The 57671-nt window shown below is 23.5% G+C and carries 68 protein-coding genes, 1 rRNA gene and 2 pseudogenes (1 of these 71 running past the window's edge); 11 read left to right on the forward strand and 60 right to left on the reverse strand.

The window, feature by feature from the left end:
* The 3 genes from SPIRDC1_RS05100 to rpmF form a co-directional block, all read right to left on the reverse strand.
* Window positions 1–104, reverse strand: a 16S ribosomal RNA gene (locus SPIRDC1_RS05100); the annotation flags it as partial.
* Between the two features lie 245 nt (window positions 105–349).
* Window positions 350–3370 (reverse strand): DEAD/DEAH box helicase family protein, encoded by a 3021-nt coding sequence (locus SPIRDC1_RS05105; protein ID WP_174480846.1) that lies wholly within the window; start codon window positions 3368–3370, stop codon window positions 350–352.
* A gap of 174 nt (window positions 3371–3544) precedes the next feature.
* On the reverse strand, window positions 3545–3754 hold the full coding sequence (gene rpmF, locus SPIRDC1_RS05110) for a 50S ribosomal protein L32 (RefSeq protein ID WP_174480847.1): 210 nt from the start codon (window positions 3752–3754) through the stop codon (window positions 3545–3547).
* Between the two features lie 729 nt (window positions 3755–4483).
* On the opposite strand from rpmF, the gene SPIRDC1_RS05115 reads away from it, so the two are divergent.
* Complete coding sequence (locus tag SPIRDC1_RS05115) at window positions 4484–4861, forward strand: hypothetical protein (protein WP_233214987.1); 378 nt, start codon at window positions 4484–4486, stop codon at window positions 4859–4861.
* A gap of 55 nt (window positions 4862–4916) precedes the next feature.
* Here the strand turns inward: SPIRDC1_RS05115 and SPIRDC1_RS10595 are convergent.
* From SPIRDC1_RS10595 to SPIRDC1_RS05265, 31 genes and pseudogenes are all read right to left on the reverse strand, one after another.
* Window positions 4917–5095 (reverse strand): annotated as a pseudogene (locus tag SPIRDC1_RS10595) (IS256 family transposase); the annotation flags it as partial.
* Between the two features lie 314 nt (window positions 5096–5409).
* Window positions 5410–6087, reverse strand: a complete 678-nt coding sequence (deoC, locus tag SPIRDC1_RS05120) for a deoxyribose-phosphate aldolase (RefSeq protein WP_233214988.1) — start codon at window positions 6085–6087, stop codon at window positions 5410–5412.
* Window positions 6088–6213: 126 nt separating this feature from the next.
* Window positions 6214–7209 (reverse strand): IS3 family transposase, encoded by a 996-nt coding sequence (locus SPIRDC1_RS05125; protein WP_174479968.1) that lies wholly within the window; start codon window positions 7207–7209, stop codon window positions 6214–6216.
* Between the two features lie 375 nt (window positions 7210–7584).
* Window positions 7585–8421, reverse strand: a complete 837-nt coding sequence (locus tag SPIRDC1_RS05130) for a hypothetical protein (RefSeq protein WP_174480849.1) — start codon at window positions 8419–8421, stop codon at window positions 7585–7587.
* Window positions 8422–8842: 421 nt separating this feature from the next.
* Window positions 8843–9163, reverse strand: coding sequence for a hypothetical protein (locus SPIRDC1_RS05135; RefSeq protein ID WP_174480850.1), 321 nt, complete (start codon window positions 9161–9163; stop codon window positions 8843–8845).
* Window positions 9164–9165: 2 nt separating this feature from the next.
* Window positions 9166–9351, reverse strand: coding sequence for a hypothetical protein (locus SPIRDC1_RS05140; protein WP_174480851.1), 186 nt, complete (start codon window positions 9349–9351; stop codon window positions 9166–9168).
* Window positions 9329–9589: a hypothetical protein gene (locus tag SPIRDC1_RS05145; protein ID WP_174480852.1), complete on the reverse strand. Its 261-nt coding sequence runs from the start codon at window positions 9587–9589 to the stop codon at window positions 9329–9331. The genes SPIRDC1_RS05140 and SPIRDC1_RS05145 overlap by 23 nt, the downstream gene beginning before the upstream one ends.
* Window positions 9573–9740, reverse strand: coding sequence for a hypothetical protein (locus tag SPIRDC1_RS05150; RefSeq protein ID WP_174480853.1), 168 nt, complete (start codon window positions 9738–9740; stop codon window positions 9573–9575). Before SPIRDC1_RS05150 ends, SPIRDC1_RS05145 begins: the two co-directional genes overlap by 17 nt.
* Before the next feature lie 10 nt (window positions 9741–9750).
* The gene (locus SPIRDC1_RS05155; RefSeq protein WP_174480854.1) at window positions 9751–10026 is read right to left on the reverse strand and encodes a hypothetical protein; all 276 of its coding nucleotides are present in this window, start codon (window positions 10024–10026) and stop codon (window positions 9751–9753) included.
* Window positions 10027–10341: 315 nt separating this feature from the next.
* On the reverse strand, window positions 10342–10692 hold the full coding sequence (locus tag SPIRDC1_RS05160; RefSeq protein ID WP_174481090.1) for a replication initiation protein: 351 nt from the start codon (window positions 10690–10692) through the stop codon (window positions 10342–10344).
* 909 nt (window positions 10693–11601) lie between these two features.
* Complete coding sequence (locus tag SPIRDC1_RS05165) at window positions 11602–12840, reverse strand: IS256 family transposase (RefSeq protein ID WP_174479940.1); 1239 nt, start codon at window positions 12838–12840, stop codon at window positions 11602–11604.
* A 234-nt stretch (window positions 12841–13074) separates the two neighbouring features.
* Window positions 13075–13467, reverse strand: a complete 393-nt coding sequence (locus SPIRDC1_RS05170) for a hypothetical protein (RefSeq protein ID WP_174480855.1) — start codon at window positions 13465–13467, stop codon at window positions 13075–13077.
* Window positions 13468–13719: 252 nt separating this feature from the next.
* Complete coding sequence (locus SPIRDC1_RS05175; protein WP_174480856.1) at window positions 13720–15654, reverse strand: hypothetical protein; 1935 nt, start codon at window positions 15652–15654, stop codon at window positions 13720–13722.
* Between the two features lie 150 nt (window positions 15655–15804).
* Entirely contained in the window at window positions 15805–16434 is a 630-nt protein-coding gene (locus SPIRDC1_RS05180; RefSeq protein WP_174480857.1) for a hypothetical protein, read from the reverse strand.
* A gap of 108 nt (window positions 16435–16542) precedes the next feature.
* Window positions 16543–16731, reverse strand: coding sequence for a hypothetical protein (locus tag SPIRDC1_RS05185; protein WP_174480858.1), 189 nt, complete (start codon window positions 16729–16731; stop codon window positions 16543–16545).
* A gap of 11 nt (window positions 16732–16742) precedes the next feature.
* Window positions 16743–17795, reverse strand: a complete 1053-nt coding sequence (locus tag SPIRDC1_RS05190) for a hypothetical protein (RefSeq protein WP_174480859.1) — start codon at window positions 17793–17795, stop codon at window positions 16743–16745.
* Window positions 17796–17797: 2 nt separating this feature from the next.
* A complete protein-coding gene (locus SPIRDC1_RS05195) occupies window positions 17798–17989 on the reverse strand; it encodes a hypothetical protein (RefSeq protein ID WP_174480860.1) in 192 nt (63 codons plus the stop codon).
* 209 nt (window positions 17990–18198) lie between these two features.
* Window positions 18199–18537 (reverse strand): hypothetical protein, encoded by a 339-nt coding sequence (locus SPIRDC1_RS05200; protein WP_174480861.1) that lies wholly within the window; start codon window positions 18535–18537, stop codon window positions 18199–18201.
* A 287-nt stretch (window positions 18538–18824) separates the two neighbouring features.
* Window positions 18825–19031 carry a hypothetical protein gene (locus SPIRDC1_RS05205; protein WP_174480862.1) on the reverse strand — a complete coding sequence of 69 codons (207 nt, stop codon included), beginning with the start codon at window positions 19029–19031 and terminating at the stop codon, window positions 18825–18827.
* A gap of 51 nt (window positions 19032–19082) precedes the next feature.
* A partial coding sequence (locus tag SPIRDC1_RS05210) for an IS256 family transposase (RefSeq protein ID WP_174481091.1) occupies window positions 19083–19598 on the reverse strand: 516 nt, incomplete at its 5' end.
* A 287-nt stretch (window positions 19599–19885) separates the two neighbouring features.
* Entirely contained in the window at window positions 19886–20260 is a 375-nt protein-coding gene (locus SPIRDC1_RS05215; protein ID WP_174480863.1) for a hypothetical protein, read from the reverse strand.
* A gap of 11 nt (window positions 20261–20271) precedes the next feature.
* Complete coding sequence (locus SPIRDC1_RS05220; RefSeq protein ID WP_174480864.1) at window positions 20272–20526, reverse strand: hypothetical protein; 255 nt, start codon at window positions 20524–20526, stop codon at window positions 20272–20274.
* Between the two features lie 22 nt (window positions 20527–20548).
* Entirely contained in the window at window positions 20549–20755 is a 207-nt protein-coding gene (locus SPIRDC1_RS05225) for a hypothetical protein (protein ID WP_174480363.1), read from the reverse strand.
* Window position 20756: 1 nt separating this feature from the next.
* A complete protein-coding gene (locus SPIRDC1_RS05230) occupies window positions 20757–20990 on the reverse strand; it encodes a hypothetical protein (protein ID WP_174480865.1) in 234 nt (77 codons plus the stop codon).
* A complete protein-coding gene (locus SPIRDC1_RS05235) occupies window positions 20990–21259 on the reverse strand; it encodes a hypothetical protein (RefSeq protein ID WP_174480866.1) in 270 nt (89 codons plus the stop codon). The genes SPIRDC1_RS05230 and SPIRDC1_RS05235 overlap by 1 nt, the downstream gene beginning before the upstream one ends.
* The gene (locus SPIRDC1_RS05240; protein ID WP_174480867.1) at window positions 21249–21389 is read right to left on the reverse strand and encodes a hypothetical protein; all 141 of its coding nucleotides are present in this window, start codon (window positions 21387–21389) and stop codon (window positions 21249–21251) included. Before SPIRDC1_RS05240 ends, SPIRDC1_RS05235 begins: the two co-directional genes overlap by 11 nt.
* Before the next feature lie 16 nt (window positions 21390–21405).
* Complete coding sequence (locus SPIRDC1_RS05245) at window positions 21406–21825, reverse strand: hypothetical protein (protein WP_174480868.1); 420 nt, start codon at window positions 21823–21825, stop codon at window positions 21406–21408.
* A 1-nt stretch (window position 21826) separates the two neighbouring features.
* Entirely contained in the window at window positions 21827–22690 is an 864-nt protein-coding gene (locus SPIRDC1_RS05250; RefSeq protein ID WP_174480869.1) for a hypothetical protein, read from the reverse strand.
* A gap of 217 nt (window positions 22691–22907) precedes the next feature.
* Complete coding sequence (locus tag SPIRDC1_RS05255) at window positions 22908–23111, reverse strand: hypothetical protein (protein ID WP_174480870.1); 204 nt, start codon at window positions 23109–23111, stop codon at window positions 22908–22910.
* 59 nt (window positions 23112–23170) lie between these two features.
* Window positions 23171–23446 carry a hypothetical protein gene (locus tag SPIRDC1_RS05260; protein ID WP_174480871.1) on the reverse strand — a complete coding sequence of 92 codons (276 nt, stop codon included), beginning with the start codon at window positions 23444–23446 and terminating at the stop codon, window positions 23171–23173.
* A gap of 220 nt (window positions 23447–23666) precedes the next feature.
* Complete coding sequence (locus tag SPIRDC1_RS05265; protein ID WP_174480872.1) at window positions 23667–24608, reverse strand: rolling circle replication-associated protein; 942 nt, start codon at window positions 24606–24608, stop codon at window positions 23667–23669.
* Window positions 24609–25067: 459 nt separating this feature from the next.
* On the opposite strand from SPIRDC1_RS05265, the gene SPIRDC1_RS05270 reads away from it, so the two are divergent.
* From SPIRDC1_RS05270 to rpsD, 3 genes are all read left to right on the forward strand, one after another.
* Window positions 25068–26111, forward strand: coding sequence for an SGNH/GDSL hydrolase family protein (locus SPIRDC1_RS05270; protein ID WP_368668560.1), 1044 nt, complete (start codon window positions 25068–25070; stop codon window positions 26109–26111).
* 326 nt (window positions 26112–26437) lie between these two features.
* A complete protein-coding gene (locus SPIRDC1_RS09950; RefSeq protein WP_199188861.1) occupies window positions 26438–27250 on the forward strand; it encodes a BspA family leucine-rich repeat surface protein in 813 nt (270 codons plus the stop codon).
* Window positions 27251–27584: 334 nt separating this feature from the next.
* Window positions 27585–28196: a 30S ribosomal protein S4 gene (gene rpsD, locus SPIRDC1_RS05280; RefSeq protein ID WP_174480874.1), complete on the forward strand. Its 612-nt coding sequence runs from the start codon at window positions 27585–27587 to the stop codon at window positions 28194–28196.
* Between the two features lie 696 nt (window positions 28197–28892).
* Here rpsD and SPIRDC1_RS05285 read toward each other — a convergent pair.
* The 3 genes and pseudogenes from SPIRDC1_RS05285 to SPIRDC1_RS05295 all read right to left on the reverse strand — a co-directional run.
* Window positions 28893–30065: pseudogene (locus SPIRDC1_RS05285) on the reverse strand (IS256 family transposase); the annotation flags it as partial.
* A gap of 168 nt (window positions 30066–30233) precedes the next feature.
* A complete protein-coding gene (locus SPIRDC1_RS05290) occupies window positions 30234–30689 on the reverse strand; it encodes a glutathione S-transferase family protein (RefSeq protein ID WP_174480876.1) in 456 nt (151 codons plus the stop codon).
* A gap of 248 nt (window positions 30690–30937) precedes the next feature.
* Window positions 30938–31321 (reverse strand): hypothetical protein, encoded by a 384-nt coding sequence (locus SPIRDC1_RS05295; RefSeq protein ID WP_174480877.1) that lies wholly within the window; start codon window positions 31319–31321, stop codon window positions 30938–30940.
* Between the two features lie 294 nt (window positions 31322–31615).
* Here SPIRDC1_RS05295 and SPIRDC1_RS05300 point away from each other — a divergent pair, with 294 nt between their 5' ends.
* The gene (locus SPIRDC1_RS05300) at window positions 31616–32611 is read left to right on the forward strand and encodes an IS3 family transposase (protein WP_174480878.1); all 996 of its coding nucleotides are present in this window, start codon (window positions 31616–31618) and stop codon (window positions 32609–32611) included.
* Between the two features lie 6 nt (window positions 32612–32617).
* Here SPIRDC1_RS05300 and SPIRDC1_RS05305 read toward each other — a convergent pair whose 3' ends face one another.
* From SPIRDC1_RS05305 to hprK, 9 genes are all read right to left on the reverse strand, one after another.
* Window positions 32618–33136, reverse strand: coding sequence for a hypothetical protein (locus SPIRDC1_RS05305; RefSeq protein WP_174480879.1), 519 nt, complete (start codon window positions 33134–33136; stop codon window positions 32618–32620).
* A gap of 16 nt (window positions 33137–33152) precedes the next feature.
* Window positions 33153–34769: a tyrosine--tRNA ligase gene (tyrS, locus tag SPIRDC1_RS05310; RefSeq protein ID WP_174480880.1), complete on the reverse strand. Its 1617-nt coding sequence runs from the start codon at window positions 34767–34769 to the stop codon at window positions 33153–33155.
* 8 nt (window positions 34770–34777) lie between these two features.
* Entirely contained in the window at window positions 34778–34969 is a 192-nt protein-coding gene (locus SPIRDC1_RS05315; protein ID WP_174480881.1) for a hypothetical protein, read from the reverse strand.
* A complete protein-coding gene (locus tag SPIRDC1_RS05320; protein WP_174480882.1) occupies window positions 34947–35237 on the reverse strand; it encodes a hypothetical protein in 291 nt (96 codons plus the stop codon). Before SPIRDC1_RS05320 ends, SPIRDC1_RS05315 begins: the two co-directional genes overlap by 23 nt.
* 235 nt (window positions 35238–35472) lie before the next feature.
* Window positions 35473–35769 (reverse strand): helix-turn-helix domain-containing protein, encoded by a 297-nt coding sequence (locus SPIRDC1_RS05325; RefSeq protein ID WP_174480883.1) that lies wholly within the window; start codon window positions 35767–35769, stop codon window positions 35473–35475.
* A gap of 34 nt (window positions 35770–35803) precedes the next feature.
* The gene (whiA, locus tag SPIRDC1_RS05330) at window positions 35804–36751 is read right to left on the reverse strand and encodes a DNA-binding protein WhiA (RefSeq protein ID WP_174480884.1); all 948 of its coding nucleotides are present in this window, start codon (window positions 36749–36751) and stop codon (window positions 35804–35806) included.
* A 23-nt stretch (window positions 36752–36774) separates the two neighbouring features.
* The gene (gene trxB / locus SPIRDC1_RS05335; RefSeq protein ID WP_174480885.1) at window positions 36775–37740 is read right to left on the reverse strand and encodes a thioredoxin-disulfide reductase; all 966 of its coding nucleotides are present in this window, start codon (window positions 37738–37740) and stop codon (window positions 36775–36777) included.
* Window positions 37724–38926 (reverse strand): prolipoprotein diacylglyceryl transferase, encoded by a 1203-nt coding sequence (locus tag SPIRDC1_RS05340; RefSeq protein ID WP_174480886.1) that lies wholly within the window; start codon window positions 38924–38926, stop codon window positions 37724–37726. The genes trxB and SPIRDC1_RS05340 overlap by 17 nt, the downstream gene beginning before the upstream one ends.
* 33 nt (window positions 38927–38959) lie before the next feature.
* Window positions 38960–39907 carry an HPr(Ser) kinase/phosphatase gene (gene hprK, locus SPIRDC1_RS05345; protein WP_174480887.1) on the reverse strand — a complete coding sequence of 316 codons (948 nt, stop codon included), beginning with the start codon at window positions 39905–39907 and terminating at the stop codon, window positions 38960–38962.
* Between the two features lie 329 nt (window positions 39908–40236).
* On the opposite strand from hprK, the gene SPIRDC1_RS05350 reads away from it, so the two are divergent.
* A complete protein-coding gene (locus SPIRDC1_RS05350) occupies window positions 40237–40386 on the forward strand; it encodes a hypothetical protein (protein WP_174480888.1) in 150 nt (49 codons plus the stop codon).
* A gap of 10 nt (window positions 40387–40396) precedes the next feature.
* Here SPIRDC1_RS05350 and SPIRDC1_RS10295 read toward each other — a convergent pair whose 3' ends face one another.
* The 7 genes from SPIRDC1_RS10295 to SPIRDC1_RS05390 form a co-directional block, all read right to left on the reverse strand.
* Window positions 40397–40798 carry a hypothetical protein gene (locus SPIRDC1_RS10295; protein WP_174480889.1) on the reverse strand — a complete coding sequence of 134 codons (402 nt, stop codon included), beginning with the start codon at window positions 40796–40798 and terminating at the stop codon, window positions 40397–40399.
* Window positions 40788–41345 (reverse strand): hypothetical protein, encoded by a 558-nt coding sequence (locus SPIRDC1_RS10300; protein WP_255495921.1) that lies wholly within the window; start codon window positions 41343–41345, stop codon window positions 40788–40790. The genes SPIRDC1_RS10295 and SPIRDC1_RS10300 overlap by 11 nt, the downstream gene beginning before the upstream one ends.
* Window positions 41254–41577 carry a hypothetical protein gene (locus tag SPIRDC1_RS05365; protein WP_174480891.1) on the reverse strand — a complete coding sequence of 108 codons (324 nt, stop codon included), beginning with the start codon at window positions 41575–41577 and terminating at the stop codon, window positions 41254–41256. Before SPIRDC1_RS05365 ends, SPIRDC1_RS10300 begins: the two co-directional genes overlap by 92 nt.
* Before the next feature lie 54 nt (window positions 41578–41631).
* Window positions 41632–41946 (reverse strand): SGNH/GDSL hydrolase family protein, encoded by a 315-nt coding sequence (locus SPIRDC1_RS05370; RefSeq protein WP_174480892.1) that lies wholly within the window; start codon window positions 41944–41946, stop codon window positions 41632–41634.
* Between the two features lie 869 nt (window positions 41947–42815).
* Window positions 42816–43610: a hypothetical protein gene (locus SPIRDC1_RS05380; protein ID WP_174480894.1), complete on the reverse strand. Its 795-nt coding sequence runs from the start codon at window positions 43608–43610 to the stop codon at window positions 42816–42818.
* A complete protein-coding gene (locus SPIRDC1_RS05385; protein WP_174480895.1) occupies window positions 43579–43863 on the reverse strand; it encodes a hypothetical protein in 285 nt (94 codons plus the stop codon). The genes SPIRDC1_RS05380 and SPIRDC1_RS05385 overlap by 32 nt, the downstream gene beginning before the upstream one ends.
* A 2-nt stretch (window positions 43864–43865) precedes the next feature.
* Window positions 43866–45185: a hypothetical protein gene (locus SPIRDC1_RS05390; protein ID WP_174480896.1), complete on the reverse strand. Its 1320-nt coding sequence runs from the start codon at window positions 45183–45185 to the stop codon at window positions 43866–43868.
* Between the two features lie 687 nt (window positions 45186–45872).
* On the opposite strand from SPIRDC1_RS05390, the gene SPIRDC1_RS05405 reads away from it, so the two are divergent.
* Window positions 45873–47033, forward strand: a complete 1161-nt coding sequence (locus SPIRDC1_RS05405; RefSeq protein WP_174480899.1) for an Mbov_0401 family ICE element transposase-like protein — start codon at window positions 45873–45875, stop codon at window positions 47031–47033.
* A gap of 311 nt (window positions 47034–47344) precedes the next feature.
* Entirely contained in the window at window positions 47345–47884 is a 540-nt protein-coding gene (locus SPIRDC1_RS05410) for a hypothetical protein (protein ID WP_174480900.1), read from the forward strand.
* Here SPIRDC1_RS05410 and SPIRDC1_RS05415 read toward each other — a convergent pair.
* On the reverse strand, window positions 47871–49034 hold a 1164-nt coding region (locus tag SPIRDC1_RS05415), incomplete at its 5' end, for an IS256 family transposase (protein ID WP_233214989.1). The two genes, SPIRDC1_RS05410 and SPIRDC1_RS05415, sit on opposite strands and share 14 nt — an antisense overlap.
* A 1193-nt stretch (window positions 49035–50227) precedes the next feature.
* On the opposite strand from SPIRDC1_RS05415, the gene SPIRDC1_RS05425 reads away from it, so the two are divergent.
* The 3 genes from SPIRDC1_RS05425 (at window position 50228) to SPIRDC1_RS05435 (ending at window position 52617) form a co-directional block, all read left to right on the forward strand.
* Entirely contained in the window at window positions 50228–50434 is a 207-nt protein-coding gene (locus SPIRDC1_RS05425; RefSeq protein WP_174480902.1) for a hypothetical protein, read from the forward strand.
* Between the two features lie 221 nt (window positions 50435–50655).
* The coding region (locus SPIRDC1_RS10505; RefSeq protein ID WP_368668558.1) for an IS256 family transposase at window positions 50656–51280 on the forward strand (625 nt) is incomplete at its 3' end.
* Between the two features lie 98 nt (window positions 51281–51378).
* Complete coding sequence (locus tag SPIRDC1_RS05435; protein WP_174479940.1) at window positions 51379–52617, forward strand: IS256 family transposase; 1239 nt, start codon at window positions 51379–51381, stop codon at window positions 52615–52617.
* A gap of 386 nt (window positions 52618–53003) precedes the next feature.
* Here SPIRDC1_RS05435 and SPIRDC1_RS05440 read toward each other — a convergent pair whose 3' ends face one another.
* From SPIRDC1_RS05440 to rpsK, 6 genes are all read right to left on the reverse strand, one after another.
* On the reverse strand, window positions 53004–54653 hold the full coding sequence (locus tag SPIRDC1_RS05440) for a hypothetical protein (RefSeq protein ID WP_174480904.1): 1650 nt from the start codon (window positions 54651–54653) through the stop codon (window positions 53004–53006).
* 631 nt (window positions 54654–55284) lie between these two features.
* On the reverse strand, window positions 55285–55746 hold the full coding sequence (locus tag SPIRDC1_RS05445) for an AAA family ATPase (protein ID WP_174480905.1): 462 nt from the start codon (window positions 55744–55746) through the stop codon (window positions 55285–55287).
* Window positions 55721–55999 (reverse strand): hypothetical protein, encoded by a 279-nt coding sequence (locus SPIRDC1_RS05450; RefSeq protein WP_174480906.1) that lies wholly within the window; start codon window positions 55997–55999, stop codon window positions 55721–55723. Before SPIRDC1_RS05450 ends, SPIRDC1_RS05445 begins: the two co-directional genes overlap by 26 nt.
* A 162-nt stretch (window positions 56000–56161) precedes the next feature.
* Window positions 56162–56527 carry a 50S ribosomal protein L17 gene (gene rplQ, locus SPIRDC1_RS05455; protein ID WP_174480907.1) on the reverse strand — a complete coding sequence of 122 codons (366 nt, stop codon included), beginning with the start codon at window positions 56525–56527 and terminating at the stop codon, window positions 56162–56164.
* A gap of 18 nt (window positions 56528–56545) precedes the next feature.
* Window positions 56546–57514, reverse strand: a complete 969-nt coding sequence (locus tag SPIRDC1_RS05460) for a DNA-directed RNA polymerase subunit alpha (RefSeq protein ID WP_174480908.1) — start codon at window positions 57512–57514, stop codon at window positions 56546–56548.
* Between the two features lie 18 nt (window positions 57515–57532).
* Window positions 57533–57671: the final stretch of a 30S ribosomal protein S11 gene (gene rpsK, locus SPIRDC1_RS05465; protein ID WP_174480909.1), read on the reverse strand. Its footprint extends 254 nt past the window's final position; the window shows 139 of its 393 coding nt (coding positions 255–393); its start codon lies beyond the right edge, outside the window; the stop codon is at window positions 57533–57535.

A 57671-nucleotide genomic window follows, 5' to 3' on the forward strand; every position in this document is an offset into this window, starting at 1 on the left:
TTACTCACCCGTTCGCCACTAAAGTATTGCTACTTTCGTTCGACTTGCATGTATTAGGCATGCCGCCAGCGTTAATCCTGAGCCAGGATCAAACTCTCAATAAAATTGTTTTTGTTAAAAGATGATGTCTGACTTATTTAATTTTTAATAAAAAATTGACGGATTAATTCTTGTTCTATTTAGTTTTCAAAGATCGTTTTTTCTAGTTTGTAACCCATTTATTTTTGGGACAATAACAATAGTACAACATGCCATAATTATTGTCAACCTAATTATCATAAAAAAGCATTATTTTTTTAAAATTAAAATTATTAAAATTTTTTATAAAATTAAAAAAATAAAATATTATTTATTCTATTAAAAATTTAATAGTAATATAATCACTTTTAATTGTTAATTGATATTGACCAATACCAATAAAGTCATACAACTTTAAAGCAAGATTTTTAAATTTTTTATTACAATCATTATTTAAAAATAATATTTTTTCAATATTATTATTTTGTAAATCTTTCACTAATTTTGAATTAATCGTTTTATTTTCTGGTATTGATCAGTAATATTCTTTTGTTAATTTATTATAACTAGTTAATTTACCATAATTTGTTCCATCAATATCTGCAAAAATTACTGATTTATTTTCATTAAATGTCAAATGACCTGCTTGAAAGGCAATAATTTTTAAAGGTCCAAGTTTTTTATTAAAATTAACATGATTAATTGCACATAGTGCCTGATGCACAGTAAATGTTGATTGATAAGATAATAAAGGGTAATCTTGATTAAAATGTTCATTAAGTAATAATGTTTCATAATCTAGTTTATATTTAAGAATAATTTTTAGTTCATTAACAACTAATTTGTTATTTTCAATGAAATTTGTAACTAAACATGGTATTTCATTAAAATTTGGAAAAATACGATTAAATACTTTATTACTTGTAACCTCATATAATAATGATGCTATTAATAAATTGTCATAATGATAATTAATTAATTTAGTATCTAATTCTTGACTTAATCTTAAATAAAAATAATTAACTATTTGATAATCATTTAAAAATAAGAATTGTTTTAAGATATTTTGATTACGATTAGTATCATTATCATGGGTTTGATAATTTTTTATTTTTTTTGCTATTCGTAAATAAAAATCATTTAAAAAATTATAAAATTCTTGAATTGTCAAATCATAATCAATTAATATTTTAAAAATAGCATTATCATTATAAAGTTGATAGTATGATTGAATTACCAAATAAATTTTTTTTCGCGATTGATATCATTGCTTTAAATTAGTTAAAATGACGTTTTGACTTCTTGGTTCTAAAGTAATAGTACATCCATAAGGTAAATTAAAACTATTAGTTAGTTGTTTATTAACATTTATAATATGTGAATTTGAAAGATTTTTAATACCAATCGTTATGTCATATTTTTTATCAATATTAGCAATTAAATCATAAACCTCTAAACAATGTTTAGTTTCTGTTTTTCTCAATCCTCTTCCTAATTGCTGTAAATATACTGTTTTTGAATTAGTTGGTCGTAATAAAATAATAGTATCAATTTCAGGAATATCAATTCCTTCATTAAAAATATTTACTACACATAAATAATTAATAATTCTATTTTTAAAATCATTAATTATTTTACTACGATTAGTTTGATTTTTACTTGTTAAAAAGTCTGATTTTAAGCCCTGATTTTGCAAAAATCTAGCAACAATTTGTGCATGAGTAATGTTAATACAAAAAATTAAACAAATCCGATTACTATAAAATCCAATATAGTCATTAATTACATCTAATAATAACTTATTTCTTGCTTCAGTATTTAATTTTTTAAATAATTGTTGATCATTATTTAAATCAATACCAGTTAAATCAGCAGTAATGTCATCAATACAATAATAATCAAATGGTGATAAAAGTTTTTCATTAATTGCATCTCACAATCGTAATTCATGTGCAAACTCATTATCAAAATAATTAATAATGTTTTTATTATCTTCTCGTTCTGGTGTTGCTGTTAAACCAATAATTTGTTTAGGATGAAAATAATTAAAAATTGTCTGAAAAGTTTTGGCAGCCAAATGATGAGCTTCATCAAAAATAATAATATCAAATTGTTGACGTTTAAACTTATTTAGATGTCTATGTACAGTTTGTACTGTTGCAAATAAATATTGTTCTTGAAAATTATTTTGTTTACTATTTAAAATAGTTGCAAATTTTTTATCATTTATTACTTTTCGAAAAGTAATAATTGCTTGTTCAATAATTTCTCTTTGATGTGCTAAAAATAAAATTGAAGGTTTTTGATTATTATTTTCTTTGATTTGATTTAAATAGTCAAAAGCAGATACTACTGTTTTACCAACACCTGTTGCCATGACAATTAAATGTTTTGTTTTTTTAAGTTTTCTTCTTAACTTTAATTTATTAATTAACGCAATTTGAAAATCATAAAGAAAATAATTAGTTGCTAATCATTGTTCATCTTTTTTATTTACAAGCAATCGATTATATTCAATTCGCGATAGTAATTGTAATCGTTGTTGTTCATCATTTAAATCAACTAAATTATCATTTCATAATTTATAATACTGATTTAAAATATTTTGATATAGTTGCTTATTATCAAATTCATTAATTTTAATATTTCATTCACGACCACTAGCTAAACCTTTTTGTGTTAAATTTGATGAACCAATTATTGCTGAAGAAAAACCTGAATTTCGTTTAAAGATGGCAGCTTTAATATGAATTCTTTCACTACGTTTTTCTAAATTATTTTCAACTTTAACTTTAATATTAGGATACTTTTTTATTATTTTAACTAATGCATATAAATTAACAAATAAAGCCATATCATCAAAAGTAGTAGTAATAAAATTAATAGTAATATTATGATTTAAAGCATAAGTAAATGATGAACGTAACTTATTTATAATTGAATTTGATATAAAAGGATAAATAAAGTATACTTCATCAGAAGTTCTGATTTCCTGATTTAAATGATTAATTAATACTTGTTGGTTTTCATTAGTAAATAGATAATTGTCACTTAATCTAATATTAGAAGTTAAAGGATTATCAATTATACTATCATTTACTTGTAATAAAATGTTATTACTAAATTTATTAGTAGTAAAATTACTTATGATTTGATTTAAAAAATCAATTTTTGCTTCTGGTGATTTAATCGTTTTTAATTGTTCAATTAAAGTATTATTTAATTGTTTAACTAAATAATGATCAATGTCTTTAATTAATTCTTTTTCATCATTAATATGTGATGTTTGGAAATTATTGGTAATATTATCACTAATCTTTAACAATAAATCATAATAGCCCTTATTTTTCATACTCTACACTTCCTAATAATAAATAGTGTCTATTTTAATAAATTATAATCTATATTTTAATATATTATTAACTATTATAAAAAAATTTTGTAAAGTAAAAAACCTCTTATTTATTTAAAATATTATTTTAAATAAATAAGAGGAAGGTAATCTAAGATAAGATATATTCATATTTTATTTTTTTTCTGTTGATGATGTTTTTTCTGCTTGTAATGGATTAGTAATACTTACACCTTTGTATGTCTTGCATTTCATACAGGCATGATGTGATTTAGTAATTGCTCCACAATTTAAACAGTTAGTTGTAGTTGTTGCAGATAAACTATCATGGGCACGACGTGTATTTTTACGCATTTTTGACGTTCTTCTTGCTGGTACTGCCATAGTCTGTTGCCTCCTTACTTTCGTATCTCATAAATTATATATTGATTTATCAGAAAAATCTATTTTTTTTTGATAAGTTTTTTAAATTTTTGGAAATAAAATACTAATAAATCAAATATTTTATTTATTGTTATAAATTAAAAAATATTTTAATTATTTTATAATCCTAAAATAAGTTATTTATAATCGTGTTACATATTTATATTGAAACGAATTATCTATATTTCAGTCTTTTATATCAATTTCTTTTTGAACTTCAGTTAGTTCATTATGTAAGTAATTAATTTCAGCTTTTACTTGCTCAAACATTCTTTCATAAATTTCTAAAATAACATTTTTATTTATATTTTCTATTTTTAATATTCTATTTTCATATTTGGCTAATTCTCTTTTTCTTTTTTAACATTTTTTATTTTGACTAACAGTTGTATTATCAACTTTGATAATTTTTCTTTTAACATAAAATGGAGAAATAAAATCATTTTTATTTATATTTTAAATATTATCACCTTTAATTATACTATTTTCGATTAAAAAAATTTTAATACTATATTTATTAATGTTACTTAAATAAATTTAGATAAAAAAATTGTAACTTTCATTAGTAACTTTTATTGTATATGATTTTTTTAAATTATAAAATTAACAAGGAGTAAAACCAATTATGTCACAACAAAATAAAAACGAACAAAATACTTTCAATCAAAATGAAAAGCAATATTCATCAAATTGAAAAGATGAGATTCCCAATTGTTTAGCATTTGAAGTAGCGAGTATAGAATGACGAAAGCAAATTATATAAAAATTTGAATTGATTATTTTACATTTAAAAATTTGATAGATATTTATGTTTCAAATGTTTCTACAGAAGCTCGTCTTTTTGAAGAACTAAGAAGGTTTCCACGAATTGATACTACTAAATCAAATATTTGACTTACAGATATAGAAACAGGTTTTAACGTTCTTTATAAAAACTTTCCAGAAATAAGAAATTTTTGAACAAAATTACCAACAGATGGATCACAAGGTTTAGTAGTCAAAACAAATAGAGATGGCGATTGAAATAAATGAGATTTTACAGTATACCATCAAAGCAAAGATCTCTAAATAAAAGAATGAAAGAGGTTTTTTAGAAACCTGTACATATTTGTTTTGCAAAGTACTAGTTCAGATTAATTCTATCTTTAAATTTATTATAAATTGAACAATTCCTATTCAAAATTGAAATGAATTGTTCAATTTTTGTTATATTTTAATTACTAAGTAAAATATTTTGAAAACTGCCATATCATTAAGAAAGACTTTTTTATTTCTAATAACTTTTCGTAATTGATGATTAATTATCTTTGCTTAGTAAATTCAATGTTAAATATTTTTAAACAGTATTATTTTCAATAATTTTCCTATCAAAATCAATCTTTTTTAAAAAATAATATAAGCATTTTTCAAAAATAATTTTGTCTATTAAAGAAAAAACTTCTTTAAAAACAATCCTTAAATATCAATTTTTATCAAAATTATTAGTTTTCATAAATTGATTTTAATTATTTAAAGATAATAAATAAATGAAGTAATGATTATTGTTTTCTCATTTTCTATTTTAGATATTTTGTTCTTTCTTTTATATTTAGTATATAATTGTTGATTTACATTAATTAATAACCACCCTTAGTTTCTTGTCCTGAAATAATAGCAACACCATTACTAGTACCAATTCTAGTAGCACCAGCATTAATCATCGCCATTGCATCATCTTGATTTTTAATACCACCAGAAGCTTTAATTGCAACATGAGGACCAATATTTGCTTTCATCAATTTAATATCAGCAACCGTTGCACCACCATTAGCAAAACCAGTTGAAGTTTTAATAAAATCTGCTTTTATTTTAGTTACTAACTGACAAGCAATAATTTTTTGTTCTGTTGTTAATAAACTACATTCAATTATTACTTTTAAAATAATATTTGACGGACATGCATTACGCACTGCTTGTAGATCTTGCAATATAAGTTTTTGATCATTATCCTTTAGTGCACCAATATTAATAACAACATCAATTTCTTGAGCACCATCTTTAATCGCACTAATTGTTTCTGCTACTTTAGTTTGTGTAGTATTGGCACCCAATGGAAAACCAACCACTGTACATACTTTAACATTACTATTTTTTAATAAAGTAACAGCACGATTAACATAAAATGGATTAATACAAACTGCTTTAAAATAATAAGTTTTAGCTTCTTTACATAATGTATCAATCATTGATAATGTTGCTTCTGGTTTTAATAATGTATGATCAATATATTCATTTAAATTAATATTACTTTTCATAAACTTCAACTCCTAATTCATTTTCACTTTTAATAATTGCTTCAATAACTTCAAGATTCATTAAACTATGATTTAAGGTGGTTGGTGGTTAGCCCTAAATACTGGACCACTTTTGGATAGACAGTTTTAAATTTTTATTTGTGAAATTGGTGGTTTTAGAAATTTAGAATGTATTCTTTCGTAATTATAAAACATAATATATTGGTTTACATCATTTATAGCTTCATTGAGAGAAAAATATTGATTTGAACCTTTAGGTAGTCATTCTTGAGATAAATGAGAAAATCAGTTTTCAGATATTACATTGCCACCAATATCATAAGGTTGTTTTTTGCTTAAAATTATTTGCTTATCAGCAGCTCAATTTGTGATGTCTTGACAATAAAATTCGTTGGCGTTATCTGAGTGTAAAATAACGTTTTTTACTTGGTTTCAAGAGAATTGTTGATTTATTTTTTCAAGTGCAGGAAGGATTAAATCTTGATAGGATTTGTTTGAACATGTATTATAGCTTACAATATTATTTGAATAAAAATCAATAATTACAAAAAGATATAATCAACCTTCTTTAGTATTTATTTGTTTAGTGTCCATTGATCAAATTTGATTTGAAGAGGTTGTACTTTTATAATCTTTGTTTACTTTATCCATTGTAGGTATTCACTTATTTGGATTTTTTTTGTTTTTAGGATAGTTATTTTTAGTTTGTTTTAATCCTTGAAGATTGTGATCTTTCATAATTTTTCGCATTTGTTTTGTTGATAATTCTAGATTTAAAATAATATGTTTGTATTGTTTTAATCATTCTTTAAATGCTGAAAAAATTCGTAAATAGCCATAAATTTGTCCTTTTCTTGTAAAATGAAATTCAAGTAAAAGTTGGCATAATTCTTGATATTTATGTGTACAATTACTAATTTGATTTTTTTCTTTTTTAATAGGGTTTTGTTTGTTTTTTACAAAATAATATGTTGATCGGTTTAGTTGAAGATGTTGGCAAAGATATCTAATTGAATATTGGTTTTTGCTATCATCAATAATTTGAATTTTTTGTTTGATATTTAACTTGTTAATTACTAATGCTATTTGTTTAATTTTATCCATTATTAAAAATCCTTTCATGTCAAAATTAGTGTTAATTGTATAACACAATTGTTTTTCGAATACATTCAAGTTTTTTTTAAATTAATGGTCTAGTAAAAAGGGCTAAGTAGCTATTTTCAAATAATAATTTTTGATTACATATTTCAAAATTTCGTCTAAGATTTGTATGATAATCATCAATATTTTTACTTGTAAATAATATTTCTATTCATTTTTTACCTGACAGAAATTTGCCATCTTTATTGCTAAAAATTAGATCATAATTGCTTTGACTTATTAACTTTAAATTATTTTTAAATAAATTTTGAACATCAAAAAAAACCTTACTATCATACTTGTTGATTTTTGGATATATTTCTTTTTTAGGGTTTAACCTTACAAAATTATTAATTTTTACATTTGTGGTGACTTTGGTTTATATCCGCTTGTTGAAGGTTGATTTTGTAAATCTGTTGAATTTATTGATTCTCCAATACCTTCATCATCAAAAGAGTTTAGACTTATGTCTTCAAAACCATCAGTTTCTATATTTTCACTTTCTAAAAAAGATTTGTCTCTTTTTACATCCATATATAGTGTTTTAGCTATATTTGTTAATACTTTAACGCGTTTTTCACAAACAGTTCCATTTGCTTTTATTTCTCGTAATTTAATTTCAAATTCACTAAATCAAGCACTATATTCATTTAATTTAAGAATTCTATGATTTTTATTTTGAAAATAATCATCTAAAATAATTTTTCATATTTTATTTTCAATATCTCGTATTTCTCTATCTTCTTTTGATAAACTTAATCCTTTCATTTTATTTTTAAATTCTGCTGTTAATAATTCACATCTTTTCAATTCTAATTTTTTAACTTTCTCAATTTTTTCTTCTTTAAAAAGAAGTAGAATTTGTATTTTATCATTAATTATTTGCATTTCTTTTTCATATTTATTTATTAATTTTTCTTTTTTACTTTCATTGGCACTATTAATATTTTTTGCAATTTTATCTCTTATTTTATATTTTTTTCTTAATTTTTCATCTAATTTGGGTAATATATTATATAATAATTCTAATTCTTCAACAAATTGAAAATTATTATTATCTTTATATTTTGTCCTATATAATTGGCTTTGTTTTGAATTTTTTAACTGTTCTTGCTTTATTTTTTTATTAAAAAGATTATATCAATCATTTATTTCTTCTGAATTAACTAATTTTAATATTTTTTCTGTGTTCATATATTTTAATTCCTATTTTATTTTTTATTTCAATTTTAAAAAAACCTATTAACTTTAATTCAAAGTTAATGGGTTAAAAACTAATATTTAGTTCTTCTTATTTTTTAACAAATTTTATAAATTAAGCAATCTTTTTTTAAAAAAAAATAAAAAAAGTTCGCAAATAAAAATTTGGAACTAAATTTTTTAGGGATTATTTGAAATTTGTATTTATTTAAGAACCTGTTTAACTTTCCAAAAAAATTTATTTTTTATAAATATTTTTTGGGAAATTTTCACTTGATATTGACAATTAAAATAAAATTAAAATAAAAAATCGTTACTGATGCTACCTTGGAAGCCACACCAGTAACTAGATAATTGTACAATAAAAATATTAGTTAGTGAACCAGAAATAATATTTTTATTTTGACATTATACTTTATTTTTTGTTGTTAATATTTTTTTGATATTCTTGATTAATACATTTTCTAACAAAACTTGATAGTTTAGCACCTGTCATTTGTGTTATAAATTTCATTTTTAATATATCATTTTCGTATAAAGTAATGTTAACATTTTTAACTTTCTGATTTTCAGAATTTTCAGTAATAACATCATAATGATTTATATTAGATTTACTTTCATGTATAAAAGGATTATTAATATTTAATGTTTGATTTAATTTATTTTCTTTTATCTTATTAAAATTTATTTCTGTGCGGTCTACATTTAATGTTTTTTCAAATAGATTTTTACCCATTATTAAATTACTCCTTTTTTTATTAATTCGTCATTGATTTTTTGAATTGGATTACCTAATTTTTCTAATCTTTTTAAATTCATTATAGTTTTTTTAGAAATAACAGCTTTTTCAATAATTGCATATTCTTTAATATGATTTTTTAATACTTGTTTTGGGAAAGCATTAATTACATAAATACATATCAAAATCTCCTGCTTCGTGTTTTATTTTTTCACTTAAAGTTTTAATATAAAATTGTCATTCTTGATTGTCAGTTTTTAATCAAATAGTTTCACTTATAAGTTTTTCTAAATCTCATACTTGAAAAACTAACATGCCAGTTTGAGAAATAAAATAAGCATTGCACTTATCATTAAATTTATTTTTCTTTAATCAGTTTTGATAAGTTGATAAAAGTTCTAATTCTTTATTTGATAATTGCATTATTATCGCCCTCTTTTCTTTTTCATTCATTGTTTAAAAAAACTATTTCTTTTTTACTATGTTCGCTACAAAGATACATATCAAATTTCACTAATTTAAATTTAGTTTTAATTACAACAGTTGGTCTTCTATAACAATAATTAGATTTCATGATTGCACCCCTAAACATGTTGAATTGGGTGATACTCTATATGTTTTTTCTCACAATCCAATTTATATTCTGCTTCTTTTATTTCACAATTAATTTCTTGTTCTGTCTTGCTACTTCATTCAATTAATTTTTTATTTATACATTTATTTCAGTTTCTTCTTTCTTTTAATAATCTATTGGCATTAACATATCTTGTTCCTAAATTTTTATTAAGATTATTTTCATCTCTAATCTTGACTTCATATAAATCATTATTAAATGTTCCATAATTATGTAATTTTTTCATAAAAAATATCTTCCTTTCAAAGTAGTTTTAAAAATAAAAATCGTAACCAGTATAGGTTACAACTCAATTACTTTTAAACTTCCTTATGAAAAAGAAAGATATAAAATATATTTTTATAGATAGGTCTCTATAGTGATCGGGTGTACCTATTTAGTATTTAATTTTTATAATTTATAATTTAAATTTATCACATTTATTTTAAATTGCAAATAAAAATAAAAAATCGTTACCAATGCCACCCGATCAAAGACCGCACCGATAACTTAATAATTATATCGTAAATAAAAGAAAATTTAATACTTAAATTTCTAATTTTTAATCATTATAATCCCAAACTACTTCATCAGAATTATCACTTAAAACAATAGAATTGCTATTTCATTGCAATTTAGTAATATTTGTTAAATTAGAAGTTTTAATTTTATTTAAGTTACTCTTAATTCTTAATTGTTTATTAAAATTAAATTCTATATATTCAACCTTAATTTGTTTTTTGATTTTTTTAATTATTAAATTTTTAAATAACACTTTTAATTCATTATTAATTGGTTTTAAAACACGCTTATCAATATCACACATATTATAATTTTTGGGAATATCTAATAAATTTCTAAAATCATTAATTTTGATTTTACAAAAACCAGTTGATCGAAACTTTTTTAATAACCTATAACAATAAGTTTAATCCAACAAAAATTAAGTTATGATAGTAATAACGAAAAATATTTAATTATTGCCGATGATTCATTAATTACACCCGATAATCTCTTTAAAAATAAATTATTAATTACAGGTTCTACTTCAAAAAAATATAAAGCAAGAAATGAGCATGCTCAGCATTTTTACAAGAATTAGGATATACATCTGGTAATGAAAATCAGGATTATTCAAGTTATGATGTTAATGAAATTAGTAATTTAATTGCAAAAGTTAGAAATAGTAATCTAGGCAAAATTACAGAAAATAATGAAAATGACTTTCAAGTTAGTGACGGTACTTGTCAAATTGATATTGTAAACAAAGATGACAAAATTGATAAACTTATTACATCTTATACTATCAATACAAGCAAAAATAATCAATTAGGTATTAATAATATAATTATTACTAATATTATATTTAATAAAAGTACTTTAAAATTAACAACAGAAGAAGGTTTTAGACAAGGTAATCCGATTACTAGTTTTAAATTAAAATTTAAAAGTAATGATAAACAAAAACAATTTGATGAACTAATTAAAATACTAAATACAAAAATTTCTACACAATTTTTTAGTGATAGTAACACTTGAACACCAGTAACAGAAAATTTTCCAAACTCAAAAGTTTTTTAGAAATCCATTTTGGTAATGTAAGTATCCATAGAATTGATTGTGGAATAGCTCCTACAGAATAAATAGAATAAATTAAATTTGATTTTCATTACTTTCAAAATCAACTTTCAACAACCTTACTTAAATAAAATTCTTCAATAATATAAATAAACATACAAAAAAAGTTATCAGAAATGATAACTTTTTTGTAAATAAATTAAGAGGCTTTTTAGTAATCTGTGTTTCTTTGTTTTACAAAGTACTAGTTCAGATTAATTCTGTCTTCAAATTTTATCATAAAATGAGCAATTGCTGTATTTCAATTTTGAATAGGCAATGTTCATTTTTTTGTGATATTTTCAATTGCTAAGTAAAAAATTTTAAAAACTGCCATATCATTAGGAAAAACTTTTTTATTTCTAATAACTTTTCGTAATTGGCTATTAACAGATTCAATAGCATTTGTAGTATAAATTACCCTTTTAATTTCTGCTGGATAACTAATAAAAACCATTAAATTTTCTCAATTTTTATATCAAGATTTAGCAATTTGTGGATATTGTTTATTTCATTTACTTTCAAATGATTCTAAAGCTTGCATTGCTTGTTCTTCACTACATGCTGTATAAATTGGCTTTAAATCGATAACTAGAGACTTTCGATGTTTGTATGAAACATATTTTAAGCTATTTCTAATTTGATGAACTATGCATAATTGATGTTCAGTTTTAGGATAAACTGATTGTATTGCCTCTGACATGCCTGTTAAATTATCACTACAAGCAATAAGAATATCATTTAAGCCTCGATTTTTCATTTCTGTAAAATTATTTAATCAGAATTTAGCACCTTCATTTTCACTAATTCATAAACCTAAAACATCTTTTTTACCTTCTAAATCAACTCCTAAAGCTATATAAACTGATTTGTTAATAATACGTTTATCCTGACGTACTTTAACTACGATACAATCAAAATAAATGATTGGATAAACACTATCTAATGGACGATTTTGCCATGCTTTGACATCATCAATGACATCATCAGTAATTTGACTAATTACGCTTTCGCTAATATCTGCGCCATCATATAACTCTTGCAACTGCATTCTAATATCTGATAAAGTCATACCTTTTGCATATAGTGAAAGAACTTGTTGATCAAAACCATCAAATCTTCTCTGTCTTTTTGTGATTATTACTGGTTCAAAATTACTATTACGATCTCTTGGTACATCAATTTCAATTTTACCTTGTTGAGTTATTAATTTTTTTGATGTTGTACCATTACGAACATTGTCATTATTACTGCGTTGATTTCTTTCGTGTCCTAAATAATTTTGCATCTCAGAATTCAACATTTTTTCTACCAATCGTTTAGTTAATTCTTTATATAAGCCTCCCTCTTTAAAAACTGTTGTTAAATCCTCAGTATTTTCTAATAATAAATCTACTGCTTTTGATATTGGATCATTGTTATTAAGATTATCTTTTTTAGCCATCTGTAACTCACTCTTTCTAGATATATAAATTATATTTACTAGAATTAATTAAACATAGTTATTTTTGTAAGTCACACAGATTACTAAACATTCCCTAAATTAAATAGTAATCTTATATAATTACTTCAATTATATTAATTTACTATAACTTGTATTGGGTTTATTACTATCATTATACTTTTTTTTCATGATTAACAATACTCTTAATGTTATTGAAATTATTTTTTTGTTGTTCTAAAATTCTATTTTTTTATCTTTTTCTATCCTTAATAAATTCATTTCAGATTTTAAATTGTTTTTTTCTTGTTCTTGATTTTTAATTAAAAATTCTAAGTTAATAATTTTTCCTTCAATATATTTAATATGTCTTCAATGAAATGTAATTTTTTCTCTCATTGCTCTATTTTCTTGACAATTTCCACTTTTTTCTAAACATGGTGAAGATAATAATTTTTTATGTTCTAAATCTTCTCTTTTAAGTTCTTCTAAATAATTAGATACTTGTCTTTGATTATCACTTATATTTTTGATAAAAGTTGCTAAATTACTTTTAATAATAGCCATTTTTTGTTCAATTAAACTTATTTCTATATTTAATATATTTATTTCTTGCTCTCTATTCATCATTTTTTTCCTTTCAATCTAAACTTATTTATTTTAAAATAAAAACTATATTAAGTTTATAATAATTATAAATTAATAATTATTAATTTTAATTTTTAAACTTACTTTGTATATCCTTTTTTAGTTATTTACTTAATTTATATAAAAAGATATTAAAAATGAGAGTATTATCTCTCATTTATCTTTTTAATAAAAATTAATATTTCAAAATTATATGATTAACAGTAAAACTAAATAAATATAATCTGTTAAATTCTAACTAAAGGTTACACCTTGCAAGTTAATATTCCATAGTCGATCACGGAAACATTTAACTGTATCAATGCTTCAATTAATGCTTACATAAACATTTTCTTCGTCATGTCAAATATGAATATAACCATGTAATTCAAGAAAGGCTCCTCAAAATCCACCATCATAATAATAACTAAGCTCAAATATATTTTTGTTTCTATAATTATTAATATCATTAGTACTAATACTTAATTGCGAACCTTTTAATTTTTGATCAGTATAAGTATTACAATAAAGACTAAAATACGAATTATCACCAAAACTTAATTTACTAAACTTATTAGAAAAACTATCTCAATCTGGTGCATAATTTGTTCAATTAGATAATAGAGTAATATCGGGGCTGGTTCAAGTACTTTTTAATGAACCAACACTATTAGTTTCACTATAATTATAATTTAGTTGATCATTATTAATACTACTACTATCAATAGTAAAATCAGCAACTATCTTCCCTTTATAAATAATTTCATCACCACTAATAGTTACTTGTTGATTAGTAATATCATTTTCACTAAATTTAATTGCATCTAACTTTACATTTGGATTACTTTTACTAATCGCAGTTTTAATTTCTTCAATATTTGGTTTTGATAATCCATTAGTTTTAATTGTTCCTAAATTTAAATTTTTAAAAACATCACTTAAAAGTTCTGTTTTATCACAATCATAAGTAACAACAATACTATCATTGCTATAAAATTTACCATCACCATTAATAACTGCACTATTATCAGTAATTTTATCAACTATAATTTTGCTTACATCAAGATTATAGTTAGCGGTTTTAAGTGCTGAAATTAATTGTCCTTTACTTGGTTTGTTTTGTCCAGGAATATTAAAAGTTGGTAATTTATTATTTAAAACACTATTGAAATCAATAAGTAAATTATCAATTACTACATTAGGACCAGTGTATACATATTGATTAATAGATTTAATAGTAACACTATTATTTTGCAACGTTACTTGAATAGCATTCATATTTAAGCTTCAATATTGTTTTTTCAATGCACTATTAACATCTTCTAAAGTTATTACTTTTCCTATAATAGCAATTTTATCTAATCCCTTATTAATAACGTCTTTAAGAGCAATTCTAATATCAATATTTAAATTTAGTATTACTTTACCAGTATATTTTTTTTGATTTGTACTAGTAATAGTGGCACTATTAGTAGCAGTAATTTCTATTGCAATAAAAGAAGTATCTAACTTTTCTTGGTAAGTATCACGTAATGCTCTCATTACATCATTATTTGATGGTATATCATGACCGTTGGTCTTAACCGTTAAATCTTTTTTATTAATAATAGTACTTAAATCAACACTATCATTAGTACTAAATGTAACTGTTACCTTACCAGTATAAAGAGCAATAACATCATTACCCGTAATACCTGTAATAGTTGCTTCTTTATTAGAAATAATGTCAATTTTAAGACGATCCATTTCTAAATTAGAATATTTTTCTTGAATACGACTGTAAACAGCTTCCACAGTAGGTTTTTGACCATTAGTACTAAAATTACCAATGGATGCTCCATCAACAATTATTGTTCTAATATCAATAGTTTGGATTTGATAAGTAATTTTAATTTTATCTTGATTATAAAAAATACCATCACCAACAACAAAAGCATAATTAGTGGTTTTATTAATAATTTTAATATTATCAGTATGAAGTTCATGATTTAAAATAAATAGTTGTGATTTTAATTCATAATCTGTAGGTATTGTTCCTCGATGTTCCTCTGGTACAATTTTTAAATCTGTTTGTGTTAAATCTTTTTTTAAATCTTTTTTGAATATAGTTAGATTATTACATGCCGTTGTACTAGCAGTGACTGCACTTGATAATAATAATGCACCCATAAATGATAATTGTTTTTTCATATATATACCTCATTTAAATATTGTAAAAAATTAATAATTATTCAAGTATATAGGGGCGTTGCCCCTAGTTGCTTCGCAACTCACCCCAGTGGCGTAAACGCCACGGCCAACCAACCAAGGTTCTGGTTGGCTTTGACCAATAATATAGGTTTACTCTATTTTAACATCTTTCTTATTTTTCTTAGAATATTTATTTCTATAATAACAAGTACGGCATACAGTATTTTCAGTTTCTTTCTTTTCAGTTTGTAATATATTATCCAACTTATCTAATCCTACTGCTCTAATATCATCAACAGTAAAATCTAATGCTTGTGACTGTTCATAGTCTTTAACAGTACTTAATTCACTCTTTAAAGAATGAATATAATTTAAAGCACGACTATTGTACCTTTGTAAATAAGACCTAGGAAATCATAAACTAAAAGTCATAGTTTCACCACTATAACTAGGTGGTAATCCACCACGTTTAATTATTCGCTTTGTTTGTCTTTTAGATAATACAACTTTATTATAGTCATCAACATTAGTATAAATATTTAATTTAAACTTAACTAAAAATAACAAAATACGCATTCTTTTAACTTGCACAATATACTCTACTTTTTCACGTGCTTGTTTTGGTATTCTATCGGGGTGTTGTTCAATCATATACATAATTCCATTAAAATTATGACCTATTAATTTACAAAACATTCCTAAACTTTCTTGTATTTCTTTAAATTCGGGTGACAAATCATTACTATTAATTTTTAAACCTAATTCATCAAAAACAAGCATATCATTCTCTTTAAAAGCATAATTACTATTTAATTGATTAAATTTAAAAACATCATCATAAGAACAACGATAACTATACTCATTACGAACTTTAATAGGAATAGGACTTTACACTACCCTACCCTTATGTTTTTGTGCTAAACAACAAGCAAGAGCAGATTTACCAGTACGTGGTGGTGCTGAAATAATATAACTACCTACACGTTGTAATATCTTTATATTTTTTCTAGTTATTAAAAACGGATACAGTATTATTAATAATAAAACTCCTAAAAGGACATAACCATATCAAGGCATTATTTCAACTCCTAACCAACTAAAAATCCTACTGCTTTTAAAAATACTCATAAAGTTAAAACTTGTTCTAAACCACTAGTAAAATCAACATTTAAAACAGAACTAATAGTATCATCAAAAATACGTCTCAATAATCCATCAAGTTTAGTAAAAAATTGTCTTAATGGTTCAACTGGTAAAACTTTACCAACAACACCATAAAGTACTCATCTAAAAGCATTACGCAAATGACCAAAAACATCATATCAACTAACACGTTCATACTGAGGGTTAAAAGGACTATTTGGTGGGACTGGTGTTACTTTCTCACTTGAAAAAATATTAATTTGACCAAAATTTAACCGTGGTGACATATGTGAAAATGAATCACCATGAACATCAAAAAATACTGTTAAATGTCTTAAATTTGGAACACGAATAGGGATAGTAACAAAATTATACAAATCTTGTTGATAAATATCATTATCAACCTTACCTTTAAAAACATACTTTGTATCACCAACATTATCTAAAAAACTAAAAACAAAATTAGCAGTAAAAGTTTTAAAATATTCATATTCAAAATAAAACATAAAACCTTGAATATAAAAACTTAAAGGTTTATCAATTTCAAAATTTAACTGTGTTTGAAAATTTATAACTCTCCTATCATTATTAACAAAATTCAAACGATTAGTATTCTTTTCTGCAACATAATTATGATTAAACATAATACGTGAAAATTCATCCAATTGTTTTCTATTAAAAGTATAAACACCAGACCCCATATTTATCTCTTGTGACGGAACACCAACTGTATCACTATAATAAGAACATACATAAGTACCTTGATTACCAATAAATTCACCACTTACTAATTTTAAATCTGGTTGGTCAACATCAAAATAAGCAGAATTTCATGGAATTGTTGCTCAATCATCAAAACTATGGTATTTAACATGTTTAACCATTTCTTTTGTAATATCATAATTAACAACATTAGGGTCATTTGAAGCAATTAAACTAGTCGCTGCTTGAACAGAAGTATTTACAACAAAAAATAATTTAGCAAACTTAAATCACATAATTATTTACCAAATAAACATTTTAAAATTCACCATGAACCATAAAATAAAACAAATCCAATAAAAAACTGAGTTCCATAAACTACTAAATTTCATAAAATAGTAGTAAATTGGTCAACCGGACTACCTATAAACATAGTTCAATAATCAACTATACATTGATGTATTTTATTGTAAATTTCTAAAACACTCATACTTAACACCTACCCAAATAATGACCTAAAAACAAATTTAATACTACGATGAATAAAATTAAAAAATACACCTAATACCAACCAAAAAGTTAAATTAAACAAAATATAAACTTCATTAGTAATATTTGGTTGATTTAAAAATATTTGAATATCTTTACTAGAAAATATAAAAATAAAATGTAATATACTAACAACAAAACTAGACATAACTATTCACCATATTTAAGTCTTACGTAATTAGCACGTCGTTCCATTCTTTCTTTAACTTCTTTTTGTTCCAATTTTCTTAAATGATGTTTGGCAATACTTGTACCAACAACATTATTTACATTACTAGCAAAACGACCAATAGTTTTAATATTACGTCTTAATGCTAATGTTGGTAACATCAACTCAGGTAAAATAACCCTAAATGCAAATCTAAGCAAAATCAAAAATATCATTAATGTACCTAAATTAAAACCTAAATCACCAAGTGGAAAACTAAAAAACTTCATAAAAATTGAAGCAAATAATTGCATAACAGTTGTAATAAAAGGTATAAACATAATTTCACATCCTAATGTCTTGTAAATCTAAATAATCCTAAAATTAAATAAAATACAAAACTAACATTTATTAAGGCAAGAATAGCCAAAAGAAAAGTGTATAAACTATCATAAAAAAACGACTTAATAAAAAGTGTCACAGTATGTAACCCAGCAAAAGAACTTAAATACTGCATATAAATAGTTTGTACCAATGTATTAACAACCGGTAAAAGTCTACCTAATAAAGGTAAAACAAAAACCAAACTAAAAAATAACTTTACCATTTGCTTACTCCTTTCTAATTACTAATGAGTTCCATGGATAATATGACCAACAAACTGCTTAATAAATACAAGAACCATAAATACAATTGAAATTAACACTGGTCAATTTGTAAGTGTTCCACCATCACCAGTAGTAAATACTCAACCAAAAATATAAGTAAAAGCATTTAATAATTGTTGTCCTACACCACCTATCATGGTTAATAATGCTGATAGTCCAGCGGGCATATTAATCACCGAGGCTTTTTAGTAATCTGTGTTTCTTTGTTTTACAAAGTACTAGTTCAGATTAATTCTGTCTTCAAATTTTATCATAAAATGAGCAATTGCTGTATTTCAATTTTGAATAGGCAATGTTCATTTTTTTGTGATATTTTCAATTGCTAAGTAAAAAATTTTAAAAACTGCCATATCATTAGGAAAAACTTTTTTATTTCTAATAACTTTTCGTAATTGGCTATTAACAGATTCAATAGCATTTGTAGTATAAATTACCCTTTTAATTTCTGCTGGATAACTAATAAAAACCATTAAATTTTCTCAATTTTTATATCAAGATTTAGCAATTTGTGGATATTGTTTATTTCATTTACTTTCAAATGATTCTAAAGCTTGCATTGCTTGTTCTTCACTACATGCTGTATAAATTGGCTTTAAATCGATAACTAGAGACTTTCGATGTTTGTATGAAACATATTTTAAGCTATTTCTAATTTGATGAACTATGCATAATTGATGTTCAGTTTTAGGATAAACTGATTGTATTGCCTCTGACATGCCTGTTAAATTATCACTNACCGGACTACCTATAAACATAGTTCAATAATCAACTATACATTGATGTATTTTATTGTAAATTTCTAAAACACTCATACTTAACACCTACCCAAATAATGACCTAAAAACAAATTTAATACTACGATAAATAAAATTAAAAAATACACCTAATACCAACCAAAAAGTTAAATTAAACAAAATATATACTTCATTAGTAATATTTGGTTGATTTAAAAATATTTGAATATCTTTACTAGAAAATATAAAAATAAAATGCAATATACTAACTACAAAATTAGACATAATTAATCACCAATACCAAAATCACGAGTTGAACTACCAGTAAACTTATTACCGCCAGCACCACCTTTAAACTTACCTTGTTGTTTATTTCTTGTTTTTACTTTTTCAACACGTCTTTGATAACTCTTAGCAATTTGTTGACCAGTACCAACACCCAAAAAAACAGAACTTTTACCAATGAACTTAACAGCATATCCTAAACCTAATGTTGGTAACATCAATTCGGGTAAAATAACCCTAAATGCAAATCTAAGCAAAATCAAAAATATCATCAACGTACCCAAATTAAAACCTAAATCACCAAGTGGAAAACTAAAAAACTTCATAAAAATTGAAGCAAATAATTGCATAACTGTTGTAATAAAAGGTATAAACATAATTTCACATCCTAATGTCTTGTAAATCTAAATAATCCCAAAATTAAATAAAATACAAAACTAACATTTATTAAAGCAAGAATAGGCAAAGGTAAAGTGTATAAACTATCATAAAAAAATGACTTAATAAAAAGTGTCACAGTATGTAACCCAGCAAAAGAACTTAAATACTGCATATAAATAGTTTGTACCAATGTATTAACAACCGGTAAAAGTCTACCTAATAAAGGTAAAACAAAAACCAAACTAAAAAATAACTTTACCATTTGCTTACTTCCTTTCTAATTACTAATGTGTTCCATGAATAATATGTCCCACAAATTGTTTGATAAACACTAATACCATAAATACAATTGAAATTAACACTGGTCAATTTGTAAGTGTTCCACCATCGCCAGTAGTAAATACTCAACCAAAAATATAAGTAAAAGCATTTAATAATTGTTGGCCAACACCACCAATCATATTTAATAATGCTGATAATCCAGCAGGCATATTAATCACCTCCTTTCTCTAATTCTCTTTGTTGTTTTTCCATTTCTAATTTACGTTTCTTTTTTTCAAAATCTTTACGACAAAATATACAATCGGGTTCACTATCATTATCTTTTATATGTTTTTTATGTTTAAATCTTTGTATACCTTCACGTATTCAATTTCTACAAAACCAAAGAATTAAACAAAAACCACCAATATATAACGCATATTTTATAATTTCTTTAAAATCCATTATTTATCACTTCCTTTATCAATATTCTTTTTCTTATTTTTAATTGATTTAATCAAATCTAAAATTGAAAATAAAATACCCATAAAAAATGAAATACCACCAATAAAAAACCAAAATCAACGAATAAAACTCATATCATTATCAATAATTTGCTGAATACCACCAACAAATAACCATAAACCACAACTAGTAAAAACACTAATAAGAATAATATTAACTCAATCAAATTTAGAAATTTTTTTATGTTTTATAACTTCTTTATTTTCCATTATTTTTTACCCCCCCTAATAAAAAATTATCAAAACTCATATTTTCACTTAATCTTTGGTCAAAATTTCTTTTTGCTTTTTTCTTATGCAACTTTTGTCTTGGCATATTTTTTCATTTATCTTTTTTCATAAAATTAATTCACTCCTTATAAAATAAATGTTCTTATAGTTTTATTTTGTTCATTATTTCTTAAATTTTCATTATTAATTTCTAATAATTTACTTTGAAATTCTAATGTTTGTTTTAATTCTTTTACTTGATTATTTAAATTTTGAAATTTTCTTTCTAATTTTTGTTTTTCATATCTTTTTCTTTCAACTTTTAAATCATTCTTTTTAATAAATTTATTTTCTTTTCTCTTAAAAACTCAATTTGTTATTTTATTTTTAATATTATTTCATGGAATACCAATATAACCCACAACAATACCAATTAAGATAGATACTGGTTTAATTGCAACAATTCCTAAAACTATAATGCTAGGAATTAATCCTAAAAATATACTAAATGTAATACATCCAGTTAATGCCATAAATTTTAAAATTCATCACATATATATTTTCACTTTAAACACCACCTAGTGTATAAGCATAAGAATAATCCCAATTTAAACTTGCTCTATCTAAATTAATCTCTAACATACTATCATCATTTAAATCAACATCAACCATACCGTCATCTGTACTTTGATAGTCATTAACACTAGCATTAATTAATCTTGCTCTTTCATCTGTAAATACTTCTTGTAATTCAGTATTATTATGTGTACTTCCCAATGGCAATAATAAAGTATTAATAATCTCACTTGCACCAGCAATAATCGTAGGAATAGCAAAATAATTATTAAAATTATTATTAATACCCATAGCAACACCACTACTAATCAAACATCCACCAGTACCCATATTTGCTATTTTACGTATAGTTTCAAATCTATTAGGTATTAACTCAGTTAAACCACTAATAACATTCACTATACCAAAACTATTTAAAGATATATAAGTATCTCAATCTACAAAAGGAACATCAATTATCGGTTTAACAGTTGTAAATGGTGGATACGTTGGTTTAGGTGGTTCAGTAGGGCAAGGTGGCCAAAAACAAGGTTCATCTCTTAATAAAGAAACTGACTTATTTACATACTGAACAAACTTAGCATAATTAATCAATCCAATTGTTCCTAAACCTAAAAATATCTTTTTATAACTATTAATAACTTTATTTCTAGTAGTAGGTCTTTGATTAATATTCCATATATCAATTCCTAACTTTTTACTAAATAACAAAGAATTAATAGAACCTAAAATTGGGTCTTTTAAATATTGACCATAATAAGCACTAACTCCAACCATAGCACTTAATGGACTTAATCCAGTTCTTAATATTTTAGATAAAGTATAATTACTAGTTTGTTCTAACTCATTAGGCATAAATAAAACTCCTTACTTTATATGCTAATAAGGAGCTTATTTATGAATTATAATCTAATCCATTGGGGCTTAATGAAAAATATATAATCCATATATAAGCCCCTTATTTAATTTTTACTTATTTCTTTTATTCTCTTTTCTTATTCGTTCCATTTCATTAGCAACTCTGTAACAAATTTCACAACCATATACTCTTTCATAAGTTCAATCACTACACTTATGTCTCATAATTAAACTTACTTTCTTGCTGTCTCATTGCCTTATTTAAAGCAATATCTAATATACAATTAGGAGAATAATATTTTCTAGTATATAAGTTTTGTAAAACTCTTTTAGGACAAATAACTTGGTCACAAAGTTTACACATATAAATCGCTAAATGAAATGCTTGTTCACATGAACAATTATCATTCTTAGCCATAATTTAAAATTAACTCCTAACATCAAATAATTATTTAAAATTACCCTTTTAATAAATAACTATTTTCAATTAGAAAGTTTTTTAATATTACCGCTTAAATCAAGTTCAAGTGAATAAAAATTACCAACTTTTAAATCAACAGCAGATAAACAATTATTAAAATCACTAGCAAATTCCGGATTATATCATTTATCACGTGTTTGACCAGTTGGCACGCTTGTTTGTTTATTTATTTCTACAAACTTCAAAACATCAAACTTCAATGTTTGACCTTTATTATTTTTATCGGGAATAATACGCCCTTTTTCAATATTAACTAATTGAACTTTAAACATAAAAAAACTTAACCTCCGAACTTTAAGCGAACTAACGCTAGATTAAGATAATGGGTATTAATTATCTTAATTATAAATATAACATAAAATTTAAAAAATACAATTAAAATAAAAAAAATAGATATTAGTAAAAAGTTCGGTAATTACTAATATCCATTAACCATTATATATATATATATATATATACAAGTAAAATTATAGAAAAAATTAAGTTTTTCTTCTAATGTAAAACTTTTTTCCTAAAATCTATTTTTTCAACTTTATCACCAAAAACTTTATCAACCCAAGTCAAAACATCTTTATCCCTATAAATTAAATAACCTATTTCACTAGTCCGTAAATAATGCTTATGCGATAAAGCATTTAAATATACATATTTTTCATAATCTTCATACTCTTTAAAATAATCATTAACAACAGTACTTTCAATAATACCACCAATCATAACAGTATTACCATTAATATCTCTTTGAGTTTTAAAATAAAATACATTTGTTGCATTAAAACTTGCTTTAATTATATCTCCAATTGTCAATTTTTTAATACCACGAACTACAATAGGATTTTTGCAATTACGACTAAAAGCATAAGCCTTTACACCTACATCAGTTTGATTTAAAGACTTAACATCATCTATCGCTTTTGTAACATATTTTCCTAAATATTTAATAACAAATTCATTAGTACCTTTTTTAACTACTCTTAAATCATTAAAACCATGAGTTCATCATTCTGCTAACATACTTTTATGTATCTTTCTATTGAAAATTATATGAAAATGTATAGCACCACGAGACTGATACTCATAAACATAAAAATATTTTAATTCTCCTAAATGTGAAAAACGTTTAGGGTCATTTCATCATTTCTTTAATTTAATAAAAAATAAACGAATATCTTTCTTTGCTTTTTTAACATCTTGCATATTATTACTATAAGTTAAAGTAACAAAACTTAACATATTACTATTATAAAAATTATGTAATGCTTTTTGAATTAAATTAGTTTTAGTACGAACTGTACTATTTCTTAATTTTTGTTTATTACCAACATAAGATTTACCTTTCTTATTTCCAATATTATTCAAAAATGAAATAGGTAATACTACATTTTTGACATAACAAGCATAAAAAATTTTTTTAATATAAAAATCTTGTTGCATATATAAAACTCCGAACTTTATTAAAAATTTCATATATTTATTTAATAAAATAATCTTAACATAAAAAATTATAAAAGCAAACACAAAACAAAAACGTTACTTAATCAAGTAATAGGGGCTTTGCCCCTCGTTGCTTCGCAACTCACCCCAGTGGCGTAAACGCCACGGCCAACCAACCAAGGTTCTGGTTGGCTTTGACCAATAATATAGGTTTACTCTATTTTAGTTTGTTTAAATTTATAAAATTTAATAAATCTAAACCTAAATAGTTAGGAATTTTTATTTTATAAAAGTTAATAAAATCTATATTAAGACTTGACATTAACCCTAAATAGGGTTATAATATTTATAACAATTAATAATTTATTTTAATTTTATCTTTTATTTAAAGAAAATTAAATTATATCCACATTTGAAATACGTCCCTTTATAGCATTAAATGGTCAACATTTTTCACAAATAGGTACTTATTACGCTGTTGGTGGAACATTTATAGAAAAAGTTTATGGTCTTGAAGGTTTATTTTTAAATAAATTTTCACTTGATGAGCAAATAAAATCATTAATAAAACAACATAGTGATTTTTATAATGATGATTTAGTTTTTATAAACATTGGAACTAATGATTTAATGTGAATAATTGATCATAACATTACTGATATTGATAATGCTATTAATAAAATTATTAATAAACTTGATGAAGATTTAACAGAATTAATTAATAAAAATATTAAAAAAATAGTTATGACAAATATCCCCGATATGGGATTAATTCCTAACTATAAAGAAACTATTAATCAACAACCAATGACAAATCTTGTAAATAAATTTAACTTAAAATTAAATGAAGAAATTACAAAACTAAATAAAGATTTTGAAAAAACAAATATTAAAGAGTATGATGTTTTTTCAAAATTTAATAACCTATTTCAACAATTCAAAAATAGAGGAAGTCAATACAAAGATTCAAATGCTACTACAATTGATATAAATACTCTTGGAAAAAAAGGAATATTACAACCTCAATATGTTTCTGGTGCAAACTCACAAAATATTGATAATTACTTTTTTTTAAATAAATTTCATCCAACAAAATGAGTTCAAGAACAAATTGCTAATGATTTATACAATTTTTTATACAAATTTAATAATAAAAATCAATTTGAAGTAGATTATCGTGCTGCTGCACATGATTGAATAAAAGTAAAAATTAGTTATGATAACTTTTTACATATTCAAAATATCTATAATACTGAAAAACAAGAAAATTTTAAACAATTATTTTTTGAAATTATCAATAAATTACCAAAAGAAAATGATACTGGCTTGGGTGGTAGCATAAGTCAAGATGATATTTATACAGCAATAAAAGTTATCATTGATCATTTTCAAGAAATAAATAATTTTTTTAAAACACTACCAGAAGATCAAGGAATAAGGATTATTACAAATAGAATTGGTTCATGAGATAAAGGTGATAGTATGGGAGTTTTTAATCAATAAATAAAAAATGGTATTAAAATAAATAATTAAAATTTTAATCAAGTTTACACATAATAATTAACATTAAACATTTTTTATTGTATATTAATTTTTTCAATTATAAACTTAAATTAAGGTTTATCAAAACTATATTGCTTATCTTTAATATCATAATTATGAACTTAAATAAAAATATTATTATAAATTAAAAGTAAATATTTTTAAATAAATCTTAAGATAATAATAAAAAGCTATATAAATTCATAAATATAAGTTTAAAATAATAAGTCTATCAATTATATTTATCTAAAAAATATTGGAAATAAATAAAAAAGGGGTTTTTATTAATGAGAACATTATTAAAAACATATAAAATACTACAAGATACAATTTATATTGACAAAGATGAAAAACAAGTAAAAACTAGTGAAATAGATTTATCAAATATAAATAGTAAAGAAATTCTTCAAATTGGATTTTATAAAAATAAAAATGAAGAAATTCAAGTTGTTAAAATGCCAAGAATAATTGAAAAAGTACCTGACAAACTACCATCAGAAATAACATCATTGCAAGAAATGTTTTCTGGTACCTCAAAATTCAACCAAGACATTTCAAACTGAGATACTTCAAAAGTGACAAATATGACATCAATGTTTTCTCTTACACAATCATTCAATAAAAATATTTCAAAATGAAATATTTCAAATGTAACAACTATGCATAATATGTTTGGTGGTGCTTCAAAATTCAATCAAGATCTTTCAAACTGAAATACTTCTAATGTAACAAATATTAGTTACATGTTTTACTATGCAAAATACTTTAATGGAAATATTTCAAACTGAAATACTTCTAAAGTAACAGATATGAGTTACATGTTTTGTAATGCTCTTGAATTTGATAAAGATCTTTCAAAATGAAATGTAGAAAAAGTAACAGACATGCGTAGTATGTTTGCTGGTGCCGAAAAATTTAATCAAGATCTTTCAGATTGAGATACTTCTAATGTAAAAGATATGAATTTTATGTTCTATGATGCAAAAAAATTTAATCAAGATATTTCGGATTGAGATGTAGAAAAAGTAATAGAATATATTGATTTTTTCTGGAATTCAGGAATAACTGATGACAAAAAAATACCAAAATTCAATAACTAACTTTTTTAAATTAAATACTAAATTTTATTATATAAATTTAAATTATTTTTAAAAAAAATAATAACTAAAATTTAATGATATTTAATTGCAAAAATGAAAAATAATATTTGACAAATAACATTACTTATCCTATAATTAACAAGCATTCACGAAAGCAGCAAATAAGTATTATTAAGTTGCAAATAGTTTACCCTCAAAGATTATTCTTTTTATTAGTAGAATTTTCTATTAATCTTAATAGTAACCAGTGCTGTTCTGGCGAATTGTAAACTATCTTAATGAGAACTTATTAAAGTCTCTTTGTGTTTGTATACATTCCAAGGAGGTTTTTATTATGTCAAGATATACTGGTCCGGTTTTTAGAAAATCAAGAAGATTAAACTTCTCAATTCTTGAATCTGGTAAAGAATTTGCAAAAGGAAAAAAGCGAACATTCGCTCCTGGACAACACGGTCAAAAAAGAATTAAACTTTCTAACTATGGATTACAATTACAAGAAAAACAAAAAATTCGTTTCACTTATGGTTTAAATGCTCGTCAAATGAAAAATTTATTTGATGAATCAAAAAAAACTCATGGTGTTACTGGTACTAACTTGTTGGTATTCTTAGAATCAAGATTAGATAATATTGTTTTTCGTTTAGGTTTATCTTTAACAAGAAAAGGTGCTCGTCAATTAGTAAATCATGGTCATGTTTTAGTTAATGGTAAAAAAGTTAATATTCCTTCATATCGTGTTAAAATAGGAGATAAAATTACTATTACTGAAAAAGCACAAAAAAATGCAAAAATTATTGAAGCATTAAGCGCTAATGCTTCAACATTACCATTTATTGAATTCAATAAAAAAACATTTATTGGTACATATGTACGTCATCCACTACGTGACGAACTAAATACTGATATTAATGAAGCATTAGTTGTTGAATCATATGGACGTGCTTAAAATTAATAATTAATTTAAAATCTGTTATCACTTGATAACAGATTTATTTTTTTAGATGGTAAATATCAATAAAAGCATTTATCATTTTTTTTTATTTTTTCAAAAATAAAATATAAATTAATTATCTATTAATCAATTTTCTTAAAAAAAGTAACAATTAATTTTCTACAACTACTATGTCAATTAAATTAAATGATATAATATTAATTATAAATGAGTAAAGGAAGAATAAAAATGATTAAAAATGAAATTTCTGAAAAAATAGTTAGTATTACTTTTGTGATAGCTGTTATGATAACAGCTATTGGCTGATTAGGAATTATAGTAAAAACAAAAAGAAATATTTAATTTTATGAATAGCTATAATTCCTTTAATTTTTAATAACATATTTTCATTTTTTACTAAAAATTATTATGATAATATTTTACTAATATCAGTATTAACGATTTCTTATTTAATTTATATAGGTTTTTTAATCATTAGTACTTATCGATTCATTAAAACAAAAGACAAAAAAGAAAGTAATAATAAACAAGTAGAAAATACTATTGATTTAATAAAAAATAAAATATTGTAAAAGTTACCCTTGAGGCTTTTTAGTAATCTGTGTTTCTTTGTTTTACAAAGTACTAGTTCAGATTAATTCTGTCTTCAAATTTTATCATAAAATGAGCAATTGCTGTATTTCAATTTTAAATAGGCAATGTTCATTTTTTTGTGATATTTTCAATTGCTAAGTAAAAAATTTTAAAAACTGCCATATCATTAGGAAAAACTTTTTTATTTCTAATAACTTTTCGTAATTGGCTATTAACAGATTCAATAGCATTTGTAGTATAAATTACCCTTTTAATTTCTGCTGGATAACTAATAAAAACCATTAAATTTTCTCAATTTTTATATCAAGATTTAGCAATTTGTGGATATTGTTTATTTCATTTACTTTCAAATGATTCTAAAGCTTGCATTGCTTGTTCTTCACTACATGCTGTATAAATTGGCTTTAAATCGATAACTAGAGACTTTCGATGTTTGTATGAAACATATTTTAAGCTATTTCTAATTTGATGAACTATGCATAATTGATGTTCAGTTTTAGGATAAACTGATTGTATTGCCTCTGACATGCCTGTTAAATTATCACTACAAGCAATAAGAATATCATTTAAGCCTCGATTTTTCATTTCTGTAAAATTATTTAATCAGAATTTAGCACCTTCATTTTCACTAATTCATAAACCTAAAACATCTTTTTTACCTTCTAAATCAACTCCTAAAGCTATATAAACTGATTTGTTAATAATACGTTTATCCTGACGTACTTTAACTACGATACAATCAAAATAAATGATTGGATAAACACTATCTAATGGACGATTTTGCCATGCTTTGACATCATCAATGACATCATCAGTAATTTGACTAATTACGCTTTCGCTAATATCTGCGCCATCATATAACTCTTGCAACTGCATTCTAATATCTGATAAAGTCATACCTTTTGCATATAGTGAAAGAACTTGTTGATCAAAACCATCAAATCTTCTCTGTCTTTTTGTGATTATTACTGGTTCAAAATTACTATTACGATCTCTTGGTACATCAATTTCAATTTTACCTTGTTGAGTTATTAATTTTTTTGATGTTGTACCATTACGAACATTGTCATTATTACTGCGTTGATTTCTTTCGTGTCCTAAATAATTTTGCATCTCAGAATTCAACATTTTTTCTACCAATCGTTTAGTTAATTCTTTATATAAGCCTCCCTCTTTAAAAACTGTTGTTAAATCCTCAGTATTTTCTAATAATAAATCTACTGCTTTTGATATTGGATCATTGTTATTAAGATTATCTTTTTTAGCCATCTGTAACTCACTCTTTCTAGATATATAAATTATATTTACTAGAATTAATTAAACATAGTTATTTTTGTAAGTCACACAGATTACTAAACATTCCCTTACCCTTTGGGGTAAACTTTTATATGTTCTCTATAAATAATGAACTTAATATGAACTTAATATAGGTTCATATTATATAACATTATGAAAACTATTTGAACCATTACCATTATTAGGAATATGTTCTTGATTTGCTGCATCAATAAAATTTTGTTGTCTTGTTAATGGACCATTTTCTAAAATTTGATTAATTCTTGTTTGTAAGTCAGGATTATTAGGTTCTTTATATTTATTAGCATTCTTTCATCTTGAATTTGGTGCTTCAATTTCTTCTTTTCTAGTAACTAATTCTTTATATATTTCTTCTAATTTTTTAAACTTTTCTAATTCATCAACATTATTAAGAGCATTTACTATTTCTTTTAATAGTTGGATATTAATTCGATGTTGAAGTGACATATAAAAAGGATTATAAGAAACAGAATATCCTGCTTTACTTTCTGCATTATAATTTTTTTCTTCAACGTCTATATAGTCATTAATATTATTAATTAATTTACCTATATTTATTCTGAAACTGTCAATCATATTTTTCTTATATTCTTTAGGTGTGTTTTCTAATGTTTTTTTTTAATAAATCATCTAACATATTCTTTATCTTCCTTTGCTTATTAAAATTAACTTAATAAAAATCCTAATATAGAAAATATCTATACTAGGAAAGAACATTTATTAAATTACTAGGTAATAATATCATATTTTTTTAAAACACAAAGAAAAATTACTACTCCAGTTATAAGTAAAAATTAAATGCCTCAACTATTTTTTTATTTTTATTAAAACGGATTATAAATATTTTTTAAATTTTGAATAATATGTTCTCTTACTATTACATCTTTAATTGAATTAGTAAAAGCAGAAATTTTAGGCTTTAAAAGATTATAACGACCCATATTTTTTGGAAGTGTAGTATCTATTCTTGGCATATCTTTTAAATTATTATCAAATACTTGTACTACTTCCGAATATAAATTAAGTATATTAGCATAAGCATTAAAAACTAATACCATATAATTAACATCTAAAAAATTATCAACTCCGTGTTGTTGCAAGAGTTCTATAATTATTTTTTTATTAGCATTAATATCACCTGTTGATTCCATTTCTTTTAGAGCATTAGCAATTTTATCGGTTTCATCTACTCTTAATATACCTATCATTTTTAACTTTTCAACAGTACTGTAACATTCCTCATAAGTTGTATTATTTTTTAATTCATTTATACTCTGTTTTAATGTTTCACTATTTTGATATAAATCAATAACAGTGTTAATGTCTGTTAAATTAACATTTAAAAAAGTAATATTATTATCAATACTACTAAATATTTTATGAGTAACAGAAGTTGTTGGTAGCTACTTGCTACTTAGCCCTTTTTACTAGACCATTAATTTAAAAAAAACTTGAATGTATTCGAAAAACAATTGTGTTATACAATTAACACTAATTTTGACATGAAAGGATTTTTAATAATGGATAAAATTAAACAAATAGCATTAGTAATTAACAAGTTAAATATCAAACAAAAAATTCAAATTATTGATGATAGCAAAAACCAATATTCAATTAGATATCTTTGCCAACATCTTCAACTAAACCGATCAACATATTATTTTGTAAAAAACAAACAAAACCCTATTAAAAAAGAAAAAAATCAAATTAGTAATTGTACACATAAATATCAAGAATTATGCCAACTTTTACTTGAATTTCATTTTACAAGAAAAGGACAAATTTATGGCTATTTACGAATTTTTTCAGCATTTAAAGAATGATTAAAACAATACAAACATATTATTTTAAATCTAGAATTATCAACAAAACAAATGCGAAAAATTATGAAAGATCACAATCTTCAAGGATTAAAACAAACTAAAAATAACTATCCTAAAAACAAAAAAAATCCAAATAAGTGAATACCTACAATGGATAAAGTAAACAAAGATTATAAAAGTACAACCTCTTCAAATCAAATTTGATCAATGGACACTAAACAAATAAATACTAAAGAAGGTTGATTATATCTTTTTGTAATTATTGATTTTTATTCAAATAATATTGTAAGCTATAATACATGTTCAAACAAATCCTATCAAGATTTAATCCTTCCTGCACTTGAAAAAATAAATCAACAATTCTCTTGAAACCAAGTAAAAAAGGTTATTTTACACTCAGATAACGCCAACGAATTTTATTGTCAAGACATCACAAATTGAGCTGCTGATAAGCAAATAATTTTAAGCAAAAAACAACCTTATGATATTGGTGGCAATGTAATATCTGAAAACTGATTTTCTCATTTATCTCAAGAATGACTACCTAAAGGTTCAAATCAATATTTTTCTCTCAATGAAGCTATAAATGATGTAAACCAATATATTATGTTTTATAATTACGAAAGAATACATTCTAAATTTCTAAAACCACCAATTTCACAAATAAAAATTTAAAACTTTCTATCCAAAAGTGGTCCAGTATTTAGGGCTAACCACCCCATAACTTAATATTTTATTACCGAAAACACTAGTACCCATCATAATTATTATGATACTACCTAAAATACTCATTCTAATAAAATTAATTAAAATTCCCGCTGTAGCATTTATTGCTTTGTGTTCAATTTTATTTTTATTAAAAAGTACAAAATATAAAATAATATAGATTATTCAAAATAAAATATTAATACCAATAATTCAAACAATAGCATATATCAAAAATCCAATATTATCAGTTAATAAATTCTTAAATGAAGCAAAACTACCGCTAAGGTCACTAAACCATGGTGATACCATATTTTTAAAAGAATTTATTAACATTGATTTAAATGTCAACATTAAACGAATACTAAGTAAATTACCAGCGCTAATAAATGTTAATGCTCTTCCCCCAATAAAAAAACCAGTAACAATACCAAAAATAATAATAGCAAAAATAATAATATCCCATAATAATGGAGAAACATTAATAAATATCATATTTAAATACCCTTCCTTATTTATGAACAACTATAAAATAATGACGCTTACCTTTTTTAATAACTGTTACTTGATTATTAATTGCATTTTTTTTACTAATAAGAAAATTTATATTGGTAATTTTTTCACCATTAACAACAATTGAACCTTGCATAATTAGTTCTCTTGCTATTCTTTTTGAATTACAAATTTGATTATTAACTAAAAAATCAATTATTTGTTCATTATGATTAAGATTAAAATGTGGTACATCTTTTAAAACCTGTAAAATCTCAGATGATTTCATTTGATGAATCCGGTCGTGGAAAAAAGCATTAGTAATATTAATAGCACTAAAATATCCATTTAATTTATGAATAAATACTGTTAATAAAGCTGCTAAAATCTTTTGTCCATAATGTTGCTTAACATCACTGTTATGAATTACTAAAATTTTTGTTATTTGTTCTTCACTAAATAAAGTTAAAGAATTAAAAAAAGTAGGCAAATCTTTATCTTCTTGATTAAATAAAAATTGATATAACTCATAAGGTGAAGTTTTTTCACTATTTAAAAATATAGCACCTTTTTCGCTTTTACCAAATTTTTCACCATTAGATTTAGTTAATAAATTAATAGTAATACCGGCAGCATGATGTTCATCACCTTTTTGTTTTCTAATTAAATCTAAACCGGAAGTAATATTTCCTCATTGATCACTACCACCAGATTGAATATAACATTGCTCTTTTTCATATAAATGATAAAAATCATACGCTTGTAATACCATATAAGAAAATTCAGTATAAGAAATTCCAGAATTTAAACGATTAGCAATCATTTCTTTGCCTAACATTTGATTAACATTAAAATGCTTACCAATATCACGCAAAAAAGTTGTAATTGTTAGTGCACCTAATCATGTTTGATTATTAATAATTTTAATTGGCTTAATTTTATTGTTTAATGTTCCCAATGATAATTTTAAAAATGTAATTCAAGTTTCTACATAACTATCACAATAATTTAACAATTGTTTAAAGGAAAGATTATTTAAATCACTTTTCATAGTAATTCACTTTTGATCAAAATTACAAATTTCATATAAAGTTTCTAGTAATGATGCTGATAATCCTAATTCTTCTCAAGGTAAGGGCAATGTTTTTAAAATACTACTTAAAGTTTGTTGATATTGATTATTTGGATTAATACTTTTAATAATCATCTCTAATGCTTCATATTCTTTATCATTTAATAAATTACATGTTTTAATTAATTCTAATGATGTTAAATTATCAATATTTTCATAACTTAATAATGTCACTAACTGCTCTTTTATTTTTCTAACATTAGTTTGTAACACATTTTCATCTAATAAATTACGTTCTTTATTTTTACCACTTGGATCACCAATCATTGCCGTTGTACCACCAATAACAGCAATTGGTTGAAAACCAAATATAGCAAAACGATGCAATAAAATAATTTGTAGTAAATTACCTAAATGTAATGAATCATTACTTGGATCAAAACCACAATATATTCCTTTTCCTAATTTTCCTGCATTAATTACTTTATCTATGCTACTAATATCTTTTAAGATATTACGTCATTTTAATTCGTCAATAATATTGGATTTTATTATATTATTCATAGCATCTCCTATTTATTTTCATCTAAAATATCATCAACTAACAAATCAATAGTTGTAATAACTGTATCGTTATTGTTACTTGCATTATTGTAATTAATAGATGTAGTTTCTTTAAATATTTTATCGCGAAATTCTAGATAGCGCGATGGTAAACTATCATATATTTGTTGTTGTTCTCTATTTTTTTTTAATTTGTGCAATTCTAGTATTATCAAGATTACTAGAATTATTATACGCTACTTCTTTTTCACGAAAAATATTTTCTTTAGTTTTTTTATCAACATATTGTTCAATAGTGCTAGAACTACTATCGGCTTTTTTAATATTAATTGGAATCGTAGTTATTTTTTGATGATTAAGACCAAATATAGGTGAAATAATACTACTTAATTGATAAGGTTCTTTTTTAGCATTATCAACATTAGTAGTAACATTTTCAATTTCAACTTCTGTATTTTCTATTGTCATAATAACTCCTTAATGATAATCAATAATTAAATTATAACATTTTAATGATTAATTATTCCTAATATAAGGTGAATAATTTTCATAATCTTCATTAAGATAAAAAATTACTAGTGAATATCAATTAATTTTATAAAAAGTACTAATACTTTTCTCAAATTTATTTTTAATAAAAAATAAAATAATAAAAAAGTAGTACTTTATAAATAAGTACTACTAAAAGTGTATTAAATTGATTTTATTCAACAGTAAATGTGTCATATAAATTTGAAGTATCAATATTATCAAACCCTACAGCAAAAAACTCACTAATAGATGAATCCAACCCATTAATTATTTTTAAGATTGCAACTAAAGATACGTTTCTTGTTCCTCTTTCAGCATCAGAAATATAATTACGATGTAGGCCGCTTGCTTCTCCAAGTTTCTCTTGTGAAAATTTTCTACCTTTTTGATTACGTAAAGTTTTCATTCGTTTTCCAAAAGCATTCAATAAATCTTGACGACCTTTGCTTAAAATTTCTTTCTTTTTCATTGTATGGCCTCCTCTTATACTTTTTATTATTAACTTACAATGTTTCTTGATACTTTTTCTTAATTTCACGAATTAAATGATTAACCCCAGACTTAGTAATGACAAAACCAGTTTCTTGATAGTAAAGTTCACCCAATTCTGAAAGTGATGCTTCAGGATTTTTTAATCTTAAATTTGAAATAATTTGAGCTTTTAATGACAACGCTTTGAAAAGTTTTTTATCCTTTAAAACAGAAATCATTATAACTTGCTGGTCTCCAGCATTTAAAATTTTTTGTTGATTAGAAATATCAATATTATTAAAACGATTAATATTATTAAATAATTCTCGTGAAATGCGTTTATCTTCAAAAGCGAAAACTGCTTGTGGACAATCAATTATTTTTAAAAAGTTAGAAATTACATTAGATTTTTTTAGATAAAGCACCGTTTTATTACGACGTTTTATTGTTTTAAAGTTTAATTTAAAAATTTGTAATAAAATATTTTTAATTTTTTTAGCCAACATATCATTATGAAATTGTAATTCCAAATGGTAGTTAGGTGTTGAAGGAGAATTGATACTGCCAACTACAAGGAAGATTCCTGCGATATACGCTCTTATACAATGCTCTTTTATTATATGCTGGTGCATAGCTTCTTTCTCAATAAAAAGATATTTATCTTGAAGCATTAAATCATTAATAATAAAATCAATTTTATTATTAATACGAATATTATACACCTTTGGACGCTCAAATTTATTTAAAACATCCACCATAACTATCAATTTTACGTCTTTATATTGATTTTTTAAAAATTTATATATTAACCTAGTGGTTTTGTTATGAAAACTATGAATAATAATCTCATTATTTATTTTATCTGAATTTGTAATCTTACCATTAATAAGCGAATATGCTGATAGCAAAGATTTCTGACAACAATTTTTAAAACTTTTTTGACAGATTTCATCTTTTACACTTGTTGTAAATGATATCATTACTATCACCTCAATTGTACACTTTATTCATTAAAATTATCAATAAAATTTATTAAATATTGTGCTGCAATCGCTCCATCGTTAACAGCAGTTACTATTTGTCTTAAATTTTTAGCAATTACATCACCAGCTGCATATAATCCTGGAATTTTAGTTTGACACTTATCATTAACTATAATATAACCATTGCTATCACAAATATCTAAATCTTTAACAAATTTTGTAACAGGATCAGAACCAATATAAGGAAATAAGGCATCAGTAGTAATTTCACTAATTTCCTTAGTTTTAATATTTTGAATTTCTAATTTACCTACTTTTTTCTTATCCTCAGTACCTAATACTTTTAATACAACATGATCAGTTATTAAATTAATATTTTCATTATTTTTAACTTTATTAACGGTTTTATCATCAGCACGAAATTGATCACGACGATGAATAAGATTAACTTTATTAGTAAATCTTGTTAAATATAAAGATTCTTCACAAGCAGCATAACCACCGCCAACTACACTAATAATTTTATTCTTAAATAAAGCACCATCACAAACAGCACAATAAGAAACACCACGATTAGCATATTCTTCTTCACCAGGAACACCAATTTTACGTTCTAATGAACCAGTAGCTATAATTACTCCTCTAGCAATAAGAACATCACCACTACTTAAAAGAACTGTTTTAATTTTATGATTTTCACTATCTGTAATTTTAATAACCTCATCAGTAACAAATTCAACTTGTAGTTTCTCAACTTGCTTTTGCATTTTTTCTGATAATTCAGGCCCTAAAATATAATCATAACCTGGATAATTTTCAATTTCAGAAGTTTTAATCATTTTTCCACCAACAATATATTTTTCAATAATCACAGTTTTAAGATTTGCTCTTTGTGCATAAATAGCAGCTGTCATTCCTGCTGGACCACCACCAATAACTACTAAATCATAATCATATTTATTTTCTTTATTAGTATGATTTTTCATATAATCATTCTCCTTTACGAAATCTTGATGGTGCAATAATTTGTGCAAATATTACTAAAATAACACCTAAAATAATTCACATTCCAGAAACTATCATTGAAGTTGAAACATTGGCTATTTTCATAATGTCTCTATTATCACGAAGTGGTTCTAAAATCATTCTAATAATACCATAAAAGACAAAGTATAAACTACCTGATACTCCTGCATACGTTACTCGATAATTATTAGGATTATACATAGTATTTAAAGATTTAGAATGTGGTTGCATATTATATTTAATCTTTAAATATCATTTTTTTATCTTTGATTTAACTTTTGAATGTTTTTTAACATCTTTTCAAGTTATTTTTTCAACACTTTTAACACTATTCTTATTGGGTGTAAAATCAAAATATGTTTGTTTTCAACTTTCATATTTAAATTTACGATATCCATGAATTTTTTTAATAACCGTTCAAGGTTTTAAAAAATCTTTTCCAACAATTGGATTAGTCTTTAAAGGCGAAATAAATTGCGAAGAATCTAATTTTCATGGTTTTTTACTAAATATTTGTCCTGTTTTTGGTACAAAAAACGTTAAAAAGAATCAACCAAATAATGAAAATAATGACTCATATAAAAATAAAGGTTGACGATAAACAGCAACAGGATCTCGATTATCGCTATTAAAACCATAATGTAAATGATTATTTATTCATGTTGGTAATCAACTGAAAGGATGACAAACATCAGCTCCTAGTAATTCTTGATTAAAAAAATTACCTCATCTACCAATCGCTTGACCTAATAAAATATTTGGAACAATACAATCAATAAAAACTCACATTGAAATTTGTAACTGTTTTGAAGTACGATAAAAAATAAAAAACCCTACTATCATTCCAACTGTAACGCCTCCTTCAATTGCCATACCGCCTCTTCAAACGGCAACTACATCAAGTGCATTTTCAATTGTGCTAGTATTATTAAGAACATATCATGCTCTTGCTCCTATTAATCCTGCTAATGCAATAACTAATGTTCCTCATTCTAAAGTTTTAGTTGGAATATTACGACGATATAATTTTATTCATGAAGCAATGACAGCAGTTAAAAAACCTATTGCCATTAATACTGAATAAATATGAATTCCCGTTCCCGGAATATCGGTAATTAAACTATTGTATCCATCATCATTAATCATATTTTTTTCCTTTTTGATAATTTAATTATTAAATTATTTCTTTTTTGTTAAATTTCTAATTATTTGTTTTTGAAAACTAGCAGTAGCGTCTTGACCTTCATCTTTTAACTTTAAACTAATAACTGCCGCTTCAATTAAATCAGCTAAATTTCTTCCTGGACTAACAAGAATAATTATTTTAGGCACTTTAATTTCAAAAAAAACATCAAAGTTATTATGATCACCAAGTCGATCAACTTTAGTTCAACCATCATTTTCAATTCTAATTAAATTAATAATTAAATTTACTTGACTCTCATGCATTATAACATGATATCCATACATTTTGGTAATATCTAGGATGCCTATTCCTCTAATTTCAATTAAATTTTTAATAATCGGATTAACTTTTCCTACAATTTTATTGTTGACTTTTAAAATATCAATACTATCATCGCCAACAAATAAGTGCCCATTACGTAATAAATCTAATGTTGTTTCTGATTTACCAATACCACTTTCACCTGTAATTAGGACACCATAACCAAAAATATTTACTAAAGTACCATGTAAACGTTTAGATTCAGATAAACGTTCAACAATATACGTAGAAACTGTTGCTGCAAATTCAGAAGTAAAAAATAATACTTCAATAATTGGAACTATTGAATTAATCGCTTTAGCACAGTCACATAATTCTTTTTTAAATTTAAAATTAGGTGTTACAAAAATAGCAGGAATATGATCTTCTAAAATATTACTAAAATGGTTCTTAAATTCTGTTTTTGGTAAAGAGGAAATATATTCGCTTTCTTTACTGCTTAATAAAATTATACGACGACTACGTGAGATTTGTTTAGTTTTAAATCCTGTTAACTCTAAACCACCACGATTAGTACCAATATTAGTAATAATTCTTTTTTCAATTGGAATTTTGGGATTAATATATAAAATTGTTAAATTAAATTTTGTTATTATTTCGCCAACACTAAGGTTTTCCATACTTAATTTCCTGCCTTTTATAATTAAAATTTTTGATTAATTTTAAACATAATATAATTATATATAATATATCAACAGAAAGTTTATTATTAACAAAAATATACATAAGTTTCTAAAAACATTAAAAAAACTATTGAATAATATAATAAAAAATTATTAAACATTTCATTATCAAATAAAATTATTATGATATAATTTTTTAAAAATTGTTAAAAATTAAAATATTAGAAATTGGTGTTAACTTTTTATGAATAGCAACTATATTCCTTTTGAATTAGTATTAAAAAATATTATCTCATCATCTATCAATCAAAATTTAAATCATACTTATGAAACTATTGATAAAAATAAAAAATGAAAAAAATACTGGTGATTTAGTTTCTGAAAAATGAGATTATCATTTTATTAATTATTTAGGACAACTAAGTTCAATTGGAAGTGGTACGCCTCCACAATTACCACCAAGAAATAAAATATAAATAAATATTACTAGTTAATATTATCTAAAATTTGAATAATAGTTTTAACTATCTTTGCAGCATTTTTTTCATTCTTAAGAACATGTAAATAATCTTTTAAATATTTAAAATTTTCTATATCATTTTCTATTTTTATAAATATTTCTTTAGCAGCATAACCAGTTGAAGCTATAGGAATTATTATTTTATTTTTATTTCTAGCAATTTCAAATTCATTTAATACACCTTTTGATAAAACAATATTATTATTTTCATCCATTTTATTACCAAAAATAAATAGTACAATGTCTGCTTTATCTATTAACTGATTACGATATTCTGGTCAACTTTTTTTAAATTGTTGAGGAAATGGTCATACATCAAGAATTTTATCCAAAACAATACTATTTTCTTTAGCATACTTACTTAACAACACCACTTACTATTTCATCACCAACGCTGATTCCAAATGCATTTATTATTTTCTTATTTTCTTTACATAAGAAATTTGATAAATCAAATACAAATTTTTTACTTTTCTTTATAGTACCAAATTCTTCATAATTATTAGCTATACCCGAAATAAAAATATTTCTCTTCAAATTATTATTAGTTGCAGAATTAAATATTTCTGCTTTTGAATAGCAATAATTGTTTAATAATAATGTTTTAAAATTAATGTTTTTAAAACAATTGTGACTTATAGAATTGAATAACTTACCATAAATTGTCAGAGAAAAAGAATCGTTTGAAAGCCGTAATTCTGTTTCAGGAATAAATTTACTATATAAACTATTTTCTCCTATTGTTCCATCACCAACACCATAATATTTATCATTAATATCCAAATTAAGTGCAGTTAAATCAATTGCATAATAATATCATACTTTAGTGTTTATTTTTGAAGCATAATGAGTACCTAAAAAGTAAATAGGTGTATCTTTTGTTAAAAAAAATGCCAGTTTCTTCAAGCATTTCATTAGTTACTGTTTGATAGTGCTTATTATTTTCTAATCCACCCGTAATTGAACTATATTTACCCAGTTTATTTTTATTAAATAAAGGATTACTCTCACATGTTTGCATAAAATAACGACTACCATCATTTTTAATTATAAATGGTAATATTGCAACACCTTTGTTATTACATCAAGGTTCTTCAACACCATGCATAAAGCCTACTTTAATTAATTTAACTCATTCTTTTTTCATATTTATTTTTTCCTTTATAACAAAATTATAACTCTTATAAATAAATATTTCTAATTAATTCTTATTATCATTTATTAATTTAATTAATTCTTGAGCCATAATATTATGTGCTCATTTATTAGGGTGAATGCTATCAAAAAAGAAATAATTATTAATATTTTCTTCATTAACACCTTCATTGAAATGAGGAACAATAATACCATTATCAATTATTTCACTAAAATCAGTAGTAACTGCTGCATCAATAATATTGTTATTAATATTCAAACTTTTAAACTTATTAATAGCATTTGTTATCGCTGCAAACATATCATATTTAATAATATTTTTTTTATTTTTATTTAATTCTTCAATAACACTATCTAACATTTGGGAGCGTGTCGAAGATGTCGATAACAACTCATTTCCCTTAAATAGCTCCTTTCTTTTTTAAACCCTTGAATTAAAAATAAATGACAAAAGACGAGAATAAAATTCTTGTCTTTTTTTGTAATTGTAAAATTTTAAAATTTTTAATAACCCTCTTTAATACTATTATCAACACGTGTTAGGGAACTAAAAAAGTGAACTACAACACAGTTGTTAAAAATAGTAGCTAGCATGTGGACTTGCATGGATAAATAAAAAGTGGAGTGATACCTAATAAAATATACTAACCAGAAATGGTAATTCTTGGGGTGGGAGCGAATTGGAANTCATTAATATTCATATTTCTTGTGGAAATGTTGGATAAGTATATGGACCATATCATATTTGTCTTTTATCATTATCACTTTGAAATAATGTTGTTAAAGTTCCAATTTTTAAATTTTTATTATCAACTGTAAATCTTCCTTTTTTAAATCATGAACTTGATAATACTTCTCATGCATTATCTGGTATTTCTTCTTCATTTTCTTTAAATAAATTATTTACCTTATTTACATAATTTTTAACAGTTCTAATTTCTGTTGGCACAATAGAATTTTTAAAACTATTTATTGGATTTTTAAATTTATTAATTTCATTTTGTAATATAGATAATTCAGTTGGTTTTAATATACTTGTTAATTTTTTAAGTATATTTGGATTAAAAACACTATATGGTTGATGTATTTCTTTTTCACTAATATTTTCACTATCAAATACTGCTTTTAATGATTGATTTTTATAATAAGTTTTTAAAGCATTAATTAATGCTAATTTAATATCATTACTTGCTAAAGCATAATAAATTCATTCAATAATTAAAGGTAACATTATAAACTCATGTGATTATAATCTCAATTTAGTGAAGCATTATCATGATTTAATGGAACTTCGCTCATATTATCACTACCATAATATTGACTATTTGTTTCACTATTAATTGTGAATCTATTATCATTAATTAATCTTGTAGTTTCATTATTAAATGGGGTTTCTTGCATTTCTTGATTATGATGTGTAATTTCCATAGGTAGTAAATTATGGATAATTTCACTTGCACCAGCAATTATAGTAGGTATTGCATAAGCATTATTAAAATCATTATTAATACCCATTGCTACACCACTTGATATTAAACATCCACCAGTTGCCATATTTGCTATTTTACGTATAGTTTCAAATCTATTAGGAATTAATTCTGTAATTCCATTAATAAGATTTGAAATACCATAAGCATTTAATGAAATATAAGTATCTCAATCCATTAAATTATTATTATTTTTCATTAAAAATAAATCATCTGGAAATGGATTTGGATTTGGATTAATTGAATTAGTAGTAAATTTAGCATAATTGACTAAACCAATTGTTCCTAAACCTAATAATATTTTTTTAGAACTATTAATTAATTTAGTTTTAGTATTTGGTCTTTGATTTAAATTTCAAATATCTAAACCTAATTTTTTACCAAATAATAAACTATTAATTGAACCTAATACTGGATTTGCAATTACTTGACCATAATAAGCACTTGTACCTATCATTGCACTTAAAGGACTAATTGAAGAACGAATTATCTTTAATAAAGTATAATTATTTAATTGTATATCTTCAGAAATTGGCATTTTTATTAACTCCTTCTACATTAGTTTGTTTTTCTATTTTAATAATTACTTTACCTTCACAATGTATATTATCTCCTACACATATTGCATAACTATCATGTACATCACTTACTATAAAATAATCATTTCTTAATTTAGGATATTCATCTAATAAAATTGCTCTTATATCATTACTACTTGTTAAATCTTGTGGTTTAGCAGAATAAATAATAATATGTGATTTTTCATTAAAATATTTATATATAAATTCCATAATTATTTTTTAGTAAATTCTAAATTTACTACTCCATAATATTCAGTATTATTACCAGTCATAGTAGCACTTGTGGATTTAACATCACTAAATGTTGCTTTACCTTTTTCATAACCAACATTACCAGCATTTAATATTGCATTTTCTAATTCATCATTAGTAGGAGTTGTTCCTGCCATAGTAATTTTTCCTAAATTTCTATAATAAATAACATCTTCTAAATTTAATTTATTAATATCATCATATAAAGTTGATTGATAAGTTGCATTTTCATTTTTAGGATTAGTTAAAAAATCTTTTGCTCTTGCTTCTTTAATTTCTTCAACTGTAGGCATAGTTGGTCTAATTAAATACATTAAATTTGGTCTAATAGCACTTGGTAATGCAAATAAACATTTACCAATAATTTTAATATTATCTGTATCATTATCTAATTTTTGTCTTATTTTAGTAAATGAAATAGGCATACCTCACATATATCTATTAACTACAAAACCATGTGTATTTTTTAAACTATAATCTTTTTCTAAATGCATGGCTTTTTCAGTATCATGAATAAATTCTTGTTCTAAATAAAAACTTTCTCAAAATTCCATACCAGCAATTAAACTTGTATATCTTCTACCATATGCTAATGTATCTGCTGAAATTTGACTATAATTTAAAACAGTAAATGCTTTTGATAAACCTAAATTACTATCAATTCCAGTTGCTCCCATTAAATCTTCTCTATTAGTTCCTACAGTAATATAATTTACTAATTTAATTAATTTATTATTTCTTGCTCAAATTTTATAATAAGCTTCTTTTGCTTGTTCTGCATTCATATTAATTAAATCTAATGGTAATACTAATGATTTAGCAATAGCATAATCTTGAATACCATTTAAAAATATTAATTCTAAGTTTTCACCTAAATTTCTCATAAATGAAGCTGTTCAATTTGAAACAATTTGTACTGCAATATCTTTTGGTGATTTCATAAATCTTTCAATATCAAATTCTGGAATTTCAAAATCAATTGTTAAATATTTATTAATTTCTAATTTAGTTGTATAAACATCACCTTTTTGTCTTTTAGTTCCATTCTTTCAATCTCATGTTGAACCTCATAATACACGAACAGTTGCTCTATAAATTGCTATAGCAACACCAGCCATTTCACCAATTTGAGAAGCACTACAAGTTCCACGCATAAACATTGTTGATTTTTCACTTGTTAATTCACCACGTACTTGTGCTTCAAGTACACTTAAAATAGCATTTTCTGTTGGATTATTACCTTTAATAAAAAATGCTTCAGGTATTTTTATAGCTCCCATAATAAAACTTCTTTCTATTTACTAATAGATTGAAAAGCTTCATTTCTAGTAATTTCAACTAATTCTTCTAATTCTTTTTGATTAGTCATTCCTTCTGTTTTTGCTTTATTTTTTAAATCTTGAGCAATTTTAAAATGATCTAATGAATTATTATGTAATTTTAAAATTAAATCAGTAGGATTAATTAAATTATCTTGTTGTTTATTTTCTTGTTTAATAGGTTCTGATTTATCAATTAAAAAATCTTTATAATCTTCATTTATTTTATTAAATGCTTCTTGTTTAGATAAAGATTTATAATTATCAGTACTCATTAAATTTTTAATTAAATTTACTTTTTTAGTATCTTTAATATTTGAAAATAATTGTTGCTCTTCAAAACTATTAATTTTATTTTCATATTCTTTTAATNCGGCAATCATAAACAAATTTTCTATCAATTCCAAGTGCATTATTTAATCCTTGTGGAGTTAATATAACCTTTTTAGTTCTTAAATAATTATCAATTTGAGTTTTATAATTAATACTTAATTTTTCACCATATTTTTTTTCTTTTTCTGGCATATTATATCACCTATATTCAATATTTATATACTAATTATATCATTTTAACTAAATCATTTTCCAACACTCACCAGTTAATTATTGTTATACTCAAAGTCATGTATTTAGAAAGGCAAAAGCATTATGATTTTACTATCTGAAAAACTTGATAATTATCAACATAAAATTAATCATGAAAAACAAATGTTATTAGATTATGATAATAAAATATTAAAATATGATAATGATTGATTTTTAAATAAATATGATAGAAATAAATATAAAGTAATAAAACGTAGAAAACATTTAATAAAAAGTGAATTTGGTATTTCTTATTTACCATTACGCACATATAAAAATAAATTAACAAATGAAATTATAACTCCAACAAGAACATATATTGATATTGATAAATATAAAAATTATACAAATTGAGTTAATAAATTAATAATATTAAATGCAGATTTAAATAATATTACATATCCTATAATTAAACATAATTTAAAAATAAATATATCTTTATCAACAATTTGTAGAAGAGTAAAGAAAACTAATATATTTGTTCAAGAATTACCAAAAGAAAAAATAAAAATATTACCAACTGATTTTATTTATATTCAATCAGATGAATCATATAATAATTTAATTGATAATAATAAAAAAAGAAAATTTAGACATAGAACATTAAGTATAAGTACTGGTTATGATTTAAATAAATCTGCTGATAATAGACATGTTTTAGAAAATAAATATATTTATGTTATATCAACTAGAAAAGGTCAAAGAATTACTAAAAAAGAATTTGGTAAATCTATAATAAGTAATTTAGATAATATTTTTATTGGTTATACTAATGAAAATTTAAAATTAACTGGTGATGGTGCAACTTATCTTAAATCTACTGCTAATTATTTAAAAATTGATTATGCTGTAGATAAATGACATCCATTACAAAAATTAAAACAAGTATTTATTGTAGGAAAAGGTAAAAGAACAAAAGAAAATAATAAAAAATTAAATTATGCTTATTATAAATTATTTTTAAATGGTAATTATTATAAATTATTAGATTATTTAAAAGAAAATAATGCTGATGAAAAAATATATGAATATTTTAAAAATAATAAAAAAGGTATTGAAAATCAAAATGCTATTTGAAATATTGGTTGTAGTGCTGAAAGTGATGTTTATCATTTAATAAAATCAATATCTAATAATAATGCAAAAATTTATTCAAAAGAAGCATTTTTTAATTTATTAAAATTAAAACAAGCAAGAATTAATAAATTAAAAATATTTGTTTAAATTTATAAAATTTAATAAATCTAAACCTAAGTAGTTAGGAATTTTTAAATTATATTAATAAAAATAAAATACTAAAATACTTTATATTTTATAAATACTATGGTATAATAATACCAACAATTAATAATTTATTTTGTCTTTTATTTAAAGAAAATTAAATTATAACTAGACTTGAAATACGCCCCTTATTATTACAAAATACATTAATAAAATTAAATCCACAATTAACTCCTAAATTTAAAATTAAAGATATTGAAAAAGCAAATAACTTTTTAAAAAAATTTAATACTGATTTAAAAGAAGTATTAAAAATGAATCAACATGATTGATTAAATTTAGTTCATACAATACATACAGAAAATAGATATGGAAAAACTTTAATTTTAGATTTACAAAAAATTCGTGCTAATTCTATTAAATTTAATTTTAAAAATAATGTTATTCATCAACTTGTTTTAAAAGCAAATCAAAGTTTTAAATATTTTGATATTAGATTTTATTTAAAAAAAGGTTTAAATAAATTTTGAAAAGATACTCCATATTTTGAAAAATTACGAGAAAGTATATATAAATTACAAGAAAAATTTGAAAAATTTGAAAAACAAGCATTTGAAAAAATTAATAAATTAAAAGAAAAAGCAACAGATTTATTTACTAGTGCAGAGAAAAAAGCAATTAAACATGCACAATTAATTCCATTAAATTCACCAGTATTTATGGGTTGTAAAATTCAACCTTTATCATTAGATAAATGTGCAATTACTATTTATCATCGCAATCCTAAATATAAACCAATGAGGCTTTTTAGTAATCTGTGTTTCTTTGTTTTACAAAGTACTAGTTCAGATTAATTCTGTCTTCAAATTTTATCATAAAATGAGCAATTGCTGTATTTCAATTTTGAATAGGCAATGTTCATTTTTTTGTGATATTTTCAATTGCTAAGTAAAAAATTTTAAAAACTGCCATATCATTAGGAAAAACTTTTTTATTTCTAATAACTTTTCGTAATTGGCTATTAACAGATTCAATAGCATTTGTAGTATAAATTACCCTTTTAATTTCTGCTGGATAACTAATAAAAACCATTAAATTTTCTCAATTTTTATATCAAGATTTAGCAATTTGTGGATATTGTTTATTTCATTTACTTTCAAATGATTCTAAAGCTTGCATTGCTTGTTCTTCACTACATGCTGTATAAATTGGCTTTAAATCGATAACTAGAGACTTTCGATGTTTGTATGAAACATATTTTAAGCTATTTCTAATTTGATGAACTATGCATAATTGATGTTCAGTTTTAGGATAAACTGATTGTATTGCCTCTGACATGCCTGTTAAATTATCACTACAAGCAATAAGAATATCATTTAAGCCTCGATTTTTCATTTCTGTAAAATTATTTAATCAGAATTTAGCACCTTCATTTTCACTAATTCATAAACCTAAAACATCTTTTTTACCTTCTAAATCAACTCCTAAAGCTATATAAACTGATTTGTTAATAATACGTTTATCCTGACGTACTTTAACTACGATACAATCAAAATAAATGATTGGATAAACACTATCTAATGGACGATTTTGCCATGCTTTGACATCATCAATGACATCATCAGTAATTTGACTAATTACGCTTTCGCTAATATCTGCGCCATCATATAACTCTTGCAACTGCATTCTAATATCTGATAAAGTCATACCTTTTGCATATAGTGAAAGAACTTGTTGATCAAAACCATCAAATCTTCTCTGTCTTTTTGTGATTATTACTGGTTCAAAATTACTATTGCGATCTCTTGGTACATCAATTTCAATTTTACCTTGTTGAGTTATTAATTTTTTTGATGTTGTACCATTACGAACATTGTCATTATTACTGCGTTGATTTCTTTCGTGTCCTAAATAATTTTGCATCTCAGAATTCAACATTTTTTCTACCAATCGTTTAGTTAATTCTTTATATAAGCCTCCCTCTTTAAAAACTGTTGTTAAATCNAATAATTTATTAGATAAAAAACAAAATAAATTAATTGCTGGTGAAAATATTACTATTGATAAAGAAACTAATACTATTAGTACTACTGGTGGTAGTAGTGAATCATTATGAGAAGTAGACCCTAATAGTCCAAATATTATTCAACCTAAAGAAAAAAGAATTATTACTTCAAATAATACTAGAATTGTTGATATAGGTGAACCAGAACAAGAAAAAGATGCAACTACAAAACAATATGTTGATAATTTATTAGATAAAAAGCAAGATAAAGAAAAGTGATTAATAGTTGCTACAAGTGTTATAAATGGAGTTAATCAAACTATTACATATGATTGTAAAGAAAATAAAAGATATCGTATATGATTTAATTATGGTATTAGAAGACAAACATTAATATTATCTGATATTTATATTTATGAAGAATTTATTTATTCAAAAGGAAGTAATACTGAATTAACATTTGATATAAATCATTCTCAACCTTATTTAATTTGTAATAGAACAAATACTCCAATATTTACTTGATTAGCTGGAAATACAAGAAACGGTAATTTATGAAAATTAGAAGAATTAGAAGAAAATAATGAAAATATTTATAAAATTACTAGTAATACATTAAATATTATTTCACCAAATAAAATTAATATGAATAAACCAATAAAAATTATTTCTAATAATTTAGAAACAAATGAAATTGAAGAAAATTGTTGAGATATTGAATTAAAAAATAATCCAATTCCAAGTATTCCAAAATGAAAAGAAGTAGGAACAAAAATTAATATAAATCATATTAAATATACTTTTAAATCAAATACTAAATATAAAATTTATTATAATTTTGAAAGTCAATCAAGTAATAAAAAATTTGCTTTTATGTGTAAAGAATTTTTATATGGTGAGTTAAATAAAGAGGTTCAAACTTTGGATTGAGATAAAGTTAATGATAGAATAATAATTTCTTTACAAATGCAAAATGATACCATTGCTATCGTTAGTGACCCTACAAGATTTGGCCAACTTTTAAAATTAGAAGAATTACAGGAATAATATTATGTTTTTTAAAATTATAAAGATTATTTTAGGTTTAATAGGAGTTTTATTATCTTCTGCGGTTGCTGGTTTAATTATATTCATTATTGTAAAAATTGTATTAAAAATTAATCAAATTTTTTAGAAAGGTGGTGATTAATATGTGGATACTACAACAATTATTATAGTTGCTAATTTATGTATTAATGGGGGTTATGTTTTAATTAAATTAGGAAAAGCATTAGTTGCATTTGGTAAATCTTTAACAGACCCAAATAAAAAAGAAATTAAAAAACAAAATAAAATTGCTAAATTACAAAATAAATTAAATTCTATTAATAAACAAACAGAAGTAAAAAGTATTTATTAATATTAAAAAATGCCTTTAATAGGCATTTTTACTTATTTATAAACTCATGTGATTATAATCTCAATTTAATGAAGCATTATCATAATTTAATGGTACTTCGGTCATATTATTACTACCATAATATTGGGGAATGTTTAGTAATCTGTGTGACTTACAAAAATAACTATGTTTAATTAATTCTAGTAAATATAATTTATATATCTAGAAAGAGTGAGTTACAGATGGCTAAAAAAGATAATCTTAATAACAATGATCCAATATCAAAAGCAGTAGATTTATTATTAGAAAATACTGAGGATTTAACAACAGTTTTTAAAGAGGGAGGCTTATATAAAGAATTAACTAAACGATTGGTAGAAAAAATGTTGAATTCTGAGATGCAAAATTATTTAGGACACGAAAGAAATCAACGCAGTAATAATGACAATGTTCGTAATGGTACAACATCAAAAAAATTAATAACTCAACAAGGTAAAATTGAAATTGATGTACCAAGAGATCGCAATAGTAATTTTGAACCAGTAATAATCACAAAAAGACAGAGAAGATTTGATGGTTTTGATCAACAAGTTCTTTCACTATATGCAAAAGGTATGACTTTATCAGATATTAGAATGCAGTTGCAAGAGTTATATGATGGCGCAGATATTAGCGAAAGCGTAATTAGTCAAATTACTGATGATGTCATTGATGATGTCAAAGCATGGCAAAATCGTCCATTAGATAGTGTTTATCCAATCATTTATTTTGATTGTATCGTAGTTAAAGTACGTCAGGATAAACGTATTATTAACAAATCAGTTTATATAGCTTTAGGAGTTGATTTAGAAGGTAAAAAAGATGTTTNAAGGGAATGTTTAGTAATCTGTGTGACTTACAAAAATAACTATGTTTAATTAATTCTAGTAAATATAATTTATATATCTAGAAAGAGTGAGTTACAGATGGCTAAAAAAGATAATCTTAATAACAATGATCCAATATCAAAAGCAGTAGATTTATTATTAGAAAATACTGAGGATTTAACAACAGTTTTTAAAGAGGGAGGCTTATATAAAGAATTAACTAAACGATTGGTAGAAAAAATGTTGAATTCTGAGATGCAAAATTATTTAGGACACGAAAGAAATCAACGCAGTAATAATGACAATGTTCGTAATGGTACAACATCAAAAAAATTAATAACTCAACAAGGTAAAATTGAAATTGATGTACCAAGAGATCGCAATAGTAATTTTGAACCAGTAATAATCACAAAAAGACAGAGAAGATTTGATGGTTTTGATCAACAAGTTCTTTCACTATATGCAAAAGGTATGACTTTATCAGATATTAGAATGCAGTTGCAAGAGTTATATGATGGCGCAGATATTAGCGAAAGCGTAATTAGTCAAATTACTGATGATGTCATTGATGATGTCAAAGCATGGCAAAATCGTCCATTAGATAGTGTTTATCCAATCATTTATTTTGATTGTATCGTAGTTAAAGTACGTCAGGATAAACGTATTATTAACAAATCAGTTTATATAGCTTTAGGAGTTGATTTAGAAGGTAAAAAAGATGTTTTAGGTTTATGAATTAGTGAAAATGAAGGTGCTAAATTCTGATTAAATAATTTTACAGAAATGAAAAATCGAGGCTTAAATGATATTCTTATTGCTTGTAGTGATAATTTAACAGGCATGTCAGAGGCAATACAATCAGTTTATCCTAAAACTGAACATCAATTATGCATAGTTCATCAAATTAGAAATAGCTTAAAATATGTTTCATACAAACATCGAAAGTCTCTAGTTATCGATTTAAAGCCAATTTATACAGCATGTAGTGAAGAACAAGCAATGCAAGCTTTAGAATCATTTGAAAGTAAATGAAATAAACAATATCCACAAATTGCTAAATCTTGATATAAAAATTGAGAAAATTTAATGGTTTTTATTAGTTATCCAGCAGAAATTAAAAGGGTAATTTATACTACAAATGCTATTGAATCTGTTAATAGCCAATTACGAAAAGTTATTAGAAATAAAAAAGTTTTTCCTAATGATATGGCAGTTTTTAAAATTTTTTACTTAGCAATTGAAAATATCACAAAAAAATGAACATTGCCTATTCAAAATTGAAATACAGCAATTGCTCATTTTATGATAAAATTTGAAGACAGAATTAATCTGAACTAGTACTTTGTAAAACAAAGAAACACAGATTACTAAAAAGCCTCTTTTTATTATTAATTACATGTAAAGGTCATGATTTATGTCATAGACAAAAAAATGGGCATACTTCTTATGTTCATATCTTTAAACTTTTTTGGTTTATTTTGAGCAAATAAAATATTTAAAAAAGAAAATCGAAATTTTAAATTTTTAGATATTTTTAAAAGAAAACACAAACAAAATAATATTTCTCCACAATCTTAAATAATGTATAATAATATTACTTACTTATGTAAGTAATATGAAATAAAAAGTTTTCAAAATTATGTTAGTTTATATGATTAGATTCGTACTTAATTAAAAAGTTACCAATTAAGGTAACTTTTTTTATTTATATTTTTAAATTTTAATTATAAACTTGTTATATTATTTGTAACAAAATTAGGTTTATTATCAATTGCTAAATATTGTTCATTATTTATAGAATTTGTAAATTCATCAGTTCATTTAGTTAGATTTTTAAGTTCATTTTTTTCTAATTTATTTATATCAAATACTTCTCTTTTTTTTCTATCATTAGGATTTGGAATTTGAGTTTCAACTTCATCATCATTATATAATCTAATTCCATTACCAATACTCATAAATAGAGAACCACCAGATAAAGACCCACCATCATTTGCATATTCACTAGATATAACTTGTAAGAAATAACTATTATTTTCTCAATATCAAGTTAAACCCAAAGATTGACTTCATTCAAGTCAAGCATTACTTCATCATTTTGTTGTCTTAGGTTGTAATAAAATCGTAGTATAATCAGAAATTTTATCTTTATTTGTTTCATCAAACTTATAATTTTTAATTATTTCATGAAGATTTTTATTGTTAAAATCATTAATTTTTTTCTCAGTATAGTAAGGCACATTGCCTCAACTTACTCTTGATAATTTAAAATTTTCATAATTACCTAAAAATTGAATTTTATTATAATCAATTGGATTAGTTTTTCCTAAATTAAAAGTTTTAATAATTTTATTACCAGTATGATTATAATATCAATCATGAATATACGTAAAATCATGATTTTTGTCAGTATCATTATAATATAAATTTAATACTTTTTCTCTTTGAAAATTTCTATTTAAATTTACAAAATCATTATCATCCTTATATAATCTAATGCCACTACCCAATTTTAAATGACAATTAAAATGTGCTGCAGAAGCTCATCATTCACAATATTGTAATCCGAATACCTTCATATAATAACGGTTTTTTTTTCAATAAAATGTTAAAGCAAATCTTTGATTAATATCAATTTTAGCACCACCATCTTTATCTCAAAATTTTTGTAATTCTTGGTGTTTACTTAAATCTGAAGATATATCATCTTGTGTATTGTAAATTATATCATGAAAATTATTATCTCTATTCTTAAAAAATCATTTAAGATTTGTACCTTTTAATTTATGAACTTTTCCTCAACTTGCATAACAATCATTTGTATAAACTCACTTTCCTCAGTTAACCATTGTACCTCAACATTCACTATCAACATCACCTAAAAATTCAATTTTATTATAATCAACTGGATTATTGTCTACTAAATCAAGTAAAAATCATTTATTTTTGTTATATGTATGAATTGATGGTCCGAAATCTAATTGTTTATTATTATGAGAATAATAATCATAATAGACTTTTAATTCTTGTTTTGTCATTTTATTAAAATTTAAATTAATATTTGGTTGTCTTTTATGTTTGTTTCTACTTTTTTCATGCCTATGTTTATGAGTACTTGTTTCTAATTCTGTTTGATAAATAGAGTTTATATTTTGATTTGTTACTTGATTTAAATTATATGGTTGATAATTAATACTTGAGTTTGTAAAATCTATTTCTTGGTTTATTGATTCTAAATTAGTATTTTTGCTAGCTCAATTTTTAATATTTTGATTATCAATTGACTTAGTATATATACCTTTACTTTTAGAATTAAAAAGTGGTACAGATAATAATCACATTTTAAATCAATAACTTGGACTAAAATATTTCATTATAAATATTTCCTTTCATTAATAAATATGTGTTAAAAACAAAAAAAGAAAAAACTACTCTAACTTCAACGAATTAGAAAGGCTCTTCTTTTTATTTTATCTATTTAAATAAAAATATTTTTATTAAGTTTTTAACAATTAAATTATACATATAAAAATTTTAAAATGTGAAAATATAATTTTTTAAAATTTAATTTAATTATTTTTATAATATTCTCTTATTTCTTTTATTTTATTTTTAAATTGTTTTTTATGAAAATAACACATATTAAAAAATTGAATTACACTATCTTCTATATTTAAAGTTTTTAAAGTAACTAATACTTTACTATTACAATCTTTAACATTGTAGTGCTGAAAGTGATGTTTATCATTTAATAAAATCAATATCTAATAATAATGCAAAAATTTATTCAAAAGAAGCATTTTTTAATTTATTAAAATTAAAACAAGCAAGAATTAATAAATTAAAAGTGTTTGTTTAAATTTATAAAATTTAATAAATCTAAACCTAAATAGTTAGGAATTTTTATTTTATAAAAGTTAATAAAATCTATATTAAGACTTGACATTAACCCTAAATAGGGTTATAATATTTATAAAAATTAATAATTTATTTTAATTTTATCTTTTATTTAAAGAAAATTAAATTATATCCACATTTGAAATACGTCCCATTAAATCTTCTTAAAGTTGCTGAGTCTATGGAATTGACTTGATTAGAAATTGCAAATAAAATTGTCCCTTTTGGTAATGATTCTAAAATCATATTAAATGTTCCAATCATTCTTTGATATTCATCATTTATTTCTCTATTTCTAGAACCAATAAGAGAATCAAACTCATCAATTATAAAAATAGAATTTATATAATTTTTTCTAATATCTATTAATAATTTTTGAAGATTTTTTTGAGTTTCACCTAATTTATGGGAATTTAAATTTGGAGCACTAATTGAAAATAATTTTTTATCAAGTGATTTTGCAATATCACTTACAAATGATGTTTTTCCTGTTCCAGGACGACCAGTAATTAAGATTTTAACTGCTCCAATTTTAGAAGTTTTATTATGATCTCCTAAAAAATAAATCATTTTTTTGTAATGGTTCATAATTTTCTCAAATAATTTTATTTGATAACTCTTCTTTTTTAACAACTAAATATTCATCATTAATTGAATTAATCGATATGGTTGATGTATTACCAATAATAGAAGTAATATAATCGGCATCTTTAGTTTTCCCTTCATTTTTTAATTCAATTGCAAATTTTTTTACTAATTCTATAACTGTTACTCTATTTAAATTAACTGCTGCTTCAATTATATCAACAATTACTTTTTTCATTTTATTAAAATGTCCCCTTTCTTATTTTCTATTAAATAAAAAATATATAAATATTAACCATAAATTAATTATTAAAAATAACTAAAAGTGGGACAAAATAAAAAAGAGAAAACATAAAAATGCTTTACTCTTTCCAAAATTTTCTTGCTTTAATATTTTTAATTAAACAAAAGTAATTAATACCATTGGTGCATTATCACCAGTTCTATTATCTACTTTAATTAACTTTGTATATCCACCTTTACGGTCTTTATATCTTTCAGCAATATTGCCAAATAATGTTGGAATAACACCATCCTTTGGATGCTCTTTAGTTGTAATTTTACGCAATTTAGCAATTGCCATTCTTCTTGAATGCAAATCACCACGTTTAGCTAACGTTACTAAAGGTTCAATAAATGTTTGTAATCTTTTTGCTCTTTTTTCTAACAAAACTAATTTTCCATAAACAATTAATTCACTTGCTAAATTACGGATTTCAGCATCTACTTTAGCACTATTTCTTCCGATATCGTTAATATATGACATTTTTTCTTATCCTCCTTCTTAGTTTTTAATAGAAAACTCTAAATTATGTTTTGATACACAATCTTCAATTTCTTTAATTGATTTTGAACCCAAATGTTTAATTTGTTTAATTTCATCTAAACTTTTAGTTACAATATCACCCAAAGTTTTATAACCATCACGTTTTAAACAATTGTATGAACGAACAGTTAAATTCAATTCTTCTAAGGCTTTGTTTAAATCATTATTTTCTTGCTCATTAGTAATTGAAATAACTTCAAAGTTTTTAACATTATCATCTAAATTAACAAAAAAATCAATATGACTCATTAAAATTTTAGCTGCCATTGCAATAGCTGATGCTGCTTTAACTGAACCATTAGTTTGTACACCAAGAATTAATTTTTCATATTCAATACCCTTTAATGTTTTAGTTACAGGTTCAATTTTATAATCAACTTTTTCAACAGGTGAAAAGTTTGAATCAATAGCAATAATTCCTGAACTATTAGCAATTTCTTTTTTATTTTCCTCAAATGAAGAATAACCACGAGATTTCTTTACCATTAATTCCATTTCAAAAAGAACATTTCTTGAAGTTGTTCGAGCAATAATTAATTCTGGATTAACTACTCTAACATCAGTTGGACAAATAATATCTCCGGCAGTAATATCTTGTTCACCAGTAATACTAATTTTTAAATTAGCAATTTTTTCGTCCTTTTGAATATCACCATCAAAAGCTAAAACTAAGTCCTTAACATTTAAAATTATTTCAGAAACATTTTCAATTACACCTTTAACTGCAGTAAATTCATGAGATACACCACTTATTCTAATTGCATATACAGAAATACCTGGTACTGAAGATAATAATGTTCTTCTTAAGGCATTAGCTAAAGTTGTTCCATAACCACGTTCTAATTGACTCACAATAAATTCACTGTAATTAATAGCACTATTTTCACTGTTTAAACTAAATTTTGGTTTTAAAAATTGTTGTTCCATGTTTTATTTTCACCTACTTTATTTTCTTGGTTTTTTTGGTGGACGACAACCATTATGAGGGATTGGTGTCACATCATTTAAATCTTTGATTTCAAAACCTACTGCTTGTAAACTACGAATTGATGGTTCTCTTCCTGGTCCTGTTCCATTAACAAAA

This window comes from Spiroplasma endosymbiont of Danaus chrysippus, assembly GCF_902809815.1.
Taxonomy (GTDB): Bacteria; Bacillota_I; Bacilli_A; order Mycoplasmatales; family VBWQ01; genus Spiroplasma_E.